The organism is Thauera sp. (assembly GCF_047601425.1).
Classification (GTDB): domain Bacteria; phylum Pseudomonadota; class Gammaproteobacteria; order Burkholderiales; family Rhodocyclaceae; genus Thauera.
The window spans coordinates 1,749,815-1,806,009 of the sequence record NZ_JASGJL010000001.1; the positions used below are offsets into that span (position 1 = coordinate 1,749,815).

Consider the following 56,195-nt stretch of genomic DNA (forward strand, 5'->3'; position numbering starts at 1 on the left):
CGTTGCAGACGGTGCAGGAACTGGCGGCCACCGAAGGCAAGCACTTTGCGGTGATCGCCGACGAGGCGCACAGTTCGCAGAGCGGCGAGGCGGCGGCCAAGCTCAAGCAGTTGCTGTCGGTCCAGGAATGGGCCGAGTTGCAGGACGGCGGCGAAGTCGATACCGAGGCGCTGCTGGCGGCACAGATGGAGGCCCGCGCCGGCGCCAATGCCGGACTGACCTACGTCGCCTTCACCGCCACGCCCAAGGCCAAGACGCTGGAGCTGTTCGGCCGCCCCGGCGCGGACGGCCTGCCGGAGCCCTTCCACGTCTATTCGATGCGCCAGGCCATCGAGGAAGGTTTCATCCTCGACGTGCTGCGGAATTACACCAGCTACAAGCTGGCCTTCAAGCTGGCGCACGACGGCCAGGAGTACGACGACAAGCAGGTCGAACGCAGCACGGCAATGAAGGGCATCATGCAGTGGGTGCGGCTGCACCCGTACAACATCGCCAGCAAGGTGCAGATCGTCGTCGAGCACTATCGCGAAAACGTGCAGCCGCTGCTGGCAGGGCGCGCCAAGGCGATGGTGGTGGTGGGCAGCCGCAAGGAGGCGGTGCGCTGGCAGAAGGCCATCCGCGCCTACATCGCCCGGCGCAACTACCCGCTGGGCGTGCTGGTGGCATTCTCGGGCGAGGTGAATGACGCCGAGAGCTATCCGCAGGCGGTGAGCGAGACGAGCAGCGAACTGAACCCCGGCCTGAAGGGGCGCGACATCCGCGAGGTGTTCAAGGAGCCCGACCACCACCTGCTGCTGGTGGCCAACAAGTTCCAGACCGGCTTCGACCAGCCGCTGCTGTGCGGCATGTATGTGGACAAGATGCTGGGCGGCATCCAGGCGGTGCAGACGCTGTCGCGGCTGAACCGTGCCCATCCGGGCAAGGACACGACCTACATCCTCGACTTCGTCAACGAAGCCGGCGACATCCTGAAGGCTTTCCAGACTTACTACGAAACCGCCGAACTGGAAGCCACGACCGACCCAAACCGGGTCTACGACCTGCGCGCCAAGCTCGATGCGACCGGCTGGTACGACGAGTTCGAGGTGGATCGCGTGGCCAAGGTCGATCTGGACCCGCAGGGCACGCAGAAACAGCTCGACGCCGCCATCGCCCCGGTGGCCGACCGCCTGCTCAAGCGCTACAAGGCCGCGCAGCAAGACAAGACCGCTGCCGACGAGAAAGGCGACATCCAGGCCGCCAAGGCTGCCCAGGACATGCTCGACGCCCTGTTGCTGTTCAAGAACGACATGGGCGCCTTCGTACGCCTGTATGCCTTCCTGAGCCAGATTTTCGATTACGGCAACACCGGCATCGAGAAGCGCTTCCTGTTCTTCAAGCGCCTCATCCCGCTGCTGGAATTCGGCCGCGAGCGCGACACCGTGGACCTGAGCAAGGTCGTGCTGACTCACCACACACTGAAGAACCGCGGCACCCAGCCGATGGCGCTGGACCAGGACGGCCGCTACCCGCTGCCGCCGATGGACGCGGTCGGCAGCGGCTCGGTGCAGGAAAAGCAGCAGGCCTATCTGGCGGAAATCATCCAGAAGGTGAACGGCCTGTTCGAAGGCGAACTGACCGACGACGACCAGCTCGTCTACGTGAATGGGGTGCTCAAGGGCAAGCTGCTGGAAAACGACACCCTGGTGCAACAGGCCGCCAGCAACAGCAAGGAACAGTTCGCCAACTCACCCGACCTGAAGGACGCCCTGCTGCACGCCATCATGGATGCGCTGGAGGCGCACCAGACCATGAGCACGCAGGCGCTGGGGTCGGAGCGGGTGCGCGAGGGACTGAAGGACATCCTGCTCGGGCCAGCGCAGCTTTATGAGGCATTGCGGGCTCGGTCGGGTGCGGAGCCAAGTACTCGTCAAGTGTCGCCTTGAAGGCAACGATCGTCGCCTTATGGGCAACACTTTGGACGCCTTCGATCTGCTGTTTTCCGCCAACCGCCAGCATGAACCGGCGGATCCGGGCAGAAAAAAAGCGGCGAGGCCCAAACCCCGCCGTTTCTGCATCTACCTAGCCGCTATGGCCTATCGGCTGCAGCTCACTTCCCGCTCATCGCCATCATCAACTGATTGATGCGCTTGACGAAGGTCGCCGGGTCGTCGAGCGTGCCGCCTTCGGCCAGCAGGGCCTGGTCGAACAGCACCGCGGCCCAGTCGTCGAAGTTCCTGTCTTCGTACTTCAGGCGCAGCACCGCCGGGTGGCTGGGGTTGATCTCGAGGATCGGCTTCGACGCCGGCGCCTCCTGGCCGGCCGCCTTCAGGATGCGGGCCAGGTTCATGCCCAGGTCGTGCTCATCGGCCACCAGGCAGGCGGGCGAGTCGGTCAGGCGCAGCGTGACCTTGACGTCCTTGACGCGCTCACCCAGGCTAGCCTTCATCTTGTCGAGCAGTTCCTTGTACTCGTCGGCGGCCTTCTCGGCTTCCTTCTTCTCGGCCTCGTCTTCCAGCGCCCCCAGGTCCAGGCCGCCCTTGGCCACCGACACCAGCGGCTTGCCGTCGAACTCGCTGAGGTTGCCGGTCACCCATTCATCGACGCGGTCGGACAGCAGCAGCACTTCGATGCCCTTCTTGCGGAAGACTTCCAGGTGCGGACTGTTCCTGGCGGCATTGAAGGTTTCGGCGGTGACGTAGTAGATCTTGTCCTGGCCTTCCTTCATGCGGCCGATGTAGTCGGCAAGCGACACCACCTCGTCGGCGGTGTCGAGCCGGGTCGAGGCAAAGCGCAGCAGGCCGGCGACCTTTTCCTTGTTGGCGAAGTCCTCGCCCACGCCTTCCTTCAGCACCTTGCCGAAGGCCTTCCAGAAGCTGGCGTACTTCTCCCTGTCGGCTTCGTCCTCGCTGTTGGCGAGGCTTTCGAGCATGCTCAGCACCTTCTTCGTGCAGCCGGCGCGGATGGTGTCGATGTCCTTGGATTCCTGCAGGATCTCGCGCGACACGTTGAGCGGCAGGTCGGCCGAATCGACCACGCCGCGGATGAAGCGCAGGTAGGTCGGCATCAGCTTCTCGGCATCGTCCATGATGAAGACGCGCTTCACGTACAGCTTGATGCCGTGGCGGGCGTTGCGGTCCCACAGGTCGAAGGGGGCGTTCTTCGGCACGTAGAGCAGGTTGGTGTATTCGTGGCGGCCTTCGACACGCGAATGGGTCCATGCCAGCGGTTCGTCGAAATCGTGCGCGACGTGCTTGTAGAACGCCTTGTACTCATCGTCGCTGATGTCGTTCTTCGACCGGCTCCACAGCGCGCTGGCCTGGTTGACCGTCTCGTCCTCGTCGCTCGGCACCTGCTTGCTCTGCTCTTCGTTCCATTCCTCCTTCTTCATCACGATCGGCTGCACGATGTGGTCGGAGTATTTGCGGATCAGGCTCTTGAGTTTCCACGACGACAGCAGGTCGTCCTGGCCTTCGCGCAGGTGCAGGGTGATCTCGGTGCCGCGGGCGGGCTTGTCGATCTGCTCGACGGTGTAGGCGCCGGCTTCGTCGCCGGCCATCGAGCATTCCCACTTGACGCCCTCGCCCGCGGGCAGGCCGGCGCGACGGGTCAGCACGGTGACGCGGTCGGCGACGAGGAAGGCGGAATAGAAGCCGACGCCGAACTGGCCGATCAGGTTGGCGTCCTTCTGCTGGTCGCCGGTGAGCTTGCCGAAGAATTCGCGCGTGCCCGACTTGGCGATGGTGCCGAGATGGGCAATCGCTTCGTCGCGGCTCATGCCGATGCCGTTGTCGGCGATGGTGATGGTCTTGGCTTCGGCATCGAAGCCGATGCGGATCTTCAGTTCGGCGTCGTTCTCGTACAGCACGCCGTTGTCGAGCGCCTCGAAGCGCAGCTTGTCGCAGGCGTCCGACGCGTTCGAGACCAGCTCGCGCAGGAAGATCTCGCGGTTGGAATACAGCGAATGGATCATCAGGTGAAGCAGTTGCTTCACTTCGGCCTGGAAGTTGAGGGTCTGGGAGGCGGTTTGCGCTTCGGACATGTTGCTGAGGCTCCGTCTGGGTTATTCGAACGAAGCCCTAACTGGGGACGGGCAGGCCGGATTTCAAGCCTGCCCTTCGCATCAGCATGCGCTCACACCCTGAAACGCGCCACCATCTGGTTGAGGTCCAGCGACAACTGCTCGAGCTGCTCCACCGCCGACACCGCGGAATGCATCGAGACATTGGTGCCTTCGACCATCTGCGCGATCTGCTCGACTTCCTGCGCGACTGCCGTCGCCGCCATGCGCTGCTCGGTCGTCGCCTCCGCCACGCAGCGGATCTGGCCCAGCGCCCCGGCCGCACTTTCGGCAATCTCGCGCAGCGACTCGGTGACGTCGAGTACCAGCGCCATACCGCTCCCCACCTGCGTCGACACGCGCGACATCACGTCCACCGTCCCTTGCGTTTCCTCCTGGATGCCGGCGACATCCTGCTCGATCTGCACCGTCGCGACGCTGGTGCGCTCGGCCAGCTTGCGCACCTCGTCGGCCACCACGGCAAAGCCGCGGCCCTGCTCGCCGGCGCGCGCGGCCTCGATCGCGGCATTGAGCGCCAGCAGATTCGTCTGCGCCGCGATCTCCTTGATCACCCCGGCAATGGCACCCACTTCGTCGGTACGCCTGACCAGTTGCTGGATACGTTCCCTGGCCTCATCCACCGTGGCCGAGATCGCCTGCATCTCGCCCCGGGCATGCTCCGCCTTCGCCGCGCCCTGCCCCGCGAGATCGGCCGAATGGGTCGAGTTGCGCTCGGCGCCAAGCGCGTTCTCGGTGATCTGGCCGATGCTGACCGTCATCTCCTCGATCGCGGCGGCGATGGCGGCGGTGGCGTCCGACTGGCTTTCGGAGGCTTTCGACACCGAGCGCGACACTTCCAGAATCTCGTGCGAGTTGCCTGCCACCTGCCGCGCGCTGTGCCCGACCTCACCCATCATCCGGCGCAGCTTGTCGAGCATCGACGACAGACAGCCCAGCAGGCTGTCGCTCCCGCCCGCCACCTTCACCTCGATGCTCAGGTCGCCCTCCTCGGCACGCTGCATGATCCCGCTCGCATAGGCGGGTTCGCCGCCGAGCTGGCTCGTCAGGCTGCGGCCGACACGCCAGGCGACCAGCACCAGCACCACCAGCACGGCCACGACGATGCTGCCGAAACGCAGCGCCAGGGCGTTGAACTCGTGATCGACGTCGTCGACATAGACCCCGGTACCGACGATCCAATCCCACGGCTCGAACATCTTCACGTAGGACAGCTTGGGCTGCGGCTCGGCCTCGCCCGGACGCGGCCACCAGTAGTTGACGCTGCCCTCGCCCTGGGCATTCGCCACCCGCGCGAACTCGCGGAACAGATGCTTGCCCTTGGGGTCGGTCTCCGCCCCCATGTCCTTGCCTTCCAGTTCGGGGCGGATCGGATGCATGACGATGCGCGGCGTGCTGTCGTTCAGCCAGAAGTATTCGTTGCCGCCATAGCGCAGCGCCTTGAGCGCCGCCTTGGCAGCGGCCTGCGCCTGCTCGCGGCTCATGGCACCGGAAAGCTCCAGCCCATGGAAATGGGCAATGAGGCCGTGCGCCACCTCGACATGCCCGCGTATCGCACGATCGTAGCCAGCCTGCGTCGCCCTCCGCCCCTCAAGCAGCGCATCGCCCGCCAGCACGATCAGGCCCGCCAGCGCAATCGCCAGCACCAACATCAGCCGGCGCGCGACCGGCATCGATTTGAGCGACATGATCATCCTGCTCCTACATGAACGGTTTCCATGGCAGGGGCATCACGGCACCCGGCCCGCGCGCATTGTCGCCACGGGCAGGATGGTTTTTTCAGCCGAAAAATCAAATTTCCCTGAAAAGGCCCCGCCACCGGCACAGTTCCGCCAACTGCATCACGGTGGTCTGCTGCGACACCCACTGCCGCTCCATTTGTCGGCAGAAAATCACAAAGCTTTAGGGTCGGAAGTACCACCGCCTCGGCGCTGCCATGGCGTGCTCAGGCGTAGCGAATCTCCACGATCTCGATCTCGCGCATCCCGGCCGGACTGTGGAAGCGCACCACGTCGCCGACCCGCGCCTTCAGCACCGCGCGCGCCAGCGGGGAGATCCAGCTGATGCGGCCCTGCATGGTATCGGCCTCATCGACGCCGACGATCTGCCAAGTCTGCTCCTCATCGGTATCGAGGTCGCAGAAGGTCACCGTCGCACCGAAGAAGACCTGCTCCAGCTCCTGCTGTCGCTCCGGATCGACCACCTCGGCGCTCTCGATGCGCTTGATCAGGAAGCGGATGCGGCGATCGATCTCGCGCAGCCGCTTCTTGCCGTAGATGTAATCGCCGTTCTCGGAGCGGTCGCCGTTGCCCGCCGCCCAGGCCACGGTCTCGACCAGCTTGGGCCGCTCGATACGGACAAGCTGGTCCAGTTCGGCACGCAGCGCGTCATAGCCGCGCCGCGTCATGTAGTTCTTGCTGCCCGCCGGCAGGCGCAGCGCGGGCGCGAGTTGCTCCTCGTCATCATCCCCGCCGTCGTTTTCCTTCACGAACGCCTTGTTCACCTCGTCCTCCCTCCATGAAGCCGGCAAGCGGTGAATGATAAAGAATTGCGCCGGCAAAGGCAGTCCGGCCCGGCGCATGGTTGTCAGCGCATGGCCCTCCGCATACCATCGGCGAACCCGCCGTCCAGCCCACCCGCGCTTCTACCCGCCACGAGCGCCTTTCCTGCGGATCGACCATGAGCGACGAAACTTTCGAAGATGTCACCAGCCTGCATCGCCGGCTCGACGAACTGCGCATCGAACACCAGGACCTGGACGACGCGATCAAGCGCCTGGCCCAGCTGCCGCTCGGCGACGAACTGATGCTGCGCCGGCTGAAGAAGCGCAAGCTCATCCTCAAGGACCGCATGGCCGCCATCGAACGCCTGCTGGAGCCGGACGAGCGCGCCTGAGCCGGCGCCCGCCCTTAGCCCCTTCCCTCCTTCCTGTCCCTCTGCCCACGCCACTACCGATGAAAGAACTCGAACTCCAGGGCCAGCCCGTCGCCCTCCACGAACACACGCCCGCGAGCCATTCGGAAGCGGCCCCCTGGCTGCTCATTCATGGCGCGGGCCACGATCACGGCGTATGGAACGAAGTCGCAGCCGGGCTCGCCGCGAACGGAGAACGCGTGCTCGTCCCCGATCTGCCCGGGCACGGCGGCTCCGGCGGCAGCCCCTTGCCCGACATCGACGCCATGGCCCGCTGGGTGCTCGCCCTTGCAGGCGCGCTCGGCCACCAGCGTATCCGGCTGTGCGGCCACAGCATGGGTTCGCTGGTCGCCCTCGCCGCCACGGGCCAGGCACCGGCGCGCATCGAACGGCTGGCGCTGGTCGGCTGCAGCGTGCCGATGCCGGTTTCCTCCTTCCTGCTCGATGCCGTGCAGAACGAACCCGAGCGCGCCTTCTCGCTGATCAACAAGTTCTCGTTCGCGCCAGCCGAAACCCTCGGCGAAGCCCGCCGCGCCGAACTCGAGGCCGCCAACCTGCAGCGCATGCGCCAGCAGGGCGCACATGTCCTCGGCAGCGACCTGAACGCCTGCAATGCCTGGCAGGACGGGCTGGCCGCCGCTGCCCGAGTGGCCTGCCCCACCTTGCTGGTCAGCGGCGAACTCGATCGCATGACGCCCGCCGATGCGGTAAAACCCCTATTCGATTTGCTTGAAAAGGAGCTTTGCAATGCGCGTATGATCGTGCTTGCCGGTGCCGGCCATTCCATGATGAACGAAGCACCCGCCGGTCTGGTCGATGCCTTACGGGGGCTGTAGCCCACGACAAAACAAATATCGCGCCCCCGTCTCATCGCCGACGCCCCGACAGGAGAGAGACATGGCACGACAAAACGATCCCCTGCCCGCAAGCGGGCAGGACAATCCCGCCCTTCCCTTCCCGACCATTCGCGAGGTTTCGCCCGGCGCACCGCTGCGCTGGATCGCCCAGGGCATCGGCGATCTGAAAGCCTGCGCGATCCCCAGCCTGTTCTACGGTTTCTGCTTCGCCGGCACGGGCCTGCTGCTCACCATCACCCTCCGCCATGCCTACGAATACGTCGTGGCACTGACCTCGGGTTTCCTGATCCTCGGCCCCTTCCTTGCCATGGGCCTGTACGAAATCAGCCGCCGCCGCGAACGCGGCCAGGCCTGCGAGCTGCTGCCGACACTCACCGTATGGCGGCGCAACGCCGGCAACATCGGCTTGTTCGCAGTAGTGCTGGGTGTTCTATTCCTGCTCTGGGCACGAGCTTCGATGGTCGTCTTCGCGCTGTTCTACAACAGCGAAATGCCCGATCTTTCACATTTCGTCAGCCAGGTGCTCAGCCTGGAGAACATCGAATTTCTCGTCGCCTACTTCGGCGTCGGCATGGTCTTCGCCTTCCTTGCCTTCGCCGCCAGCGTCGTTGCCGTCCCGCTGATGCTCGACCGCAACCAGGACGCCATCAGCTCGATGCTGGCCAGCTTCTCGGCACTGCTGCGCAATCCCGGCACGATGCTGTTGTGGGCCTTCATGATCGTGCTGCTGACGCTGCTCGGCTTCCTGATGTTCCACGTCGGCCTCATCGTCATGATGCCCATCATCGGCCATGCCACCTGGCATGCCTATCGCGACCTGATCGAGCCGTGATAGACGTCCGGCCGGGCGGAATTCAGTCCTCCCTCAGTCAGCCAGTTCCAGCACCACGGGCTGGTGGTCCGAAGCTGCAGTATCGGCCAGCACCTCGACCGCTTGCACACGCGGGGCCAGATCGGCGCTGACGAAGAAAAAGTCGCAGCAAAAGGCATGGTCCGGCCAGTCGGCGCCGTGCAGGCCCACGCTCGGCGGGTGCGGCTGGCCGGACCGGCAGACCGGCCACGCATCACGCCATGCCGGCACTCCGCCGCCGATCGACGCCTGCATCGAAGCATGCTCCTCCGAACCCGGCTCGCAGTTGAAATCGCCGCACAGGATCGCCGAAGCCGGGCGCGGCCAGGCGGCAAAGCAGGCGCTTCCGCCATTCTTTGCGGGCGCCGGCGCAGCCGCCTGAACGGCGGCCTCCGCCTGCAGCGCACGCAGGGCGGCAATCTGCGCCCGCCGCTGCCGCTGCGAGTAATACTCCAGATGCGTCGTCATGAAGCGCAGCGGTCCGCTCGCCGTACCCACCACCGCCTCCACGCAGAGCCGCTGCATCGACGGCACGCTGTCGTCCGCAGGTGCCGGCAGCATGTGGCGGAACACCTGCCCCACCGGCAGGCGGGACAGCAGCAGATTTCCGAACAGCGCCCGTCCGCCTCTCGCGGCGGGAACATCGAGCGCGGCGCCGAACACCGGCGTATGGCCCTCGAACGCCGCAGCAAGGAACGCCACTTCGTCCTCGCCTCCGCCGCCCGGCAGGCCGTCGAAATTGCACGCGACCTCCTGCAGGCAGATCACGTCGAAAGGCCCGGCATCGCGGATTGCCGCCACGATCCGATCGAGATCGACCACCCCGTCGGCACCGCGGCCCCACTGTATGTTCCAGCTCAATGCTCTCATCTCGCAACCTCATAGCACCCGGGCCACCGGAATGCAAAGGGTGATTTTGCCCGCGCGCATACCCTCGATGTAAGCCTTTCGTCGACGCCGCATCTGGCCTCAATCGCGGATAATGGCCACTTGCGTCACGGAGCACCCCATGCATTCAGCACAGGAACTGGCCAGCCAGGTCGAATCCCTCACCTCGCTGCCCACCGTCTACGAGCGTATCCGCGAGCAGCTGGAATCTCCCACCGGCTCGGTATTCGAAGTCGCGCGCCTGGTGTCGGCCGACCCGGCGCTCACCGCGCGCCTGCTGCGCCTGGTCGAACAGCGCGATGTACGGCTACCGCGCCGAGATCGACAACGTGACGCATGCCGTGCAGATCCTCGGCCTGCAGCAGGTGCATGACCTGGTGCTGGCAATGTCGCTGCATGCGGTCTTCGCCGGCATCCGCCCGGCCCAGCTGGACATGAAGCGCTTCTGGCGCGACAGCGTGCTGTGCGCCCTGGCGTCGCGCACGATCACGCACCGCACCGGGCGCCCAGGCCTGGAGAGGATGTTCGTCATCGGACTGCTGGCCGACATCGGCCATCTGGTCCTGTTCCAGACCACCCCGCTGCTCGCCGACGCGGCCCGGCAAAGCGCGCTGCAGACAGGCGAGCCCCTGCATCTGGCCGAGCGCCGCAGCGTCGGCTGCGACTTTGCCGAAGTGGGCGCGGCCCTGATGGACCAATGGCGCGTTCCCGGCGCCTTCGCCGGTGCCATCGGCACCCAGACGCTGCCGAAGCTGGGCGGCGAACATGCGGGCGACGCTGCCACGCTCAACCTGGCGCGCGCCATCGTCGAAGCCGACGTGCTGGGCGAATCGAGCGCACAGACAGCGGGACGCGTCGATCCTGCGGTGTGGAAGCTGCTCGGCATCGGCCCCGAGGTGATCGCCACGATCCGCGAGGAAGCCGAGCTCAATCTGGCGGCCTGGCTGGCACTGTTCTTCCCGCCACGGCCGTACTGAAAACACCCTGCCCGCGCCCCGGCCAGGCGGCGCGGGCAGGATATGCCCGTGTCACAGGGCCATCAGCACCGACTTCAGCTCGGTGTACTGATCGAACACCGCCCGTCCCATCTCGCGGCCGATGCCCGACTGCTTGAAGCCGCCGAACGGCATCGAGTTGTCCAGCACCGTATGGCAGTTCACCCACACCGTGCCCGCCTTGATCTTCGGGATCAGCCGATGCACCCGCGTCAGGTCGTTCGACCAGATGCTCGCCGCCAGACCGTAGGGCGTGTCGTTGGCGCGGCGGGCGACCTCGTCCAGGTCGTCGTACGGCATCGCCACCACCACCGGACCGAAGATCTCCTCGCGCACCACCCGCATGTCGTCGTGCGCATCGACCAGCACCGTCGGCTTGACGAAGTAGCCCCCGCCCCCGCCCGTCTCACCGCCGACCGCGGCGCGCGCCCCTTCCTCGAAGCCGCTGCGGATGTAGCCCATCACCCGCTCCTGCTGCACCGCCGACACCAGCGGGCCGAGCTGGGTGTCGGGGTCCAGCCCGGCGCCGACCTTCATGCCGGCGGCGATGTTCGACAGCCCTTCGACCACCTGGTCGAACTTCTTCTTGTGCACGAACAGCCGCGAGCCCGCGGTGCACACCTGACCGGAGTTGAAGAAGATGCCGTGCGCCGCGCCGGCCGCCACCGCGTCGACGTCGGCGTCGTCGAGCACGATCATCGGGCTCTTGCCGCCCAGCTCGAGCGAGATGCGCGTCATGTTGTCGAGCGCGGCCTTGCCCACCAGCTTGCCGATCTCGGTCGAGCCGGTGAAGGCGAGCTTGTCGATGTGCGGGTGCGAGGACAGCGCTGCCCCGGCGACGTGGCCCAGGCCGGTGACGACGTTGAACACCCCGGCCGGGTAGCCCGCTTCCTGCACCAGCTCGGCCAGGCGCAGCGCGCTCAGCGGCGTCTCCTCGGCCGGCTTGAGCACCATCGTGCAGCCGCTGGCCAGCGCCGGCCCCATCTTCCACGCCGCCATCAGCAGCGGGAAGTTCCACGGGATGATGGCGCCGACCACGCCCACCGCCTCGCGCCGGGTGAAGCCCCAGAACTCGCGCTCGCGGATGATCGGCACCGAGGGCTGCATGGTCTCGCCGCCGATCTTGGTCGCCCAGCCCGCCATGTAGCGCAGCGAATCGACCACCAGCGCGACGTCGGCGAAGCGCGCCACCGCCACCGGCTTGCCGTTGTCCAGCGCTTCGAGCTCGGCCAGCTCCTGCGCGTTGGCCTCCACCAGCTCGGCCAGCTTCATCAGCAGGCGCTCGCGGTCGACCGCCCGCATGGCCGCCCAGTCGCCACCGTCGAAGGCCTTGCGCGCCGCGGACACCGCACGGTCGATCTCGGCCTTGCCGCCGGCCGGCACCTTCGCAAAGGCCTGGCCCGTGGCCGGGTCGAACACGTCCAGCGTCAACCCGTCGCTCGCCTCCAACCACTCCCCGCCGATCAGCATCCGTTGCCGCTTGGCCACGAAACGGCGCGTGGCCTCGGTGACCGGCATCTTCATCGTATTCACGTAATCCTGCATCGTTCGTCTCCTGTTCACCGCACTCGCTGCATCGTCACTTCGTCGGCCGGACCGCATCGGCGGTGCCGAGAATGAAGGCTTTGATCTTTTCCACCTGTTCTGCGGTCAGCTTGCCGGTGAAATCAGGCATGCCGCGCGACATGAACGGTCCCTTGAACACGAACTGGTCGAGATGGCCGATGGTTTCGGCAGTCGAGTAGCCGAGGTTGGGAATGCCGCCGCCCTTGTCCACACCCGGCACGCCGTGGCAGAAAACGCAGTTCGCCACGTACAGCCCGGTCCCTTCAGCGACGTCGTCAGGGTTGTACTTGACGCCCGACACCAGGTTGTTGAGCTGGTACTCGACGAAGGGCGGCATCTCCGCCTTGCCGCCCAGCGCGAAGGTGTACACCGTGCCCGGCGTGCGCCGCTCCGAGGCCCGCGCGAAGTTGCCGTATACCCCGCCCCAGCCCACCGCGATGGTAACGTACTGCTTGCCATCCACCTCGTAGGTCACCGGCGCGGCGATCACCCCGGTACCCATCGGCGCCGACCACAGCTCCTTGCCGTCACGCGCGTCGTAGGCCAGCAGGCGCGCGTCCGCCGTGCCCTGGAACACCACGTTGCCGGCCGTCACCAGGGTGCCGCCGTTCCACGGCGAGACGTGCTCCTTGCGCCACACTTCCTTCTGCTGCACCGGATCCCACGCGATCAGACGGCCGAAAGGCTGGCTGGTGGGCGGCTGGGTGTTGACCAGCAGGCCCAGGTTCCAGCCGATGCCGGCCATCGCCTGGCCGGGCTGGGCCTGGTTGTAGGACCAGTTCTTGTCCTCCTGCAGCACCAGCGGAACGTTCTGCGCCGGGAAGTAGGCCAGCCCCGTCTGCGGGCTGTAGGACATCGAGTGCCAGTTGTGCGCACCGAAGGGGCCGGGAATCGCATCGAAGGGCTTGTCCGGATCGCGCGCCGCCGGGTTCTCGATCGGACGGCCGTTCTTGTCGTAGCCGGTCGCCCAGTTCACCGGCACGAAGTTCTGCGCCGAGATGAACTTGCCGTCGGTACGGTTGACGACGAAGAAGAAGCCGTTCTTGGGCGCGTGCAGGATGACCTTGCGCGCTTTGCCCTCCAGCTCGATGTCGGCCAGGATCAGATCCTGGGTCGAGGTGTAGTCCCAGGTGTCCCCCGGCGTCTGCTGGTAGTGCCAGACGTACTCGCCGGTATCCGGGCGCAGCGCGACGATGGAAGCGGTGTAGAGGTTGTCGCCGCCGGCCGGGCTGCGCTTGCGGTGCGACCACGGCGAGGGGTTGCCGGTGCCGATGTACATCAGGTCCAGCTCGGCGTCGTACACCATCGAGTTCCACACCGTGCCGCCGCCGCCCGCTTCCCAGTACTTGCCGGCCGGGTCCCAGGTCTTGGCCGCAGCCGCCATCGAGGCATCCTCGAACGGCAGCGACGGATCGCCCGGCACCGCGAACCAGCGCCAGGCCTGCTCGCCGGTGTTGGCGTCGTAGGCAGTGATGTAGCCGCGCACGCCAAGCTCCGCGCCGCCGTTGCCGATGATGACCTTGCCCTTGATGACGCGCGGCGCGCCGGTGATGGTGTAGGGCTTGCTGTCGTCGATCAGGGTGTTCCTCTCCCACAGCTTCTTGCCGGTCTTGGCATAGAGGGCGATCAGCCGGCCGTCGAGCGAACCGACGAAGACCTTGCCCTCATGCACCGCCACGCCGCGGTTCACCACGTCGCAGCAGGCATCCTTGCCCTTCGCACGCGGCACTTCGGGGTCATAGGTCCACAGCCGCTCGCCGCTGCGCACGTCCAGCGCATGCACGACGCTCCAGGGTGCCGTCACGTACATCACGCCATCGACGACGATCGGCGTGGCTTCGACGCCGCGCGACGACTTCAGGTCGTAGGACCAGACCAGGCCGAGCTCCTTGGCATTGTCCGGGGTGATCTGGGTCAGGGGGCTGAAGCGCGTGCCGGCGTCGTCATAACCATGCGTGCGCCATTCGCCGCCGGCAGCGAAAGACATGGTGCTCAGAACCAGACAGCTCAGGCCCAGCAGCGTCCGTTGAATGCTCTTGCGCTTCGGGATGGCCTCCTGCCGTTGGCGCGCAAATGTCGTCGTCAACATTTTGTCTCCTTCCTTTTCTTGTCTCTCTGGTACAGCACTTTGCAGCAGCGCCCCGGATGGGCGCCGCCAATCACGGCCTGCAGCGGCTCAGAAGACCTTCAGCACGCGCAGGTTCAGGCGGTCGTCCTCACGCAGGCCATTGCGCACCGAAATGTCGCGGCCGTAGCTGGCCAGTAGCTGCACGTCGGGCGCGACGAACCAGCCGGTACCGATGCTCACCTTGGTCGTGCGCTGGCGATCGCCCTGATCCACGCCCGCAACCTCGGTTTCGCCGCCGATCGTGTGCGACACGCCCAGGCGCAGGTCCCAGGCGTCCGACATGTGGTAGCGCAGATAGCCCTGGAACTGCATCGACGCCTTCTGCTTCATCGTCGCCCGCGCCGGGCCAAACTTGTCGTTCTTGCCATACACCATGACGTCGCCCGCCAGGTCAAGCGTCACCTTGTCCGCCAGCTTGGTGATGAAACCGGCCTGCAGCGCAAACTTCCACCGGTTTTCGCCGATGTTCAGCGCATCGTCGTTGTCGTACTTGCCGGTCGGAACGTACAGGAAGGGGGTCACGCCGAAATACGTGCCGGTCTCCGGCCGATTCACCAGCCACACCGTCGCCGCCAGGATCAGGTCGCCCACGCCGCTGGCGCTGCCGGCCGCCGACAGGTCGTCCTTGCCTTCCAGCCGGCCGAACGGCAGCAGGAACTGCGGATCGACGATGAAGCCCCCGATCTCGGTGAAATGCACGCCGCGCAGGATGCCGATGTGCGAATCCAGCCGCGGATCGCCCGCCTGCTTGTGGCCCCGCGCATACGCCGCGTCACGGGTCGCGTACTGGTAGTAACCCATCAGCAGATTGGTGCCGGCCGGCAGCGCCGTGTAGTCGCCCGCATCCACATCGACCGCATGCGCCTGCGGCGCCGCCAGCATGGCACACAGTGCCGCCGCTCCGCCAAGACCGCGCCAGCCGTTTCGACGCATCTGCGCCGCCCCCTTGAGTGGCTTCATTTCCTTGTCTCCGATGATAGTAATATTCGGCGGCCGCCTTTCAGCATCGCGGGGCCGGCCTGCCCACCACTCCGGGCAGACGGACAAAATGATGCAGAAGCCGTGCCAAAAGAATAAAAATCAAAAATAACAATAGGTTGAATAAATTTTTGCCAACCTGGACAACAACAGGGCGCGCGCACTGTATCGATTCAAGTCAGCCTGCTTCCGGCCACTGGATCGAAACGCAGCAGCCCCGACACAGGAGGAGACATGGAGCTTGTCCGTACGGATTTCGATAGCAGGGTGCTGCATGCACGCCAGTTGCTGCGCGAAGGTCGCGATATTCCCACCAGCCTGGTCGCGGACGAAGTGCAGCGCTCCTGGTCACGCTCGCTCAAATACGGCCTCAGGGAGCACGACCGGGTCCTGTTCGACCCGGTTTCGGCGGCGCAGCAGCGCCGTCTGGACGACGCCCACCGCGTACTGCTCGACCATGCCGCCCCCGAATTGCAGCGGCTGTTCGCCGCGCTGGACAACGCCCATTGGGTGATCGCCTGCCTGGAGGCTCGCGGCACCGTCATCAAGACGCTGGGCGGACAGAATCCAGCCCTGCGCGACATCGCCAGCGTTCTGCGCCCCGGCCTCAACCTCAGCGAAAACCTGATCGGCACCAATGCCCCCGGCTGCGCGCTCGAAGAGCGGCGGCCCGTGATCGTGCGCGGCGGCGAACACTTTCTCGAAGAAGTACACATGTGCGCCTGCGTCGCGGTGCCGATCTTCGACCCCTCGGGCGATCTGGCCGGCGTACTGAACGCCTCGCGCCACCATCACGCCCCTTCCATCGGCATTCTGGAACCGCTCGCCCTCACCGCACGTGCGATCGAGAACCGCATGGTCAACGCCTTGCCGAACGCGCTTCACCTGCGCCTTCACTACAGCGCGGAACTCGTTGACACGCCGATGTGCGGCCTGCTCGCCCTCTCCCATGACGGCCGCCTGCTCGGCGCCAACCCGCTGGCTCGCCAGCTGCTGGAACTGGACATGCTGCCGGGAGCCGAGCAATGTGCCCAGAGGGTATTCCAGTGCGGCCTGGGTCCGCTGCTCGACATGCTGCGCAAGCATGGCCGCATGCCGGCCCCGTTGCACAGCCACAACGGCGTCCTCCTCCACGTGTGCCTGACCGAGGCTCCCCATCCTCGCGCCTTCGCCGCCCCATCGCAGCGACCGGCCGCAGCAGGCAGGGGGCCCAGCGTGCCGCATGCGGCCGGCACGTCCATGCCATCGATGCTGGCCGACCCGAAGCTGAGCCTGCGCGTCCATCAGGCCGAACGCGCCTTCGCCCGCGGCATTCCGGTGCTGATCAACGGTGAAACCGGTACCGGCAAGGAAGTCCTCGCCCGCCACCTGCACGACGGCGGCCCGCGCGCCTCCGGCCCCTTCGTCGCCATCAACTGCTCGGCGATCCCGTCCGGCCTGATCGAATCCGAACTCTTCGGCTACGACGACGGCGCCTTCACCGGCGCGCGGCGCGGCGGCATGGCCGGGCGCTTCGAGCAGGCCAATGGCGGCACCCTGTTCCTCGACGAAATCGGCGACATGCCGCTCGAGCTTCAGGCCCGCCTGCTGCGCGTGCTGCAGGAACGCACGCTGACGCGGCTGGGCAGCAGCCGCAGCATCGCGCTGGACTGCTCGGTGATCTGCGCCACCCACCGCGACCTCGCCCAGCGCGTCGCCAGCGGCGCGTTCCGCGAAGACCTGTATTACCGCATCAACGGCCTGCGCGTCACCCTTCCCGCGCTGCGGGAACGCAGCGACCTTGACGCGCTCATCGACCACTTCCTGGCGCGCGAAGCTGCGCCCGCGACGCTCGCCCTGGCTCCCGCCGCACGCGACTGCCTGCACCGCCATGACTGGCCGGGCAACATCCGCGAACTGCAGCAGGTGCTCCGCCTGGGCGCTGCCCTGGCCGAAGGCAGCATCGAACTCGCCCACCTGCCGGCGGAACTGACCGAAACCCTCGCCCCGGCCTGGCCCGCCCACGAGCCGGACCCGCTCCTCGACGGCAAGGCGACCTTGCAGCAGACCGAAGCCGAGGCCGTGCGCGCCGCCTTCCTCCGCCATGGCGGCAACATCTCGGCCACCGCGCGGACCCTCGGCATCGCTCGTGCCACCCTGTACCGCAAGCTGCGCAGCTTTGGCCTGCTCTCCGATTCCGATCAGGCTTGCTGACCAGCCCCAGGGCGCTGCGCGGGCAGCACAGGCGCCCAGCGAGCCCTGCCCGCATCGCGGTCCGGCGATGCGGGCAGGAACATCAGCGGCTCAGAAGACCTTCAGCACGCGCAGGTTCAGGCGGTCGTCCTCGCGCAGGCCATTGCGCACCGAAATGTCGCGGCCGTAGCTGGCCAGCAGCTGCACGTCAGGCGCGACGAACCAGCCGGTACCGATGCTCACCTTGGTCGTGCGCTGGCGATCGCCCTGATCCACGCCCGCAACCTCGGTTTCGCCGCCGATCGTGTGCGACACGCCCAGGCGCAGGTCCCAGGCGTCCGACATGTGGTAGCGCAGATAGCCCTGGAACTGCATCGACGCCTTCTGCTTCATCGTCGCCCGCGCCGGGCCAAACTTGTCGTTCTTGCCATACACCATGACGTCGCCCGCCAGGTCGAGCGTCACCTTGTCCGCCAGCTTGGTGATGAAACCGGCCTGCAGCGCAAACTTCCACCGGTTTTCGCCGATGTTCAGCGCATCGTCGTTGTCGTACTTGCCGGTCGGAACGTACAGGAAGGGGGTCACGCCGAAATACGTGCCGGTCTCCGGCCGATTCACCAGCCACACCGTCGCCGCCAGGATCAGGTCGCCCACGCCGCTGGCGCTGCCGGCCGCCGACAGGTCGTCCTTGCCTTCCAGCCGGCCGAACGGCAGCAGGAACTGCGGATCGACGATGAAGCCCCCGATCTCGGTGAAATGCACGCCGCGCAGGATGCCGATGTGCGAATCCAGCCGCGGATCGCCCGCCTGCTTATGGCCCCGCGCATACGCCGCGTCACGGGTCGCGTACTGGTAGTAACCCATCAGCAGATTGGTGCCGGCCGGCAGCGCCGTGTAGTCGCCCGCATCCACATCGACCGCATGCGCCTGCGGCGCCGCCAGCACGGCACACAGCGCCGCCGCTCCGCCAAGACCGCGCCAGCCCTGCTTCGCTCCCTTGAATCTCTCCATTTCCTCGTCTCCGATGATCGTATTGTTCGGCAGCCGCTGCCCGGCGTCGGACAGCCGGCCTCCATCCCCTCTTGATCACAAACCGTGCCAAAAAAATAAAACACGGGAAAACATATGGTTACGAAAACAACGGCACATCCAGGGCTGGCGAGGCGGACAAACTGTGCCGTTTCGGAGCAAGGCGGCGGCAGGCGCTGAGCCGATACGTATCACCTGCACGGAGCAGAATCACCCGTCCCGAGCAGGCTCGATACGCCTGAAACCCACTGTTTTCGCGGCTTTCAGGGCAAAACACAGCCCCATTTCCACTACTATATGTAGTGTTTCAATTTTCAAGGCGACACAAGTAAAATAAACAACTATTTGATTTTATTGATTAAATTTTTTTTGATCTTATCCTGTTTCCGCGCTATTCTTCAGTCCGAATCCAGACCTACCGTCAGACCCACTTACGGATGAAGAAAAACACCATGAGCGAGACCACCAGCGCAGCCGTCCACAGCGCCGCCAAACCCAGTGCCGCCAATCTGCCGATGCAGGAAATCTCCGGCGAAGTGCTCGTCGAGAAATACGCCAAGGGCGGCGAGCAATCCATCGCCGAAGTGCGCCAGCGCGTCGCCCGCGCGCTGGCCGCGGTCGAAGCCGAGGATAAGCGCGCCTACTGGGAAGCCAGGTTCCTCGAAGCGCAGGAGAAAGGTTTCGTTCCCGCCGGCCGCATCAACAGCGCCGCCGGCACCACGCTGGCCGCCACGCTGATCAACTGCTTCGTCCAGCCGGTGGGCGACTCTGTCACCGAAGCGATCGACGGCCGCCCCGGCATCTACACCGCGCTGGCCCAGGCCGCCGAAACCATGCGCCGCGGCGGCGGCGTCGGCTACGACTTCTCGTCGATCCGGCCCAAGGGCGCGCTGGTCAAGGGCACGGCCTCCAACGCCTCCGGCCCGGTGTCCTACATGCGGGTGTTCGACCGCTCGTGCGAAACCGTCGAATCGGCCGGCGCGCGCCGCGGCGCCCAGATGGGCGTGCTGCGCTGCGACCATCCGGACATCGAGGAATTCATCCACGCCAAGGACCACGGCGACCTCACCAACTTCAACATCTCGGTCGGCGTCACCGATCCCTTCATGCAGGCGGTCGAAGCCGACGGCGACGTCGAACTGACGCACAAGGCCGAACCCACGACCGAGCTCAAGGAAGCCGGCGCCTACCAGCGCGACGACGGCCAATGGGTCTATCGCAAGGTGCGCGCCCGCGCGCTGTGGGACCAGATCATGCGGTCCACCTACGACCACGCCGAGCCGGGCATCCTGTTCCTGGACCGCATGAACCAGGACAACAACCTGTACTACTGCGAGACCATCGAGGCCACCAACCCCTGCGCCGAACAGCCGTTGCCGCCCTACGGCTGCTGCTGCCTGGGCTCGATCAACCTGACGCCCTTCGTCAAGAACCCGTTCGGCGACAAGGCCGATTTCGACTACGCCGGCTTCGGCAAGGTGGTCGACGTCTCCATCCGCATGCTCGACAACGTGCTCGACAGCACCCACTGGCCGCTGGATCAGCAGCGCGCCGAAGCCGCCTCCAAGCGCCGCGTCGGCCTCGGCTTCACCGGCCTGGGCGACGCCCTGATCATGCTCGGCAAGCGCTACGACACCGCCGAGGCACGCGAGGAAGCACGCAAGATCTCCGAATTCATGCGCAACCGCGCTTACTTGGCCTCGGCCGAGCTGGCCCGCGAGCGCGGCGCCTTCCCGCTGTTCAACGCCGACCTCTACCTGTCCGGCGGCAACTTCGCCTCGCGCCTGCCGGCCGAGGTCAAGGACAAGATCCGCAAGCACGGCATCCGCAACTCGCACCTGCTGTCGATCGCGCCCACCGGCACGATCAGCCTGGCCTTCGCCGACAACGCCTCCAACGGCATCGAACCGCCCTTCTCCTACACCTACACCCGGCGCAAGCGCATGGCCGACGGCACCTTCAAGGAGTACGCGGTCGAGGACTACGCCTGGCGCCTGTACCGCCACCTCGGCGGCAACGTCGAGGCCCTGCCGCCGTCCTTCGTCACCGCGCTGGAAATCTCCGCGCAGGCGCACAAGGACATGGTCGCGGTGGTCGCCCCCTACGTCGACACGTCCATCTCCAAGACGGTGAACGTGCCCGAGGACTACCCCTACACCGAGTTCGAGGACCTCTACCTCACCGCCTGGAAAGCCGGCCTGAAGGGGCTCGCCACCTACCGCCCCAACAGCGTGCTGGGTTCGGTGCTGTCGGTCACGCCGACCAGCGAGCAGAAGCAGCCGCACGACGTCGAACTGTCCGACGCCAACCGCCGCCTGTCGATCAAGAGCCTGCCGGCGCCGGTGCTGTCCAGCCTGCGCTGGCCCGGCCGCCCCGACATGCCGGACGGCAACATGGCCTGGACCTACATGCTGAACACCCCGACCGGCGACTTCGCCCTGTTCGTCGGCCAGGTCGGCAACAACGGCGGCAGCTTCCCGTTCGAAGTCTGGGTCAACGGCGCCGACCAGCCGCGCGGCCTGGGCGCGGTGGCCAAGACCCTGTCGATGGACATGCGCGCCAACGACCGCGGCTGGCTCAAGCTCAAGCTCGAAACCCTGGCCCGCACCGTCGGCGAAAAATCCTTCGAGATGCCCTTCCCGCCGCACGGCGAGAAGAAACTCTTCCCCGGCACCGTGTCGGCCTTCGCCCAGGTCGTGCGCTACCGCTGCGAAGCGCTGCACGTCTTCGACAAGGAAGACGAAGCCAACCCGGTGCTCGACACCCTGTTCAGCCTCGAAGAGCCCAAGACCGGCACCGACGGCACGCTGTCGTGGACGGTGGACCTCTACAACCCGGCCACCGGCGAAGAGTTCGTGCTCGGCCTGAAGGAAATCACCCTGCCGGACGGCGTCACCCGCCCCTACTCGGTGTGGCTGTCGGGCAACTACCCGCGCGCGCTGGACGGCCTGACCCGCATCCTGTCGCTCGACATGCGCGTCATGGACCCGGCTTGGATCGGCATGAAGCTGCGCAAGCTGCTCGACTACCCCGAGCCGCTGGGCGACTTCATGGCCTTCATCCCCGGCACCAAGCGCCAGACCAACTACCCCAGCACGGTCGCCTACCTCGCCCAGCTCATCATCCACCGCTACGCCATGCTCGGCGTGCTCGACGAGCGCGGCTACCCGACCCGCGAGATGGGCATCCTGGAGTCGCCGCGCGACGACAGCGAGCCGAAGCTGATGCAGGGCGCGCTATGCACCGAGTGCGGCAACCATACGGTGATCCGCAAGGACGGCTGCGATTTCTGCACGGCGTGCGGGGCGGTGGGGACTTGCGGTTGAGGTGAGGCGCAGGTTGGCACAGGCTGCGTGGATTGACGCATGAGCTGCGCCCCGACAAGCCCAAAGACCCGGCTCCAGAGATGGAGCCGGGTCTTTTTACTCATGCCTTCAGCCGCAGATGCACAAATCTGAAGTCAGATTCCTTTGGACAGCAAAGGCTCCACGGCTTCAGCCACAGCCCTACCGAGGATCAGGTGCTGCTCGAGGTCGAGATGGACACCGTCCACCTTGCTCGACGTGGTAACGCTGCCGGCATCGAAGAAGTGGCAGTTCGTCTCCTCGCACACCTTGCGATAAGCAGCGGCCAAGCCGACACATTTTGCTTCGCCGCCTTCGAACTTCGGCGCGATCGGCCCCTTCGGCGTCTGTATTGCCGGGGGCGCCACGACAAGGATGTCCGGCACGGGCATGCCAGGTTCGATGGGAGCGGAACGAATGGCAGAAATCAAAGCAAGAATGCCCTGGGACGAATGCCATGCGTTGTGTTCGTGCATGGACTGGAAGTCGTTGGTTCCCAGCATCAGCACGACCAGTGCCAGCGGCGAATGGATTTCGATCAGCTGCGCCAGGCCGGCAAGGCCGTTTCGGCCCGGCTTGAACGGATCGTCCCAAACTGTGCGCCTGCCGTTGAGGCAGTCTTCGATGACGCGAACTTTCCGCCCGGAGGCGCCGAGGCTGGTTTCCATTACGCCCGGCCAACGCTGCTCGAAAAGCAGGCGCTTTCGCGTCGTGGGAATGATTCCCCAGGAGAGGGAGTCCGCATAGACAAGTATGTGCTGCATGGCTGCACCTCGGGTACTGGAAATTCATCATACCTGAGCATGGAGAAGCCCCAGCAGATCCCATACGCTGGGGGAAATCACCAAGCCATGCGCAATCTGCCCGGCTTCAATGCTCGTTTTCGATGTTGAGGATCCTGCCCAGCCCCAGGAAGTAATTGGCAAAGGCCAGCACCGCGGCCGTCACCGCGATGTAGATCACCGACAGTGCGGCCAGCGTCGGATCGGCGAACTCGCGCACGTAGTTGTACATGGACACCGGCAGCGTCTGCGTCTGCTGGGTGGTGATGAACAGCGAGGCGGTGAATTCGCTGAAGGACATGATCGCGGCGAACAGCCAGCCGCCGAACAGCCCCGGCGCCAGCAGCGGAATGGTCACCGTCAGCAGCACCTTCAGCGGCGGCGCGCCGAGGCTGGCGGCAGCCTGCTCCAGGCGCTCGTCGAGGTTTTCCATCGACACATACACGCTGCGCAGCACGAAGGGCAGCACCAGCATCACGTGGCAGAGGATGACGGTGCCGTAGCTGCGGTTCAACTGCACCTGCGACACCAGGATCAGCAGGCCCAGCCCCAGCGTGAAATGCGGCACCACCAGCGGCGAATGCAGGATGGTCAGCAGCAGGCGCTTGCTCGGGAATTCGGTGCGCTTGACCGCGATGGCCAGTCCGGTGCCGATGACCAGCGCCAGGAAAGACGCCCAGCCCGTCACCACCAGGCTGGCATGGAAACCCTCGCGGAAGTCCGGATAGGTGAACACCCGCGCGAACCAGGCCAGCGAATACGACCCGGGCGGGAAGCTGATGATGGCTTTCTCGTTGAAGGCCGCCACCGTGACCACGACCACCGGCAGCAGCACGAAGGCCAGCAGCAGGACGAGCAGCGCGGGGCCGGCGATGCGCAGCGGCAAGGGCAAGGCGCTTTGGATGCGACGGCTCATGTCAGTGGCCTCCCATGGCCTTGAGGGGACGGGTGAGGAAGCCCAGGGCGAGAAGCGCGGCTGCGGTCAGGACGAGGCCCATGATGCTCAGGCTGGCGGCGAGCGGGAAGTTCATCGACGAGAAGCCGAGCTGATAGACCAGCGTGGAGACGGTCGGCACGCGCCCGCCGCCGATCATCTGCGGCGTGGCGAAGGCGCTGAACGTCCAGGCGAAGGACGTCGTGATGCTGGCCAGGATGCCCGGCATGGACAGCGGCAGCGTCACCGTCAGGAAGGTGCGCACCGGCCCGGCGCCCAGGCTGTGGGCGGCTTTTTCGTAGTCGCGGTCGATGTGGGAGATGGCCGTGGCCAGCATCAGCACCACCACCGGAATGGTGACGTGCACCAAGGCCACCAGCACGCCCAGGTGGGTGAACATGAGTTCCAGCGGCCACTCGATGATGCCGAGCGAGCGCAGCATGCTGTTGATGAAGCCGTTGCTGCCCAGCACCGCGATCCACGAGTAGGTGCGCACGATCTCGCCCAGGAACAGCGGCGTGATGGAAACGACCAGGATGAAGGACTTGATCGCGCGGTTCTTCACCCGCACCAGCGCATAGGCCAGCGGGTAGCCGGCCAGCAGCGAGAAGATCGTGGTTTCCACGCTCAGCAACAAGGTGTTGGTGAAGGCATCGACGTAGATCGACTTGCCCATGCCCTGGAAGTTGGCCAGGGTGAAGCCGCCGACGTCGAGCGAGCCCGGCACGAAGGCCCGGAAGCTGAACTGGAACACCGCCGCCAGCGACACGGCGATGCTCACCGCGATGAACACGGCCGGCCATACCAGCCAGGTGCGTAGTTGGGAACCCATGGGTAAAGAAGCCTATTCTGGTCGTGGATCTTCCAGTACCTGCACCCGCAGCACGGGCCGCAGGCGCAAGCACTGTTCAAAGCGCAGACACCATCAGTTCATGATGTTTTCGGTGAACCACTTGCGCCAGTCGGCAGTCTTTTCCGCGCGCAGCTTGTGATCGATCACGATGGTCTGCGTGTCCCATTGCTCCTTGGTGGTGAACACGCCGGGCAGGCTGGCGTCTTCCGGCGACACCGTGGCGTTGTCGACCACCGGACTGGCCTTCTTGTAGGCGACGATCTTGGACTGCACCTCGGGCGACAGCGCGATGTCCATGAACTTGTAGGCCAGATCGACCTTGGTGCTGCCCTTCATGATGCCCATGGTATCCACGCCGAGCACGGCGCCCTCCTTGGGCATCGCCACCTTGATGTTCACGCCCTGGCCGGCCATGTGATAGGCATTCATCGACAGCAGCACCTGCACCGGCGTCTCGCCGCTGGCGATGAGCTGCTGGCCGTTGGCGTCATTGGTATAGAAGGCCTTGAAGTTGGGCTTCAGCGCCTTCAGCTTGTCCTGGCCCTTTTCCCAGGTGGCGGCATCGCCGCCGGACAGCAGGGCGGCAACGGCGATCAGGTGGCTCGGATCGAAGTCGGGCGCCGCGATCCGGCCCTTGAGCGCCGGGTTCCACAGATCGTTCCAGCTTTCGAACTTGACGCTGGACGGCACGATGTCGGGCCGGTAGCCGATGGAATAGACATAGGCCCAGCTGCCGATGTGGTAGTCGCTGATCCGGGCGGCGTCCACCAGATGGCTGTAATTGGGAATCCTGCTCGTGTCCAGCTTCTCGAACAGGCCGCCGTCGATATACAGCCAGCCGATGTGCGAAGTCGTGAAGGTGATGTCGCTTTCGGGCCTGGACGCGAGCTTGGCTTTGTTCAGGCGGTCGATGGTGCCGCCGGTGATGTATTTCACCGGCACGCCGGTCTGGCGGGTGAATTCCTTGCCGATGTTTTCCTCGATCAGGTCGCGGAAGCTGCCGCCCCAGGTGCTGATCACCAGTTCTTCCTGCGCCCAGGCTGCGCTTGCGCCGATCGCGGAAGAGAGCACACACATTGTCAAAAGCTTGCGAATCATTTCAGTACCCTCTGTCGGATTGAAAATCAGGCGCCACGAAAAGTCGTCATCCATGGCAGCTTGCGGATCTGCCCGGCCATTCCTGCCGGATCACGAGGCCCGATGATGTAAAACCCGGGCCACCCAGCCAAGTAGCCTTTTCTGTAGGGGGGCCTCACATTTTTCTAGGCCTGCCCGAAAGCTCGGCCACCCATGCGCCGGCAAACGGAGCAGGAATTTCCTGAATGGCCCCGCCGGAAAAAACAAATGGCTCCTGCGCCGCTTTCGATCGACGATGCGGACTCCTTCAATTCGCCCGTCGCCGACCATGAAACACACCCGCATTCGCCCGTTCAATACCAGGCAGACCTATCCGGAACAGAAGCTCGACAACGACCTGTGCCAGGCCGTCGTGGCGCGCGGGCGCATGGTTTTCCTGCGCGGCCAGATCGGCCAGAACCTCGACACCTCGGAGAGCGTGGGCATCGGCGACGTGACGGCCCAGACCGAACAGGCGATGTCCAACATCGCGATGCTGATGAAGGAAGCCGGCGGCGAATTGCAGGACATCTGCAAGATCACGATCTACATCGTCGATCCGCGCTACCGTGAGGCGGTCTATCTGGTGGTGGGCCGCTGGCTCAAGGGCGTGTTCCCGGTGTCGACCGGTATCGTGGTATCGGCGCTGGCGCGGCCCGAATGGCTGGTGGAGATCGACGCCACCGCCGTCATCCCGGACTGAGCCTTCGACGTCCCTCCCCTGCTCCCGCCCACCGCCCCGGATCAGACGCCCATGACCTTCTCCATCATCGCCCGCTGCCCCGCGAGCAGCCAGTTCGGCGCCGCCGTGGCTTCGTCGTCGCCGGCCGTCGCCTCACGCTGCATCCGCGGCCGCAAGGGCGTCGGCGCAGCCGCCAGCCAGAACATCACCGACCCCGATCTCGGGCCGCTGGCGCTGGATCTGATGGCCGCCGGCCACACGCCCGCAGAGGCCGTGCAGCAACTGCGCCAGCGCGACCACATCGATTACCGGCAGTTGATGGCGATCGACGCCGGCAACCCGCCGGTGGTATTCACTGGCGCCAAAGCCCTGGGCACGCTGGCCAGCGCGACCGGCACGCATGCGGCCTGCGCCGGCAACATGCTGGCATCACGGGATGTGCCGCAGGCCATGCTGGCCGCGTTCGAAGCCGCCGAAGGATCGCTGGCCGAGCGGCTGATGCAGGCCATGCTGGCCGGCCAGGCAGCCGGCGGCGAGGAAGGCCCGGTGCATTCCGCCGGCCTGCTGGTTTATGGCGAGGAGAACTGGCCGATCGTGGATCTGCGGCTGGACTGGGTGGAAGAGGATCCGGTCGGCGCGCTGTACGGCGTATGGAAGGTGTACGAGCCGCAATGCGCGGCCTACATCACCCGCGCCCGCGACCCGCGCGCGGCGCCCAGCTTCGGCGTGCCGGGCGACCTGTAGCCATGCTACCGTGGGCTCCCGCGCCGAAGCATCGGCGCCCTACCCGCCCCCCGGCATTTCCAGATCCAGTCCATGCTCAACCGCATCTCCCTGCGCCAGATGGAGTATTTCGTGGCGACGGTCAAATACGGCAGCATTGCCGCGGCCTCGACGCAGATCCACATCTCCTCGCCTTCCATTTCGGCGGCCATCGCACACATCGAGGCCGAACTCGGCGTCCAGCTCTTCGTCCGCCATTCGTCCAAGGGCCTGGGCCTCACGGCCATCGGCGGCCTGATCCTGAACCATTGCGAGGATCTGCTCGAACGCTCCTCGCGCCTGTACGAGATCGCCTCCGATTCCAGCGACGCCATCCAGGGCACGCTGCGGGTGGGCTGCTTCCAGCCGCTCACGGCAATGATCGCGCCCGAAGTCCTGTTCGGCTTCTCACGCGCCTTTCCCATGGTGGACATGCACATGGAAGAAGGCGACCAGGAAACGCTGATCAGCAAGCTGCATGCGCTGGAAATCGACCTCGCCATCACCTACGACCTGCAGCTCAACGACGACATCCGGTTCGAGCGCCTGGCCACGCTGCCGCCCTACGTGCTGGTCAGCGAGCTGCATCCGCTGGCCCAGCAGTCGGCGGTGACGCTGGAAGAGCTCGCGCCCCTGCCGATGGTGCTGCTGAACCTGCCGATGAGCCGGGACTACTTCACCTCCATCTTCACCAGGGCCGGCGTCACGCCCAACATCGTCGCGCGCTCGCGCTCCGAAGAGGTGGTGCGCTCGATGGTGGCCAACGGCATCGGCTATGCGCTGTTCAACGTGCGCCCCAGATCCAACATATCGCTGGACGGCAAGCGCACGGTAAGGGTGCGCCTGGCCGGCGACAACCGCCCGATGCAACTGGGCCTGGCGACCTACAGGCCGATGAAGCAGTCGCGGCTGTGCAACGTGTTCATGGAACGCTGCCGTGCCTACATCTCCGATCACTACATCCCCGGCATGAGCGCGGCCAGCTTCTACGATCCGCACGTCGTGCCGCCCGAGCAATGAGCCTCTGACTTGCCCCCATGGAACACCTCCCCGCCTCCCCCAGCATCGCGCTGCTGCGCGAACTGGTCGCCTTCCCCTCCGTCTCGCTGACGCCGAACGACAAGCTGATCGAACGGGTGCAGCAGATCCTGAAGGAAGCCGGCATCGATTCGATCCGCGCCCCGGATCCCGACGATCCGACGCGTACCAACCTGTTTGCCAGCGTCGGCCCGCAGGGCGTGCCGGGGCTGCTGCTGTCCGGCCACACCGACGTGGTGCCGGTGGCGGGCCAGCCCTGGACGACACCGCCTTTCGAGGCGACCGAAAAGGATGGCCGCATCCATGGCCGGGGCACGGCGGACATGAAGGGATTCGTCGCCTGCGCCGTCATCGCCATGGTGCGGGCCGCCGGCCGGCCGCTGAAGCGGCCGCTGCATCTGGCGCTGTCCTTCGACGAGGAGCTGGGCTGCGTCGGCGTGCGCCACCTGCTGCGCTGGCTGGAAGGCAGGCTGCCCGCGCCTTTCCTCTGCGTCGTCGGCGAACCCACGCTGATGAAGATCGGCACCGGCCACAAGGGCAAGGCCGCCTGGCGCGCCGTCTGCCACGGCCAGGCCGGCCACTCCGGCCTCGCGCCGCGCTTCGTGAACGCGGTGCACATGGCGGCCGACCTGGTCGCCGCGCTGCGCGACGTGCAGCGCGAACTGGCCGCCAGCGGCCCGCGCGAGGACGGCTACGGCGTGCCCTACAGCACGGTGCACGTCGGCACCATCCAGGGCGGCCGGGCGCTGAACATCGTGCCCGCCGAATGCGAACTGAGCTTCGAAGTGCGCAACGTGTCGGCCGACGATCCCGAAAAGATCCTGGCACGGGTGATGCAGCGCCTGGCCGAGCGCACGGCCGCCGAGGCAGCCCATCCGGATGCGGCGCTGCCCGAAGTCCGGCTGTCCAACAGCTATCCCAGCCTGAACACGCCCGAGGACTCCGCCGGCGTTGCCCTGCTGACTTCCCTGCTGCCGCCGGGCACGCCCTGCACCAAGGTGGACTATGGCACCGAGGGCGGCCTGTTCCGCCGCAGTTGGCACGACACCCAGGTGCTGGTCTGCGGCCCAGGCAGCATCGAGGTCGCGCACAAGGCCGACGAATATGTGGAAGTCGCCCAACTGGAAGCCTGCGACCAGTTGCTGGCCGGGCTGGTCGATCACCTCTGCGCCTGAGCGGAAGGCAAAAAGCCGCGGCGCCTCAGCGCAGCAGCAGGATGCCGTCGTCGACCTGCTCGATGTCCGTCCGACCGCAGAAGGCCATCGACAGATCCAGTTCGTTGCGGATCAGCTCCAGCGCCGCCGCCACGCCCTGCTGGCCGCCCGCGCCCAGGCCGTACATCATCGCCCGGCCGATGTAGGTGCCGCGCGCGCCCAGGGCGACGGCCTTGAGCACGTCCTGGCCGGAGCGGATGCCGCCGTCCACATGCACTTCCACTCGATCCCCCACGGCGTCGAGCACCGCCGGCAGCGCGCACAGCGAAGCCGGCGCGCCGTCGAGCTGCCGGCCGCCGTGGTTGGAGACGACGACGGCATCGGCCCCCGCCGCCACCGCCAGCCGCGCATCCTCGGGATCGAGGATGCCCTTGACGATCAGCGTGCCGCCCCAGCGCCGCTTGATCCACTCCACGTCCTGCCAGGACAGTGCGGGGTCGAACTGCTCGCTGGTCCATTTCACCAGATCGCCGATGTCGTCCACACCCTTGGCATGGCCGACGATGTTGCCGAACTGCCGATGCCTGGTGCCCAGCATGCCCAGGCACCAGCGGGGCTTGCAGGCCAGATCCAGCAGGTTGCGCAGCGTGGGCCGGGGCGGCGTCGAGAGGCCGTTGCGCTTGTCCTTGTGGCGCTGGCCGAACACCTGCAGATCCATCGTCACCACCAGCGCGGCACAGTTGGCCGCGCGGGCGCGCTCGATCAGCGCCTCGACGAAACCGCGGTCGCGCAGCACATAGAGCTGGAACCAGAACGGATGGCGTGCCGTGCCCTCGGCCACCGCTTCGATCGAGCAGATGCTCATCGTCGACAACGTGAAGGGAATGCCGAAATCGCGCGCGGCGCGCGCCGCCAGGATCTCGCCGTCGGCATGCTGCATGCCGGTCAGGCCGGTGGGGGCGATGGCGACCGGCATGCGCACGGCCTGCCCGGCCATGCTGGTGGCCGTGCTGCGGCGGCTGATGTCCACCGCCACCCTCTGGCGAAACTCGAGGCGGCGGAAGGCCTCCTCATTGGCCCGGTAGGTGCTTTCCGTCCACGAACCGCCGTCCACATAGTCGTAGAACATGCGCGGCACGCGTTTCCTCGCCAGGCGGCGCAGGTCTTCGATGCAGCAGATTTCGCCCGCCGGGAAAGCGGGCATCCGCAGGCGTTCGAGCACCCTCATGGCCTGGCGTAGCTCATGTAGCCTTCCTGCAGCACGATGTGATCGGCGATGTACTTGGCGTCGTGCCAGACCCCGTAGATGAAGGACGAAGCCCGGTTCACCAGGTTGGGCAGGCCGAGGAAGTAGATGCCGCTTTCGGCCGAGATGCCGCGCTTGTGGAAGGGATCACCCTTCTCGTCGAAGGCATTGACCTTGAGCCAGCCGAAGTCGAACTTGAAGCCGGTCGCCCAGATGATGGTGGTGATGCCGGCCGCCGCCAGATCGAGGCTCAGGATGGGATTCGTCAGGCAGTCCGGATCGGGCAGCAGCTCCCAGGCGAGCGGCTCGGGCGGGAACGGCAGGCCGTTCTCCTCGATGTAGGCATCGGCCTCGCGCAGCACGTCGAAATAGGCCTGGTCGCCGTCGGCGACGTTCTTCGCCAGACCTTCCTCTAAGCTCAGCACGCCGTCCCGGTAAGACCGGGTGATGCCGACGAGCTGGATGCCGGTGTGCGCCAGGCGGCGGAAGTCCACCGTCTTGCCGCCTTCGTAGCCGCTCACGGCAAAGGCCACGTGCTGCTTCTTGGGGCGGATCCTGACCTCGTCCCACAGCCCCAGCGCACCGAGCCACCAGCAGTAGTCCCGTCCCCGATAGGAGCGCGGCGGACGGTAGTGTTCGCCCACCGAGAGGTAAACCGTGCGGCCGGTCTGGCGCAGCTCTTCGGCGATCTGCGAACCCGAGGCGCCCGCGCCCACCACCAGCACCGCGCCCTCGGGCAACTGGCCGGGATTTCTGTAGGCGGAAGAATGCAACTGATGCACCGGGCTGCCCGCCGGCACGATGTCGGGATACGACGGCTTCTGGAACGGGCCGGTGGCCGCGACGACGTTGCGCGCCTCGATCACGCCCGCGCTGGTGCTGACCTTGAAGCCGGGACGGCCGGCGTGGCGCTCGACGCTGGTCACCTCGACGCCGGTGCGCACCGGCGCCTCGACCATGCGGGCATAGTCCTCGAAATACTGCGCCACCCGTTCCTTGGCCGGAAAGTCTTCGGGCGAGATGCCGTCGAATTTCATGTTGGGGAAGCGGTCGTGCCATGCGGGGCCGTTGGCGACCAGGGAATCCCAGCGTTCCGAACGCCAGCGTTCCGCGATCCGGCTGCGCTCCAGCACGACGTGCGGCACGCCCATGAGGGAGAGATGCTCGCTCATTGCGATACCGGCCTGGCCGGCGCCCACGACAACGGTGTTGATTTCTTCCACTGACATTTGAGCCTCTGAATAAAACGGAAAAAGTCATGCATCGACGAATGCCGAGTGTGGGGATGCAGTGTCTCTTTGGAAATCACGTTTTTTTGAAGGCGGGGCTCAGGAAAAAAACGAAGCGGGCCGAATTCGGCTTCATCGCGGACTGTGCATAAAGGAATTCAGCGGAAAAGCCCGATGCGGCAGGCACATGGCTGGACTAGAGAACGGACTTTAGTTTTTTCCGAAGCCTGCGTTCAATTTCGACAAAGCGCCTGCACGGATCAATTGCCTTATCGTCGGTGCCGACAGCCGGAATTGAATCCAGCCCCTTCGCGATACCGAAACCATGAATACAAATACCCTGCACGCCGTCGAGCGGCCTCACGACCACCCGCCAGAGTCCGATACGACCGTCAGCCTCGAAAGGGTGATGAAGAAGTACCACGACCACACGGTCCTGCATGAACTCACGCTCAAGATCCGGCGCGGCGAATTCCTCACCCTGCTCGGCCCCTCGGGCTGCGGCAAGACCACGCTGCTGAACCTCATCGCCGGCTTCGCCGAGGCCGACAACGGCGAGATCTTCATCGACGGCAAACTGGTCACCGCGGAGCCGCCGCACAAGCGGCAGATCGGCATCGTGTTCCAGAACTACGCCCTTTTTCCGCACATGACGGTGGAGCGCAACATCGGCTACGGCCTGCGCATGCGCGGCGTGCCGGACGATGAAATCAAGCAGCGCGTGCAAGAAGCGATGGACATGGTCAAGCTCGGCGGCCTGGGCCATCGCAAGCCGCGCGAACTGTCCGGCGGCCAGCAGCAGCGGGTGGCGCTGGCGCGCGCGCTGGTGATCCGGCCCAAGGTGCTGCTGCTGGACGAACCCTTCTCCGCCCTGGACAAGAGCCTGCGCGGCTCCATGCAGGTGGAAGTCCGCGAGATCCAGCGCCGCCTGGGCGTGACCACCGTGTTCGTCACCCACGACCAGGGCGAGGCGCTGGCGATGTCGGATCGCATCGCGGTGATGTCGGCCGGCGTGATCCGGCAGATCGCACCACCCGCCGAGCTGTACCAGAACCCGCAGGATCCTTTCGTCGCCTCCTTCCTCGGCGACGTGAACATCCTGCCGGCCTATTACCACGGCCGCCGCAACGGCGACATCCTGCTGCGCCTGGGCGCCGGCCTGCTGAGCCTGCCGATCGAGCGCCTGGTGGGCGGCTCGCACGAAGGCGAGCGGCTCGACCTCTACGTGCGCCCGGAACACATCACGCTCGAAAGCCTGCACCCCGATTCGGTGCTCAACGGCACGGTCGTCAATCACGTGTTCCAGGGCGACCACATCGACACCTTCGTGGATGTGGAGATTCCCAGCGCCGGCCGCCGCGTCGTGACCGTGCGCAGCGGCGGCCTGGGCGCGGTGCAGCAATGGCCCGTCGGCGCCGTGGCCGGCCTGCACATCCCGCAGGACGGCGCCAGCGTCTTCAATCCCTGACGAGCCGGAGCCGCTGAAACCGTGACCACCCTCCCCAAGACCATGCAGGCCGTGATCGCGCGCGAGCCGGGCGACGCCGGCGTGCTGGCGCTGGCCGAACGGCCGGTGCCCGAACCCACCGCCGGCGAAGTGCTGCTGCGCGTGTCCGCCGCCGGCATCAACCGGCCGGACATCATGCAGCGCCAGGGCATCGCCAAACCGCCGCCTGGCGTGACCGACGTGCTGGGCCTGGAAGTCTGCGGCGAGGTCGTGGCCTGCGGCCCCGGCGTGGATCGCGCCCTGCTGGGCCAGCGCCTGATGGCCCTGGTGCCCGGCGGCGGCTACGCGCCCTGGTGCGCCGCGCCGGTGGATCACGCCTTCGTCGTGCCGGCCGGACTATCGGACGTGGACGCCGCGGCCCTGCCCGAAGGCCTGTTCACCGTGTGGCACAACCTGTTCGAGCTGGGCCGCCTGACGATGGGCGAGACGCTGCTGCTGCATGGCGCAGCGGGCGGCATCGGCACGCTGGCGATCCAGCTGGCGCACGCTGCCGGCGCCACCGTGCTCGCCACCGCCAGCGACGAGACGCGTTTTGCCGAGCTGCGGAAAATGGGCGCGGAAAAAACCATCTGCTGGCGCAGCACCGACTTCGTCCAGGCCGTGCTGGATCACACCGGCGGCCGGGGCGCGGACGTGGTGCTCGACGTCGTCGGCGGCGACTATGTGCGCCGCAACCTGCAGGCGCTGGCATTCGGCGGGCGGCACGTGAGCCTGAGCTTCATGCAGGGTTCGGCCGTGAACGTGGAACTGCTGACCTTGATGCAGAAGCAGTTGAGCCTGCACTCGTCCACGATGCGGCCGCAGAGCCATGCGGAGAAAGCGCGCATGGCGCGCTGCATCGCCAGGCAGGTGCTGCCCCTGCTGCGCAGCGGCCGCGTCCGCCCGCGCATCCATGGCACGTTTGGCCTGGACGAAGCGGCCGCCGCGCACAGCGCGCTGGAAAGCGGCAAGGTGTTCGGCAAACTGGTGCTGGTGCCGCAATGAGCCGCCCCATGAAACTGCTGTTCGCCCCCACCTCCGCCTTCGTCCGCAAGGTCATGGTCTGTGCCGAACTGACAGGGCAGACGGCCGACATCGAGCTGCTGGACAGCGCGGCCCACCCGGTGAAGCGCGACGCCCGCATCGCCGCCCACAACCCGCTGGCCAAGGTGCCGACCCTGCTGCTGGACGACGGCCAGGCGCTGTACGACAGCCACGTCATCTGCGAATACCTGGCGCACCGCGCCGGCGACACCACCCTGTTCCCCACCGCCGGCCCGACTCGCTGGCTGACGCTGACCCGCCATGCGCTGGGCGACGGCATGCTCGACGCGGCCCTGCTCGCACGCTACGAACTGACGACCCGGCCGCCCGACAAGCAGTGGCCGATCTGGCGCGAAGCATTGCTGGAGAAGATATGGGCCGGCCTGGCCTCGATCGAGCGCATGGCCGACGATCTGAAAGTGGAGCAACCGAGCATCGGCGAAATCGCCCTCGGCTGCGCACTGGGCTATCTGGACTTCCGCTACCCCGAGCTGGACTGGCGCATGCGCAGCCCACGCGCCGCCCGCTGGAACGAGGCTTTCCAGGCACTGCCGGCGATGCAGGCCACCCGCCCCTACGACCTCTGAACCTGAAGGCATTCCATGAGCACGACCACCACCCCCGACCTGACGATCTGGTTCCTCAACGGCCCCAATGCCAACCTGTACGGTCTGGACGCAAACAAGACCTACGGCAGCGACAGCTTCCCCGTCTTGCAGGCGCACTGCGAAAAGAAGGCCGCCGACCTCGGCGCCTCGCTGCGCTTCCTGCAATCGAACCACGAAGGCGTGCTGGTAGACTGGATCCAGGAAGCGCGCGGCGTGGCCGACGGCATCGTCATCAACGCCGCCGGCCTGACCTACAGTTCGGTGCCGATCCTGGATGCGCTGATGGCCTTCCCCGGCAAAATCGTCGAAGCGCACATGAGCAACATCTGGAAGCGCGAAGCCTTTCGCCACCACTCCTACATCTCCAGGGTGGCCGACGGCGTGATCGCAGGGCTGGGCGGCGACGGCTACGAATTCGCCATCGAGGCCGTGGCGAAGCTGGTACGCAGGGAGCGGACATGAGCGGCAAACACTCCATGGCCTCGGGCGCGCTGGCTTTCTACAGCAAGCTCGACGACTTCGAAACCTGGAAACACGCCCTGCTGGCGCAACTGCCCGGGCTGGACATCCGCCATTCCAGCGCGCTCGGCGACCCGGCCGACATCCACTACGCGCTGGTGTGGAAACCGCCGGCGGGCTTCTTCGACGGCATGCTCGACCTGCGGCTGATCGTCAACCTGGGGGCCGGGGTCGACTCCCTCGTCAATCGCGCAGACCTGCCGCCCGGCATCCCCATCACCCGCCTGACCGACCCGCAGATGGCCCGCATGATGGCCGGCTACGTGCTGTTCGCCGCGCTGCGGCACGCGCGCGACATTCCCCACTTCGAACAGGCGCAGCGCCGGGGCGAGTGGTCATACCGGCACCCGCGATCGCCGGACGAGATACGCATCGCCGTGCTGGGCCTCGGCCAGCTCGGTGCCGTCGCCGCCACCGAACTCAGCCGCCTCGGCCATGCCGTGAGCGGCTGGTCGCGCAGCCCGAAGGAGATCGACGGCGTGCAGTGCCATGCCGGCCTGGAGACCCTGGACACGGTGATCGCCAATGCCGACATCCTCGTCGTGATGCTGCCGCTGACGCCGGAGACGCGCGGCATCCTGAACCGCGAGCGCCTGCTGCGCCTGCCGCGCGGCGCGGCCTTCATCAACGTCGCCCGCGGCGCGCTGGTGGATCAGGCGGCGCTGACCGAACTGCTCGCCAGCGGACACATCGGCGCCGCCACGCTGGACGTGTTCGAGCAGGAGCCGCTGCCCGCGACCGACCCGCTGTGGTGCATGCCCAACGTGCTCATCACCCCCCACCTGGCCTCGGTGGCGATTCCCTCTTCGGCGGCCCGGCAGATCGCGTCCAACATCCTGCGGGTGTCGAAGGGGCTGGCACCCGAGAACGTGATCGACCCTGCGAAGGGATACTGACGCCAAGTCAGGGCGCATGGAGCCGCCCCCCTCGTACTGCCCGGATGCGCCAGACCCATCGCTGGTAGCCGGCGCATGAACCAGCAATAAGATGCAGCCCGATGGACGTCAGCCGCCTTCCATCAGGCCGATCATCTCCGCACAGCAAGCTTCTTCTTTCAGCCCGTTGATGACACCCTGGCGGTCCGCCGGCAAGCGGTTCTGGCTGAGCTTCCATTTCCCCTCGATGGAAAGAACGGGAATCTCGATGCCGACGATGCCCTTGAGTTGCGCGGCGATGAAGTCAGCGGGGGCATCGGAAACCTTCCACGGGTGTTTGCGCCCGTTTTCGTGCCCGGCGGTCAATTGCTCGACCTGTGCAAGAAGCCAACTGGCGTCATCGATCACCCGCGGCGTTCCCCGCACCTGCACCATCGCGAAATTCCACGTCGGCACCACCTTGCCGTGCTCGGCTTTCGACGGATACCACGAGGGCGTCACGTAGCACTCCGGCCCCTGAAAGAGGAGCAAGGTCTCCGCGCCTTCGCGCAGTTCATCCAGTTGCCTGTTTCCGCGTGCGAGATGGGCACGCAGCACTCCGTGCTCACCGCCATCGTGCAGCGAGAATGGAATCAGGTTGGCCATCAGGCCGCCGCTGCCGGCAGTGATGACGGTCGCCAGCGGATGGGCTCGCATCAAGCCATGGAGGACTTCCAGGCGCTCCTCTTTGAACATCTTCGGACAGTGCATGGCGGCCGTTTCTCCGTATCTGGCGACAAGCGCATTCTCGCGCACAACCGGACTATCATTCAGTGCCAGATAGCCATAAAAGCACTGAGCCAGTTCGGGCTGCCCATGAAGGAGACGCATGGCAAGGCGCCATCTTGAAATCGATATTCCTGCCCTCGGCGCCATTGACCGCGGTCAGGGTGGCCTTGGGCGGCAGCTTGCGGACGCGCTTCGCAGCGCCATAACCAAGGGAGAGCTGAAAGCCGGCGAGCGCCTGCCGTCCACCCGGGTCCTGGCCGACTCCCTGAGTCTGTCGCGGGGGACGGTGACCGGGGCTTACGAGCAACTGATAGCGGAGGGATGCCTGGACGCCAAGGCGGGCTCCAGTACGTGCGTCGCTTCCGGTCTTCGTGAATCGGCCATCGCGGTACGCGGCCTCCCCGGCAAGCCGGCCAGCCCGATGCCTTCGCTTCCTGCATCGGCCTCCCGATACGGCGCGATCGCCGACAGGCTCACACAACTGCCATCGGTCCCGTTTTCGGTCGCGGTGCCGGAAGGCGAGGTGGCGATGGATGAACATTGGCGGCGCCTCGGCAATCGGGTTCGCGCCTCGCAGGCTGCAGCGCCATCCGGCTATGCCGACCCCCAGGGACTGCTTGCCTTGCGGGAAGCCATTGCCGATTACCTGCGCCGCGCGCGGGCCGTGAGATGCGGCCCGGAGAACATCATCATCACCGAGGGAACTCAGCAAGGCCTTTACCTGAGCAGCAAGGTTCTGCTGGCCCCCGGTGACGTGGCATGGGCCGAGGACCCTGCCTATCCCGGGCTGATTTCGGTGCTGGAAGATCGCGGCGCCCGGGTCCATCGTGTTCCGGTGGATACCCAAGGGCTGGACCTCGCGAGCGCGATCGCAGCCTGTCCAGATGCCAAGGCTGCATTCGTCACGCCGTCGCACCAATACCCGATGGGAATGCCATTGAGCATGCCGCGGCGCCTGGCACTCCTCGAATGGGCCCGCCGGCACGGAAGCTGGATCGTCGAGGACGACTACGACAGCGAGCTGCGCTATGCCGGCCAGCCGTTTCCCGCCATGCAGGGCCTTGACAGCGACAGGGTTGTCTACCTGGGGACGTTCAGCAAGGTGCTGGCGCCTTCCCTTCGCCTGGGATACGCCGTGGTGCCCGAGCGCCTGACCAAGGCCTTCGCCGGCGCGCGCGCCCTGATGGGGCGCGGCTCGCCATCCGCGGAACAGCATGTCATAGCGGCCTACATGAAAGAAGGCTATTTCGAGACGCATATCCGGCGGATTCGTGGTATCTACGCCGAGCGACGCCAGGTGCTGATGGACACCCTCCGAAGCGAGCTGCCTGAACTGCGCATTCAGCCTGCCGACCAGGGCATGCACATCGTGGCCTGGCTGCCAGAGGGCCTGAACGACGTCGCGATCACGTCGGCAGCCGCGAACACGGGTATCGCGCTGCGAGCCCTGTCCCCGATGTGCTCGGGAAATCCACAGCTCTCCGGCCTGATGCTCGGCTTCGGAGGTTTCAGTGCCGGGCAGCTGCAGGATGCGGTGAAACGACTACACCGTGTGCTGAACGAATTCACGCATCGAACTCGCCGATAATCCCACCGGATCACTTTCCCCATCAGCCCATGCAGACCCTCTACAGCTCGACCTTCACCTTCGCCAAGCGCGAATTCGACGAAGAATTCCACGCCCTCGACAAGGCCATCGCCGAGGCCGCCAGAGCCATCCCCGGCTACATCGGCGAGGAGGCCTGGGAAAACCTGGCCACCGGGCTGATCTCCAATGTGTATTACTGGGAAAGCATGGAGGCGCTGCGCGCCCTGATCGAGCACCCCATTCACCAGGAAGCGAAGCGGCAACAGGCGCGCTGGCTCGACGGCTACCAGGTGGTCATTGCCCAGGTGATGCATGCCTACGGTGACGGCGGTATCCAGCATCCTCTGGGCGCCAGCCAGACATCGCGGCCCTGACACTGCCCCCTTGCCATTCCCAACCCCGGATCATCAAATGCTTCTTGCTGCATCCCTGGCCGGCTTCCTGACCGGCGCAGGTCTCATCATCGCCATCGGCGCCCAGAACGCCTTCGTTCTGCGGCAAGGGCTGCGGCGCAACCATGTCGGCCTGGTGGTCGCCGTATGTGCAATCAGCGACATCATCCTGATCCTGTGTGGCGTCGCCGGCATCGGCGCCCTGGTACAGGCCTGGCCGCAACTCCTCCAGGTGCTGCGCTTTGGCGGTGCGGCCTTCATCGGCTGGTACGGCCTGCAGGCGGCACGACGGGCGTGGCATGGCACCAGCGCCCTCATGCCGAGCTCGGAAGACGGCGACAATAAACACCGGGTGCTGCTGGCCGCGCTGGCGTTCACCTTCCTCAATCCGCATGTGTATCTCGACACCATGGTGCTGGTCGGCAGCGTGTCCGCCGGTTATCCGGGCATGGCGCAGTGGGCCTTCGGCCTGGGCGCCTGCACTGCCAGCGTGGTGTGGTTTTCGACCCTGGGTTTCGGCGCCCGCCTGCTGCAGCCCGTCTTTCGCAATCCGCAGGCCTGGCGGGTGCTCGATGGCGGCATTGCGTTCGTCATGCTGGCGCTGTGCGTGACCTTGCTGTCCAGCGTGGGAGGAAGCGCATCATGACACCCTGGAAGAAAGACCAACCTGCCTGAGGGTCACCTCATTCACGGCATTGCAGCGCACTCGACTCAACGCCCGAAGAAATCGCGCAGCAGGCGGCAGAATTCCGCCCCCTTCTCGATCTGGGTCCAGTGACCGCAGCGGCCGAACAGATGCAGCTGGCTATCGTCGATCCATTGGTGCAGCAGCAGCGAGTTCGCCACCGGTATCACCTTGTCGTCGCGCCCATGCACCATCAGCGTCGGACGCCTGATGCCGCGAATGTCCTGCTCGTCGTGAGCCATGGCATCCACCCAGCGCTGCCGCGGCGGCGGAAACATCGAAGCGAAGGCCTGTTGCGTGCGCAGGCTCGCCTGATGGCGGGACGCGACCAGTTGATCGTTGATCAGGGTGGGGTCGTAGGCGAAGGTGTCTCGCATCAGAGCCTGCATGTTGTCGAACGAAGGCTCGTAGCCCCACACCGCATCCAGCCCGGCGGTCAGTTCGAACGGCACGCCGACGCTCCCCATCAGCACGATCCTGTCGACCCGTTCGGGATACCGGATCGCCAGCGCCAGCGCCATCGAGCCGCCGAAGGAATTGCCGACCAGATGCACTTTCTCGAGCGCCAGGGCGTCCAGGAAATCGACGATCTGGGCCAACCAGCGGGCGCGCGAATATTCGATGCCCCGCGGCACCTCGGTATAGCCGAAGCCCGCCAAGTCCGGCGCCAGCAAGCGGAATTCGTCGCCCAGCCCTGCCAGCACGCCACGCCAGTTCGCCCAGGCGCTCACGCCCGGGCCCGAGCCGTGCAGCAGCAATACCGGCTTGCCGCTGCCCACGTCCTGGTAGTTCGTGACGATGTCTCCGGTCCGGACGCTCTTGCCTATTTCAGGGTTCGAGTTGTTCATGTATTTCCTTCCCTGGGGTCAGCCCCAATTCAAACAAGCCATTGATCCAGACTGCCCCTGCACCGGCCTTTCGCCGGCGCAGGAGCGCGGCCTCAGAATGCCTTCACGATCGTCAGCCGCAGCAAGCTTCCCTTCGGATAGGCATTGCTGCCGGCGGTGGCACTCACCTCCTTGTAAACCGCGCCCTTCAGGAACACGCCGGCCCCCGGAATCGGGTAATCGAGCTGCAGGCCGATGGCATGGCGCGACTCCCGGTCATTGCTTGCACCGGCGCCTTTGTCGTCCGACACCTGCCATTGGCTGTAGCCGACCAAACCGGCCTGCACGGTGCCGAAGTTCTTGCCCAGCCCCCATTCCAGCGAAATCTGATTGCCCGGCCGGAAGCCGTCGCCGTTCTTGCCGTTGCGTTCGAAACGCATCAGGCCCGAGGCCGAGACCGTTCTGGCGCTGTCGAAGTACCAGGTCATGCCGCCGGTGAGCATCGTGCCTTTGAAGCCCTTGCCGGGTGAGGCGGGACTGCTGGTGCTGCCGTTGTCCAGCCAGACCCCGGCAGCGGCCGTCGCGTCCCATTGCTGCCCATGCCAGCCCAGCACGAGCGGACCGACGTAGATGTCGCCGACGCCGCTGCGCGAATCGGAAACGCCCGCGGCATTCAGCGTCAGCGACGTGCGCGCCACCGGCACCAGCAATTCCATGCCGTAATCCGCGCCCAGGACCTTCTGGTCGGTGATCCAGGCAAACCGGCTGGCGATGGCGGACACCGTCCCCCGGTTGTGGCCGGCCAGCTTGTCGCTCGTGCCCGGCGCGCGGAATCTGTCCATGTTGTAGTTGATCAGATAGGCCAGGTAATACATCCCCGGCGGCGGCGCAGTCGCCGCCTGAATGCCTTCGGCGCCAGGGATGTAATGGCCGCCGGCGCCGGCGCACAGCGGCAGCATCGTGGCGGCCGCGGCAAGAATCATCGTATGGGTCTTGTCTCTCATTTTCCGTTGTCCTAATCCAGATCGGATTCCGGTCCGGACAGGCGCCGGCATGGACCATCGCCGTGACGGACGATGCCCATGCCGGACCGCGATCAGGCCGGTGCGAATCAGCGTCGCTGGCAGAAGCCGCTATGGCCGCATGACGACTTTTCCGGCCTTGCCCGAGCTCACCAGATCGAATGCCTGCCGGGCCTCATGGAGGCCGCAACGGTGGGTGATGAGCGCCTCGAACGGAAGCGTCTGGTGGTGCAATGACGCTATCTTCATTGCCTCGTAATAGTGGCGGCCTTGCGCATACTGAGTACCGACGAGTTTCAGGTTGCGCTGGACGATCTGGGAGGGGTCGAAGGATTGCTCGCCCTGGCTGGCCCACAAGCCGATCAGGAGATACGAAGCGTTTCTCGCGCAGAGCTGCATCCCTTCCTGGAAAGCGGAGCGGTGCCCGGTGCCTTCGATGACGATGTCGGCCCCCCTGCCGCCGCTGTTCCGCCGCACGCTCTCCAGGCGCTCCTCGGCCGAGGTCGCCGACAGATCCAGCACGGCGCTGGCGCCGAACTTCTGCGCCAGCGCCAGGCGCAGCGGAGAAGCATCGATTGCCGTGACCGTGGCCGCACCGGAAAGCCTGGCCATCATGACCGCCGCCAGACCGATCGGACCGCAGCCCTGAACGACGACGTTGCTCAAGGGCTTGATTCCGCCCGCACGCTCGATGCCTTGCAGCACCGCCGGCAAGGCGCAGCCGAAGGCGATCACCGCTTCGCTCGGCGTGCCATCGGGAATGCGGAAGAATGCCGCCCCTGTGGGCAGCGTCACGTATTCCGCATAGCTGCCCCAGGTCGGCCGATCCACCGGGCCGAACCACGTCGCGTTGGTGCAGGACGAAAAGTCCTTTTCGACCGTGCAGTACCAGCATTTGTGGCAAGGCGCGATCGGGCACCAATAGATCCGGTCGCCGGCCTGCAAGGCATTTCCCGCGTAATCGTGCGTGACGCCTTCTCCCAGTTCTTCGATCACGCCGACGCCTTCGTGGCCGAGCACGATGGCGTAGGGCAGCTGGAATTCTCCCTTGCTCATATGGACGTCACTGCCGCACACACCGCCGTACTCGACTTTCGCGACGACCGATCCCGGTCCCGGTGCGGGCACGGAAAGCTCGTGCACCGCCAGCGATTCGGGGCGCTCCAGCACGACGGCCCTGTTCTTGCGATTCGCGCTCATAGTTTCCACATCCCCCCGTCCACGACCATGGTCTGGCCGGTGACGAATTCCGCATCCGCCGAAGTCAGGAACAGGATCGGCCCGACGATGTCCTGCGGCTCGGCAAAACGCCGGATCGCCTGCTGGTTCCATACCGCGGCCGTGACCTCTTCCGGCATCACGCTGGTGCCGGGCGTCCGGGTGATCGCCGGCGCGACCGCATTGACGGTGATGCCGTGTTCGCCGAGCTCGTTCGCCAGGCCACGGGTGAAGCCGATCACCCCCATCTTGCTTGCCATGTAATGGCTCAGGCCGCCGAGGTTCGTGCCGATGGAGTTGGAGGAAATGTTGACGATGCGTCCCCATCCGGCCTTTTTCATCAGGGGCACGAAAGTGCGCGCGCCCAGGAAAGGCCCTTCCAGATTCACCGACAGCACTCGCCGGAAAGTCTCGGGCGTCAGCTCTTCCAGCGGCGCGAAGGGATAGATGCCGGCATTGTTGACGAGGATGTCGGCCCGCCCGAACGTATCGTTCACGACGCCGCGCGCTTTCAGCCAATCCGGCTCCGATGCCACGTTGCAGATCACATTGACGGCTTTGGCGCCCAGCGCCTGCACCTCGGCGCGCGTCTGCGCACAATCGTCCAGATCCAGCAGCACGAGATCGGCGCCCCGCTCTGCCAGGCCGACGGCGAGCGTCCGCCCGATTCCCTTGGATGCGCCCGTGACGATCGCCACGCGGCCCGAATGCGTTTTCATGTCTTGTCTCCTGATCATGGCCTGCCGCATGTGCCAGGCGGCGATCCCGGCAGGCCTTTCGTGTAGTGGTGGTTCCCGATGCCGCACGCGGGCTATCGTGTTTCCGCCAAAAAGGCCGAAACAGCGCTCCAGGTCGGTTCCAGCGCCTCGACTTGCGGGATGTGGCCCGCACCGGCAATGAGCGCCACCCGGCTGTCCGCGATCGATTTCGCGTACTCGTCCGCATAGACGGGTGAAACGAGCCGATCGTGTTCGCCCCAGACGATCAAGGTCGGCGCCGTCACCCGGTGCAGGCGGCGCGACAGCCCGAGGTCGGGGATGGGCCAGACGAACTTGCCCGTGCATCCCAGGGTCCAGACCCCGGCCGCCATGGCCTTGATGCGCGCCTCGAAGTCTTCGGGCAGGCTCAGCATGGCCTGGGCGGCCGGCGACTGCGGGTCGTGGAACAACAGCGCCGGCAGGTCCTTGGGATGGACTTCGTTCCAATTGACGACAGGCGCGTCGTCCCGCCACAGACCGATGGCATCGAGCAGCACCAGTCTCGACGGCAGGGCCGGAAACACCGAAGCCAGCTCGGCCGCCAGCATGCCGCCAAAGCTCTGGCCGACCACCAGGGGCTTGTCCAGCCCGAGCGCGCGGAAAGCCTCCTCATAGACCAGCAGCACCTCCATCCAGTCATGCAGCGTCTTGATGGCATAGGGATCGCCGGCGCTCGTTCCCGGAAACTCCGGGGCAAAGACCTGATAGTGGCTGGACAGGCGGTCCAGGAACTCGTCCCAGACCAGCCCGCCGGCCGGGTGCAGATAAACGAGCTGCGGTCCGCTGCCGGCCACGCGCACCCGCAGATTGATCTTGCCGCCCCAGACGGACACGACTTTCACTTCCGCTTTTTCCATCGTTGCCACACTCATGCCGCCACCTCTTTCAGTTGCTTGTTGTCCGCTGCATTCCTGACCGCGCCCCCAAGGCGCACCGGCCACCAGTAGTGCTGGTGCCCCTGGTCCTGCCACAGGCTGCTCAGATGCGGCTTGACCTCACGGGTGAACAAGTCGATGTTCTGCAGTGCCAATTCCTTTGGCATCGACCCGAACTGCAGCATCGTGTGCAGGTTTCCAATGCGGAAATCGGTGGCGAATTCGCGGATCTGCTCGCGCACGGTCTGCGGACTGCCGGCAATCAGGGCGCCGCTGTCGAGGAGTTCCCTGTAGGTGATCGTGCGCATCTTTTCGTACACGCCGAAATCCTTGGGATCCCGATAGATGAATTCGAGCCCGTTGATGTCGATTCCGCCAGGCAATGCGAGCCGGTTCATGCCGATACCGCCCAGGCCATTGCGGAAGAAGTATTCGGCGTGGCGCGCATAGAGCCGCTCGGCTTCGGCATCCGTTTCGGCGACGGCGACCATCTGCATGAAGCCGATCTGATAGGGGTTGTCTTCCCGGCCGGCCTGATTGGCGATGTCGCGGAAGCGGTCGAAGATGCGCTTGCCGGTGACCTTGGCGCCGAACCAGCCGAAGTAGTTGAAGCCATAGTCGTTATCGACGATGAACTTCATCGTGTTCGGGTTGCCGATGGCGGTGATCCATACCGGCGGATGCGGCGCGTCCTGCAAGGGGCGCGGCCAGATATTGACCTGTCCCAGCTTGTTGAAGCGGCCGTTGAAGGCAAACGGCTTCTTCTCGGTCCAGGCCCGCAGCACCAGTTCGAGGTTTTCGTCGAAGTGCTCGCGGGTCAGCGCCGGCGGCACGCCGTTGTTGACGTTGGCATCGTAGGCGAGCCCCACCGGAAAGCCGGCCACCAGGCGCCCGCCGGACATGCAGTCGAGCATGGCCTGCTCTTCGGCGACACGCAGCGGCTCTCTCGACTTTCCCAGTGAACGGCCGAGCGGATAGATGGCCGTCTCGATTCCCTCGATTTCCGTCATGTAGGCCAGGGCCGACATGAACAGATCCGGGTTGGGCATCATGTCGTAGCTGCTCTGGCCATGCTCGGTGATGGCGAGGCCGTCGAAACCCGCCCGCGCGGCATACAGCATCTCGTCCAGGGCATCCCGGTATGCACTCTTGACCCCCTGGGCGGTGGTCAAGGGGTGGTACGGGGTCGTCACCACCGACTCGTTATGCTGCAGAAAGTCGTCGGGCAAGGTTCTGTAGGGAACCTGCTGGAAATAGCTGATCTTCATGAAATGCTCCTTTCGGCGATCGTCGCCGTGCTGACATCAAGAAACTTCGCTGAAATTCACTGCCTGACGGAAATCCGGCCAAAAGCAGCCCCTCACGCGAATGACGTGATTCGGATCGAACTGGAAAATCTTGTGGAAAGCGGAAATGCGGGCCCGTGATGAAGGCCGAGCATTACCCGGGCAGGATTCAGGTATAGACCTGGAGGAAATCGGGCTTCGGCTCACCTTCATGGAAGAAGATTCCGCGCCAGATTTCCTCGACATGCCACGTCACGGTCGGCATGTCGGGCTGGGCCATGTATCCCATTCCGCCGAACATCTCGCAGCGATTGCCCGAGGGGTCGAAGAAATAGGTGGTCTGCCCCCGGGTGATGCCATGCCGCTGGGGCGTGACGTCGATCTTGACCTTGTGTTTGCCGAGCACGTCGGCGCCGTGCAGCACGGCGTTCCAGTCATCGAGGAAAAAGGCGATGTGGTGCAGGCCGGCGACGGGACCGCCGCCGAGCGCGAGATCGTGCGGCTTGCTGCCCCTGAACAGCCAGCTGGCCGCCTGGAATGAATGATCCGGGCCGGCCATCACCTGCTCGCCGAGATAGAAGCCCAGCACTTCCACGAGAAAATTGGTCGTTTCGGCCACGGTGTTGATGCCTTTCTCCGGATCGACCGGACACATCAGCATGACGTGATCCAGCCAATGGACGGCGGCACCCTTGAGCCCGTCGGGCCAGGGATGGGGATTCAGATCCCCGACCGCCTTGCCGACAAAACGCTTCTCCGCGTACAGGAACATGGTGTGGCCGCTCGGCAGCTCGAAGCTGATCGACCGTCCGCAGTCGTGCAGCTCGCCGGCCGCATGCCGACGCACTTCCCTGCCCGCGGCCGCCACGCGGGCAGCGAACACGTCCAGATCGTCATCCGACTCCAGCTTGAAGGCGATGTGATCCACCCCTGCCCGCTCAGCCAGCGACAATACGAGGGAATACGAATCCCACTCGTCCCATCCCCTGAGATAGACGCGCCCTTGTGGGTCACGCCCGCTCTCCAGCATGCCGAGAACTTCCGTGTAATGGTGCAATGCCTTCTCCATGTCCATGACCCGGAGCCGTACATGCCCTAACCTCATGATGCTCATTGCTCTCTCCTTGGTGACTGCACCCTCGTTGTATTCGTGTCCTTCACGCGACTCGCTGCTTTTCCCGCCAACTCGAACACCAGGTCGGACAAGGGATAGATTCGGCACGCCAGCACGATGCCTTGCGCGATGTCCTCGTCGCTGACGTGCTGGCGGCTCATCTGGCCGCATGCGTAGCGCCCTTGCACGACCTTGATCCTGCAAATGCCGCAGCCGCCGCCATGGCATCCCGACGGCAGTACTCCATGGCCTGCGAATACACAGCCATGAAGAACGGAAGATTCGCTGAGGCAGGAGAATTCCTGCCCGGTGTCTTCTATTCGAATCCGATGGCAATCCGGCTTCTTGCGCGCATTCCCGGGCTTCAGCGACGAAACATCGATGCCCCATCTCACCGGTACGCGTATGAAACCGTCGGCTTCATCGACCTGGCCCCGTGCCCACAACCTGGCCACCAGCGCGCCGAAGCCTTCCCGCCATGAATCCGTCTTGCCGGCCCCAACGGCAGCCAGCAGCCATTTCTGGTCGATCTCGGCGGAATTGAGCTCCCATGCGCGGCTCACGCCATCCATCGCGGCGCGCATCTTCGGCAGATGCCGCCGGTGATGAGGCGTCACGATCAATAGTTCGTGAAGGCCATTGCACTGCAACACCCTGGCGCACCATTCGCCATCAATGAGTATCAGCATCGTTGCTTGTCTCCTGTGAGGCTGCCTGTACTGCCGAGCCACCCCGGTCTTTTTTTGCAGCGCCTTTACTTGGCTTTGTTTTTTTGCAAAACTGATTACGCCATCAGTTGTGATAAACGTATCATTCAAGTTCAGCCGATGGCATTGGGGTACACCCCTACGGGGGATTTCATCGTGGAGCCGGAGACAACGAAAATGGTCGAATCAATCGCTTTCAGAAACGCGATGTGCCGCCTCGGTGCGGCCGTCAACGTACTCACCACCGACGGAGAAGGAGGTCTCGCCGGACTGACGGCCTCTGCGGTATGCAGCGTCACGGATGGGCCGCCGACCCTGCTCGCCTGCATCAACGCCAATGCGCGCCAGTACGAGCGCTACATCAGGAACGGCGTGCTGTGCATCAATGTCCTGCACGGCAGTCAGGAAGACGTGTCGCGCCGGTTCAGCGGGGCCGAAGCGCTTTCGATAGAGGAGAGATTCGCGCTCACCCCCTGGATTACGCTGGCAACGGGGGCGCCGGTGCTGGAGGATGCACTCCTGTCCTTCGACTGCCGGATCAGCAGCGTATCCAGGGTGGGGACGCACGGTGTCTTTTATTGCCAGGTCGAGCAGATCCGGGATTCCGGGCAGCAGGAAAGCCTGCTTTATTTCGACAGGCAGTACCACCGCCTGACGGCAGCCGCTGCCTGAGCAGGGTCTGCGCTTGCTTGCCTGCCGGGAGCCCAAAAGATACGATTTGCCGTTTTGCCTGGTCGAGGCAAGACCCAGCCGCATCGATTGGAGCTCCCCAAGCCATGGTCACCCGCAAGAATGTCAGCCCCACTCAAGCCGCCATTGGAGCCAGCGGGACAAACAAGAAAAGCCGACCCGCCACCGCTTCCGGCAGCGAACCCGGATCCGGCGCGCGCGCGCCGGCAACCCGGGGCAGCCGGTCGCGTGAGCGCACCCGGCGCAAACTGATCGAGTCCGCGCACAAAGTCATCGCCGCCAAAGGCTTCGACGCCACCACCATCGAGGACATCACCAGCGGAGCCGACGTCGGCTTCGGTACTTTCTACAACCACTTCACGTCCAAGGAAGACATCACCAGCGCGCTCTTCCATGACCGGGCGGAGGAAATCGGCCGCATCGTGGACGAAATCAACTCCCGGGAGACGGACAAGGCGACTTCAACCGCCTACATCCAGAAAGTGTTCCTGACGCGCGCACTGCATGATCCGGTATGGGGCTGGTTCATCGTCAGAACCCAAGGCACCCACCAGTACATGAAGGAGTTTTACTACGCCCGCGCCGTCGAGGACATCCAGGCGGGTTTCGAACAAGGCCGATTCACCGTCAGTGCCACGGCAACCGCCGCGCGAATCACCTTGTCGGCACTGGTGGGCGCGATGCGAACCCTGCTCGAGGGCGATGCGCCGGAGCAGATGGCGGAACAGACGGTGGAATGCCTGATGCGGATGTTCGGCCTGGGCGAGGAAGAGTCGAAAACACTGGCCAGGCTTCCATTGCCCGATTACGTGCTGTCACTCTGGGAGGAGCGGTCCCAGTAGGCAGGGCCGGCCTCTCTGATCATGAAACTGCCGGCCTTGGCCTACCGCATCCAAGGCGCCACATGGCCCATCGTCGATGAGAGCATGCTCGGATCCTGCCGCTGCATGGCCGGCCCGGAATACCTGGAGTTCCAATAGTGCCCCCGCATATCGCCCCCGTCCCGCTGGAAAAATCCTACCGCCTGATCAACCACGGCCCGACCATCCTGGTCTCCGCCCGCCACGACGGTGTCGACAACGTCATGGCGGCGTCCTGGGCCTGCGCGCTGGACTTCGCGCCGCCCAAGCTGACCGTGGTGCTGGACAAGAGCGCCAAGACGCGCGAACTGGTGGAAAAGAGCGGACGACTGGTGATCCAGGTCCCGACCGTGGCGCAGATGGATCTCACCCACGAGGTGGGAAACCGCAGCCTGGCCGAACAGCCCGACAAGCTCGCCCGCTGCGGCGTCGAACTGTTCGGCATCGACGGCCACGACCAGCCTTTCGTGGCCGGCTGCTCGGCGTGGCTGGCCTGCCGTGTGATTCCGGAGCCGCACAACCAGGAACGCTACGACCTTTTCATTGCCGAGATCATCGGCGCCTGGGCGGATACCCGGGTATTCCGTGACGGCCACTGGCATTTCGAAACCGCTGATCCGGCATGGCGCAGCCTGCACTACGTTGCCGGAGGGCATTTCTATGCCATCGGCGAGGCAATGGATGTCGACGGCATACTTGCCGGTTGAGCGCCGGAGCTCTGCAGTTCACTCCATGTATTTGGCAAACATATCCCCGTGATTTTGTTGTCATTTGCGGTTTTAGCGATGTTGAAATCTGCTCCACATTGCCCGAGAATCGCCGCCGCAGTGATGATTCACACCCGTCACCGCGCAACCTGTCATCCCGAAAGGTCTCTTCATGGACGTACCCGCCAGCATCTCCTGCCCCAAATGTGCATCGACGCGCTGCCGCGCGTCGCGCTGGCGTTCTCATAACGAAAAGGTCGAGAACCCCGACAAGCGCCCCTATCGCTGTGAAGCGTGCTCGCACCGCTTCATCGCCTCGGCGGGTGTCGCAAAAAAAAGCGGGCTTGAGAGGCCATCCTTGCTGACCATCGGCGCCGCGGTCATCGTGGCCGGCGTGCTGGGCAGCATCGTTCTGCTGTGGCCCGATTCAGCGGAACACGACACGGCCGCAAGCAGCGCCTCGCAGGCAGCCGTTGCCGTCACCTCAACGGTCGAAGAGGCTGCGCGCAATGGCGACGTGGAAGCGCAATTCCGCCTCGGCCGCGCGGCCCTGCTCGACACCTCGCGCGGCAAGGAAGGCGCCGCCGAGGCAGTCACCTGGCTGCGGCAGGCCGCCACCGGCGGCCACAGCGGCGCCATGCTGCAGCTGGGCAAGCTCTACCGCAGCGGCGTGGGCATGCCGCAGAACTACGAATATGCCGAGAAGTGGATCCGCCGCTCCGCCGAGGCGGGCGACAGCGACGCCATGGTCGAGCTCGGCCGCCTCTATCGGGGCGGCCTCGGTGTCACCGCGGACCAGGTTCAGGCCTACGTCTGGTTCAACCGCGCGGCAGCCGCGATGAACATGGACGGCGTGTATGAACGCGACAACATCGCACTGAAGCTGAGCCCGGACGAGATGAAGGCGGCCCAGGCCCTGTCGCTGGCCGACGAGGAAGGCCACGTCGATCCGGCGCCCGACAACGACAAGGTCGCCAGCGAAGACTGACCCCGCCATCTGCGGTTTGCCGAATAAGCAAACCAGAAATGCTTGGTTTGGTCGTCCGCGGCCATTTGGCAGACTCCGTGCCTGCGAATTTGCACAGGAGCTGCCATGAAACACCGTTTTGCCCTCAAGTCCTTCACTGCCGCCCTTGCCCTGGCCGGCCTCATCGGCAGCGCTGCCGCCGAATCGCTCAAGGTCGGCTACCTGCCGGCCACCGGCCACGCCAAGTTCTTCGTCGCCAAGGAGCAGGGCCTGTTCGCCAGGGAAGGGCTGGACGTGGAACTGGTCGAATTCCACAACTCCGCCGACGGCCTCAATGCCATCATCGCCGGCAAGCTCGATACCGGCGCCTTCGGCACCACCGGCCCGATCGCCCATCTCTCCAAGGGCACCAGGCTGAAGATCATCGGCGGCATCATGGGCGGCGACGCCGCACTGGTGACCACCCTGGCCGGCGCGGCCAAGATCAAGGACATCGCCGACCTCAAGGGCAAGAAAGTCGCCACCGTGCGCATGGCTTCGGGCGATGCGGTGCTGCGCGGCGCGCTGAAGGATTCGGGCCTGAACTGGAAGACCGACCTGGAAATCTTCGAGCTGAAGAATCCATCGGCGGTCATCGAAGCGGTCAAGTCCGGCCAGGTGGACGTCGGCCTGGTATGGGGGCCGCATGACCTGCGCGCCGAAGCACAAGGGCTGCAGATCGTGATCCATTCCACCGACCTGCAGCCGGGCCACCCTTGCTGCCGCCTCGTCATCACCGAAGCGAACGGCAAGAGCCCGGAGACCTGGGAGAAGTTCCTGCGCGCGATCCTGCTCGCCGAACGCTTCGCCGCCGAGAACAAGGAAGCCACCATCGAGGCGATCGCCAAGTACGTGAAGCTCGACAAGGAGCTGCTGCAGCGCGGCTACTACTCACAGTACATCGACCAGTCCAGCGATCCGGACGCCAAGGGCGTCAGGCATTTCGCCGACGTCATGGCCAGCAGCGAGTTCATCGCCAAGGCGCCGGACGTGTCGTCGTCGATCGACGCCCGATTCTACGAGAAGGTGCTGAACCAACTCGCCGCCGAGAACCCGGGCGACGCCTACTGGCAGAAGCTGCAGCAGGACTTCAAGCGGAAGAACGGCTGATGACCGCGGAGTTGAGCCTGCAAGGCGTCGGCTTTGCCTACGAGGAAGGCGCGGCGCCGATCCTGGAGAAGATCGACCTCGACGTCCCGGCCGGGCAGTTCGTCTGCCTGCTGGGTGCCAGCGGCTCGGGCAAATCGACATTGCTGCGCCTGCTGGCCGGCCTGCAGTTTCCCGGCCGGGGACGGCTGCTGCGCAAGGGCAGGCCGATCACCGGCCCCGGCTTCGACCGCGGCGTGGTGTTCCAGGACTACGCCTTGTTCCCATGGATGAGCGTGGCCGACAACATCGCGATCGCCATCGGCAAGGCCCAGCCGGAGCTGCGCAAGGCGGATTGCCGCGCCCAGGCGGCGGACTGCCTGGCCAAGGTCGGGCTGGAGTCGGCGGTCGGCCTGTATCCGTTCGAACTGTCCGGCGGCATGCGCCAGCGCGCCGCCATCGCACGCGCGCTGGCGCTGCGCTCGCCGGTGCTGCTGATGGACGAACCCTTCGGCGCGCTCGACCCCGCCAACCGTGCCCGCCTGCAGGATCTGCTGACCGAAGCCTGGGAAGCCGATGCGACGAAGAAGACCATCGTCTTCGTCACCCACGACATCGACGAAGCCCTGTACCTGGGCGATCGCGTCGTCGTGCTCGGTTCGACACCCGGCCGGCTGATCGCCGACCTGCCCGTGCCCTTTCCCCGCCACCGCGACCGCCGCACGCTGTTCGACAGCGCCGGCTTCCACGCCTTGCGCGAATCCATCGCCGAAACCCTGGCCGCCGACACCCTGCGTCAACTCGTCTCCGCCTGAAGGAAGCATCGCCATGTCCGAAACCCTCACCGTCGCGCAGCGGGAACGGCCGCTTGCCGACGACCTTGCGCGTCCGGCTGCGGTGCGCAATGCCGCCGCCAAGCCATCGACCCTGCGCACGCTGCTCGACGGCTCCATCGTCTGGCTCGTGCTGCTGGGCGCCTGGTTCGCCGCCGCGGCCTGGTTCCCGCTGGGCGAAAACCCGCTGATCCCCAGCCCGCAGGTCACGGCGCTGGCGCTGTGGGAATCGCTGCCGGAACTGTGGAAGAGCACCCTGGCCTCGTTCGCCATTCTGGTGCCCGGCCTGTCGCTGGCCATCGTGGCGGGTGTCGCCGCCGGCATCCAGGTCGGTGCGTCGCCACGCCTGCAGCGGGTCTTCTTCCCCTTCGCGCGGGTCGCCGCCCCGGTGCCGCCGACGGTGTACGTGCCCTACGCCATCGCCATCCTGCCGACCTTCAAGCTGTCGGCGATCTTCGTGGTCTTCATCGGCGCCTTCTGGCCGATCTTCCACAACGCCGCCGCCGGCGCCCACGCGCTGGAAGGCCGCTACCGCGACAACGCCCAGATCCTCGGCCTGACACGGCGCGAATTCCTGTGGAAGGTCGTGCTGCCGGCGGCGATGCCCCACATCTTTTCCGGCATTGCCGTGGGCCTGGGCTTTTCCTTCATCCTGCTGACCGTGGCCGAGCTGTTCGGCGCCAACGCCGGCCTGGGCCGTTTCGTCCAGTACTACGCCGACTTCGCCGACTACCCGAAGATGGTCGCCGGCATCCTGTACACCGGCCTCGTCACTTTCCTGGCGATGAGCCTGCTCGAAGCCATCAAGCGCCGCGTGCTGTTCTGGCACCGCTGAAGGAGAAAACCCATGTTCGCCTTGCCCTCTTTCCGACGCCCCCGCCTCGCCGCGCTGCTGCTGGCCTCGCTGCTGGCTGCAGGCGCCGGCTCGGCCAGTGCCGCGCTGTTCGAGCGTGAAACCCGCGACCTGCAGGCCGAAAGCAGCGCGGCGGCGGACTCCGGCCGCAAGCTGGCGGTGTTCCTGACCATGCCCGACTGCCCCGGCTGCCGGGAGATGGAGCACACGGTGTTCCAGGACGCAGCCACCGAAAAGGACTTCGATGTCCGCTTCGCCACCGTCCGCGTGGACATCGTTCAGGAGTCGTCCTTCCTCCTGCCCGACGGCGAAACCACCACGCCGGGCCAGTGGGCCCGCCGCCTGCGCGCGCTGGGCACGCCGTCCTTCGTCTTCCTCGACGGCCGGGGCGAAGTTCTCTACCGCCATACCGGCGTGCTGGATGCCGACGGCTTCCGCCGCTTGAGCGACTTCGTCGCCAGCGAGGAATACGAGCACCGCCCGTTCCAGCCGGCCGGCAAGGCCCGCACGCATCACGACAATCACCACTGAAGACCCCATGCAACAGAACAAACTGATCTCCCTCGCCGACGCGGTCGAGCGCTACAGCTGGGACGGCATGCAGTACGCCAGCGGCGCCTCGCTGCCGGTCGGCTCCGACGCCATCGTCTTCGGCCGCGAGCTGGTACGCCGCCGGCGCCGCGACCTGCACGCACTGTTCCACTGCAACACCCAGCAGTTCAACCTGCTGGCCGCGACCGGCGCGGTGAGCAAGGCCGAATGCGGCTTCACCGGGCTGGAAGTGTTCGGTTTCGCCAACGGCCTGCGCCGTGCGGTGGAAAGCGGCCAGCTCGTGCTGGAAGACTATTCCAACCTGTCGTTCGGCCTGCGCCTGCTGGCCGGCGCGATGAACTGGCCCTTCGCCCCGGCAACGGTCAACATCGGCTCCGACATCCAGCGGCGCAGCGCCTTCGCGCCCGACGAATACCCCGCCCGCGCCAAGATCCCGACGGTGACCGACCCCTTCTCCGGCCGCGAAATCGGCGCCCTCAGCCCGCTCAAGCCCGACGTGGCCGCCATCCACGTGCCGCTGGCCGACCCGCTCGGCAACGCGATCATGCTCGGCACCGAATGGAACCGCTTCGAGCTGTCGCGGGCGGCGAAGAAAGTGGTGCTGATCGCCGACGCCATCGTCGATACCGCCTGCATGCGCCAGTTCCCGAACCTGGTGCGCATCCCCGACATCGTCGTCGACGCCGTGGTGTATTGGCCTTTCGCCGCCTGGCCGCAGTCCTCGCCCGGCCTCTACGACGTCGACGAGGCCCACATGCAGGCGATGAACAAGGCCCTGGCCACGCCCGAGGGCACGGTTGACTACGTCCGCCAGTACGTCGACGGCTATGCCGACATCGACAGCTACCTCGACATGATCGGCCGCGATACCGTCGAACGCCTGTCCCGCACCGGTACCGCCTTCCTGCTCGACCCGTTCCGCCAATGGATCAAGACGCCGGAAGAAGTCCGCGCCCTGAGTTCAGGAGAAGCCCGATGAGCGCCACCGCTTCCGCCAGCCCCGCCGACACCACGCTCGAGCAGCCCTACACCCGCCAGGAGATGATGGCGATCGCCACCGGCCGCGAACTACAGGACGGCGATCTCGCCATCTTCGGCGTCGGCCTGTCGATGCTCGCCGGCTATTTCGCCCAGGCCTGCCACGCCCCCAACATCCGCACCATGACCGAAGGCGGCGTGTATGGCGCCACCCCGGTCGGCGGCCTGCCCTGGGGCATCGAGTGCAACCGCATCTCGGCCAACGCCACCAGCTTCACCAACGCTCTGGACGCGCTGGGCTTTCTCGTCGCCTCCGGGCGCTGCGACGTCGGCATCATCGGCGCCGCCCAGGTGGACAAGTTCGGCAACGTCAACACCACCGGCATCTGGGACGGCGACGGTATCATCGGCGAGCACTACCGCCTGCCCAGGACGCGCCTGACCGGTGCCGGCGGCGCCAACGACATCGCCTGCGGCGCGGGCCGGGTCATCATCATGGTCACCCACGAAGCCAAGCGCTTCACCGGCAAGGTCAGCTACATCAGCTCGCCGGGCTACCTGGACGGCGGCGACGCACGCGCACGCCACGGCTTCGTCGGCGGCGGCCCATCGGCAATCGTCACCACACTCGGTATCATGCGTCCCGACCCGGTGAGCAAGGAATTCATCCTGGACGCCTGGTACCCCTTCTCCAGCGTCGAGGAAATCCGCGCCAACACGGGCTGGGACCTGAAAGTGTCCCCCACTGCCCATGTCGTGCCGGAACCGAGCGCCGCGGAACTCGCCGCCTTGCGCCGGGTGGACGAGACGGGAATGCTGCGCAAGAAATAAGGACCGAACGAAAGCATGAGCGACATCCAGACCCTGCGCCGGGTTCTGCAGGAATCCCGCACCATCGCCGTGGTCGGCCTCTCGGCCGACTGGTTCCGGCCATCGTACTTCGCCGCCAAATACATGCAGGCGCACGGCTACCGGATCATTCCGGTCAACCCGAAGTACCCCGAAATCCTCGGCGAGAAGAGCTATCCCGACCTCGCCTCGATCCCGGAAAAGGTCGACATCGTCGATGTGTTCCGCAAGCCGGCCGACGCCCTGCCGATCGCGGAGCAGGCGATCGCCATCGGCGCCCGCACGCTGTGGCTGCAGATCGGCGTCATCAACGAGGAAGCCAGGCGCAAGGCCGAGGCGGCCGGCCTCACAGTGATCATGGACCGCTGCGTCAAGATCGAATACGCCCGCCTCTTCGGCGGCCTCAACTGGTTCGGCGTCAACACCAAGGTGATTT

Annotated in this window: 54 protein-coding genes (2 of these 54 running past the window's edge); 31 read left to right on the plus strand and 23 right to left on the minus strand. The window is 65.6% G+C overall.

The features are described 5' to 3' along the window. Nucleotides 1-1,925: the 3' portion of a type I restriction endonuclease subunit R gene (locus tag QM748_RS08540; protein WP_415246557.1), read on the plus strand. The gene continues 1,210 nt to the left of window position 1, outside the view; the window shows 1,925 of its 3,135 coding nt (coding positions 1,211-3,135); the start codon falls outside the window, past its left edge; the stop codon is at nt 1,923-1,925. A gap of 164 nt (nt 1,926-2,089) precedes the next feature. On the opposite strand, the gene htpG is transcribed toward QM748_RS08540, so the two are convergent. The 3 genes from htpG to greB all read right to left on the minus strand — a co-directional run bounded on the left by htpG (nt 2,090) and on the right by greB (nt 6,560). Beyond that, nucleotides 2,090-4,021, minus strand: a complete 1,932-nt coding sequence (htpG, locus tag QM748_RS08545; protein WP_415246558.1) for a molecular chaperone HtpG — start codon at nt 4,019-4,021, stop codon at nt 2,090-2,092. 92 nt (nt 4,022-4,113) lie between these two features. Continuing rightward, the gene (locus QM748_RS08550; protein WP_415246559.1) at nt 4,114-5,745 is read right to left on the minus strand and encodes a methyl-accepting chemotaxis protein; all 1,632 of its coding nucleotides are present in this window, start codon (nt 5,743-5,745) and stop codon (nt 4,114-4,116) included. 257 nt (nt 5,746-6,002) lie between these two features. Beyond that, complete coding sequence (gene greB / locus QM748_RS08555; RefSeq protein ID WP_415246560.1) at nt 6,003-6,560, minus strand: transcription elongation factor GreB; 558 nt, start codon at nt 6,558-6,560, stop codon at nt 6,003-6,005. A 176-nt stretch (nt 6,561-6,736) separates the two neighbouring features. On the opposite strand from greB, the gene QM748_RS08560 reads away from it, so the two are divergent. The 3 genes from QM748_RS08560 (at nt 6,737) to QM748_RS08570 (ending at nt 8,659) form a co-directional block, all read left to right on the plus strand. Next, nucleotides 6,737-6,952, plus strand: coding sequence for a YdcH family protein (locus tag QM748_RS08560; RefSeq protein ID WP_415246561.1), 216 nt, complete (start codon nt 6,737-6,739; stop codon nt 6,950-6,952). 59 nt (nt 6,953-7,011) lie between these two features. Further along, the gene (locus QM748_RS08565) at nt 7,012-7,806 is read left to right on the plus strand and encodes an alpha/beta fold hydrolase (protein WP_415246562.1); all 795 of its coding nucleotides are present in this window, start codon (nt 7,012-7,014) and stop codon (nt 7,804-7,806) included. 61 nt (nt 7,807-7,867) lie between these two features. Then, a complete protein-coding gene (locus QM748_RS08570; RefSeq protein WP_415246563.1) occupies nt 7,868-8,659 on the plus strand; it encodes a DUF2189 domain-containing protein in 792 nt (263 codons plus the stop codon). A gap of 33 nt (nt 8,660-8,692) precedes the next feature. On the opposite strand, the gene QM748_RS08575 is transcribed toward QM748_RS08570, so the two are convergent. Beyond that, nucleotides 8,693-9,547 carry an endonuclease/exonuclease/phosphatase family protein gene (locus tag QM748_RS08575; RefSeq protein ID WP_415246564.1) on the minus strand — a complete coding sequence of 285 codons (855 nt, stop codon included), beginning with the start codon at nt 9,545-9,547 and terminating at the stop codon, nt 8,693-8,695. A gap of 139 nt (nt 9,548-9,686) precedes the next feature. Here QM748_RS08575 and QM748_RS08580 point away from each other — a divergent pair, with 139 nt between their 5' ends. Further along, nucleotides 9,687-9,938, plus strand: coding sequence for an HDOD domain-containing protein (locus tag QM748_RS08580; RefSeq protein ID WP_415246565.1), 252 nt, complete (start codon nt 9,687-9,689; stop codon nt 9,936-9,938). Further along, entirely contained in the window at nt 9,865-10,542 is a 678-nt protein-coding gene (locus QM748_RS08585; protein ID WP_415246566.1) for an HDOD domain-containing protein, read from the plus strand. Before QM748_RS08580 ends, QM748_RS08585 begins: the two co-directional genes overlap by 74 nt. Before the next feature lie 51 nt (nt 10,543-10,593). Here QM748_RS08585 and QM748_RS08590 read toward each other — a convergent pair whose 3' ends face one another. The 3 genes from QM748_RS08590 to QM748_RS08600 form a co-directional block, all read right to left on the minus strand. Then, nucleotides 10,594-12,105 (minus strand): aldehyde dehydrogenase family protein, encoded by a 1,512-nt coding sequence (locus QM748_RS08590; protein WP_415246567.1) that lies wholly within the window; start codon nt 12,103-12,105, stop codon nt 10,594-10,596. Nucleotides 12,106-12,139: 34 nt separating this feature from the next. Then, nucleotides 12,140-14,215: a PQQ-dependent dehydrogenase, methanol/ethanol family gene (locus QM748_RS08595; protein ID WP_415246568.1), complete on the minus strand. Its 2,076-nt coding sequence runs from the start codon at nt 14,213-14,215 to the stop codon at nt 12,140-12,142. A gap of 87 nt (nt 14,216-14,302) precedes the next feature. Continuing rightward, nucleotides 14,303-15,214, minus strand: a complete 912-nt coding sequence (locus QM748_RS08600; RefSeq protein ID WP_415246569.1) for a transporter — start codon at nt 15,212-15,214, stop codon at nt 14,303-14,305. A gap of 252 nt (nt 15,215-15,466) precedes the next feature. Here QM748_RS08600 and QM748_RS08605 point away from each other — a divergent pair, with 252 nt between their 5' ends. Beyond that, entirely contained in the window at nt 15,467-17,425 is a 1,959-nt protein-coding gene (locus QM748_RS08605; RefSeq protein ID WP_415246570.1) for a sigma-54-dependent Fis family transcriptional regulator, read from the plus strand. Nucleotides 17,426-17,515: 90 nt separating this feature from the next. On the opposite strand, the gene QM748_RS08610 is transcribed toward QM748_RS08605, so the two are convergent. Beyond that, entirely contained in the window at nt 17,516-18,415 is a 900-nt protein-coding gene (locus QM748_RS08610; RefSeq protein ID WP_415246571.1) for a transporter, read from the minus strand. A 470-nt stretch (nt 18,416-18,885) separates the two neighbouring features. Here QM748_RS08610 and QM748_RS08615 point away from each other — a divergent pair, with 470 nt between their 5' ends. Then, on the plus strand, nt 18,886-21,759 hold the full coding sequence (locus QM748_RS08615; protein WP_415246572.1) for an adenosylcobalamin-dependent ribonucleoside-diphosphate reductase: 2,874 nt from the start codon (nt 18,886-18,888) through the stop codon (nt 21,757-21,759). 134 nt (nt 21,760-21,893) lie between these two features. Here QM748_RS08615 and QM748_RS08620 read toward each other — a convergent pair whose 3' ends face one another. The 4 genes from QM748_RS08620 to QM748_RS08635 all read right to left on the minus strand — a co-directional run bounded on the left by QM748_RS08620 (nt 21,894) and on the right by QM748_RS08635 (nt 25,417). Further along, nucleotides 21,894-22,541, minus strand: coding sequence for an SGNH/GDSL hydrolase family protein (locus tag QM748_RS08620; RefSeq protein ID WP_415246573.1), 648 nt, complete (start codon nt 22,539-22,541; stop codon nt 21,894-21,896). A 106-nt stretch (nt 22,542-22,647) separates the two neighbouring features. Beyond that, on the minus strand, nt 22,648-23,475 hold the full coding sequence (locus QM748_RS08625) for an ABC transporter permease (protein WP_415246574.1): 828 nt from the start codon (nt 23,473-23,475) through the stop codon (nt 22,648-22,650). Between the two features lies 1 nt (nt 23,476). After that, entirely contained in the window at nt 23,477-24,325 is an 849-nt protein-coding gene (locus QM748_RS08630) for an ABC transporter permease (RefSeq protein ID WP_415246575.1), read from the minus strand. 93 nt (nt 24,326-24,418) lie between these two features. Beyond that, entirely contained in the window at nt 24,419-25,417 is a 999-nt protein-coding gene (locus QM748_RS08635) for an ABC transporter substrate-binding protein (RefSeq protein WP_415246576.1), read from the minus strand. Nucleotides 25,418-25,751: 334 nt separating this feature from the next. Here QM748_RS08635 and QM748_RS08640 point away from each other — a divergent pair, with 334 nt between their 5' ends. The 4 genes from QM748_RS08640 to argE all read left to right on the plus strand — a co-directional run bounded on the left by QM748_RS08640 (nt 25,752) and on the right by argE (nt 29,119). After that, nucleotides 25,752-26,165, plus strand: coding sequence for a RidA family protein (locus tag QM748_RS08640; protein WP_341644171.1), 414 nt, complete (start codon nt 25,752-25,754; stop codon nt 26,163-26,165). A gap of 51 nt (nt 26,166-26,216) precedes the next feature. Beyond that, complete coding sequence (locus QM748_RS08645; protein WP_415246577.1) at nt 26,217-26,888, plus strand: DUF1028 domain-containing protein; 672 nt, start codon at nt 26,217-26,219, stop codon at nt 26,886-26,888. A gap of 72 nt (nt 26,889-26,960) precedes the next feature. Continuing rightward, complete coding sequence (locus QM748_RS08650; protein ID WP_415246578.1) at nt 26,961-27,926, plus strand: LysR substrate-binding domain-containing protein; 966 nt, start codon at nt 26,961-26,963, stop codon at nt 27,924-27,926. A gap of 17 nt (nt 27,927-27,943) precedes the next feature. Then, nucleotides 27,944-29,119, plus strand: a complete 1,176-nt coding sequence (gene argE, locus QM748_RS08655; protein WP_415246579.1) for an acetylornithine deacetylase — start codon at nt 27,944-27,946, stop codon at nt 29,117-29,119. Between the two features lie 25 nt (nt 29,120-29,144). On the opposite strand, the gene QM748_RS08660 is transcribed toward argE, so the two are convergent. Both QM748_RS08660 and QM748_RS08665 read right to left on the minus strand, forming a co-directional pair. Further along, the gene (locus QM748_RS08660; protein ID WP_415246580.1) at nt 29,145-30,326 is read right to left on the minus strand and encodes an L-lactate dehydrogenase; all 1,182 of its coding nucleotides are present in this window, start codon (nt 30,324-30,326) and stop codon (nt 29,145-29,147) included. Then, the gene (locus QM748_RS08665) at nt 30,323-31,573 is read right to left on the minus strand and encodes a flavin-containing monooxygenase (RefSeq protein ID WP_415246581.1); all 1,251 of its coding nucleotides are present in this window, start codon (nt 31,571-31,573) and stop codon (nt 30,323-30,325) included. The genes QM748_RS08660 and QM748_RS08665 overlap by 4 nt, the downstream gene beginning before the upstream one ends. 325 nt (nt 31,574-31,898) lie before the next feature. Between QM748_RS08665 and QM748_RS08670 the strand changes: the two genes are divergently transcribed. The 5 genes from QM748_RS08670 to QM748_RS08690 are packed head-to-tail and all read left to right on the plus strand — an operon-like array spanning nt 31,899 to nt 36,126. Next, nucleotides 31,899-33,041, plus strand: coding sequence for an ABC transporter ATP-binding protein (locus tag QM748_RS08670; RefSeq protein WP_415246582.1), 1,143 nt, complete (start codon nt 31,899-31,901; stop codon nt 33,039-33,041). 21 nt (nt 33,042-33,062) lie between these two features. After that, nucleotides 33,063-34,064: an NAD(P)H-quinone oxidoreductase gene (locus tag QM748_RS08675; RefSeq protein WP_415246583.1), complete on the plus strand. Its 1,002-nt coding sequence runs from the start codon at nt 33,063-33,065 to the stop codon at nt 34,062-34,064. A gap of 8 nt (nt 34,065-34,072) precedes the next feature. Then, a complete protein-coding gene (locus tag QM748_RS08680) occupies nt 34,073-34,690 on the plus strand; it encodes a glutathione S-transferase family protein (protein WP_415246584.1) in 618 nt (205 codons plus the stop codon). A gap of 15 nt (nt 34,691-34,705) precedes the next feature. After that, entirely contained in the window at nt 34,706-35,173 is a 468-nt protein-coding gene (locus QM748_RS08685) for a type II 3-dehydroquinate dehydratase (RefSeq protein WP_415246585.1), read from the plus strand. Further along, nucleotides 35,170-36,126, plus strand: a complete 957-nt coding sequence (locus tag QM748_RS08690; protein ID WP_415246586.1) for a 2-hydroxyacid dehydrogenase — start codon at nt 35,170-35,172, stop codon at nt 36,124-36,126. The genes QM748_RS08685 and QM748_RS08690 overlap by 4 nt, the downstream gene beginning before the upstream one ends. 108 nt (nt 36,127-36,234) lie before the next feature. Here QM748_RS08690 and QM748_RS08695 read toward each other — a convergent pair whose 3' ends face one another. Then, the gene (locus QM748_RS08695; RefSeq protein WP_415246587.1) at nt 36,235-36,975 is read right to left on the minus strand and encodes an FMN-binding negative transcriptional regulator; all 741 of its coding nucleotides are present in this window, start codon (nt 36,973-36,975) and stop codon (nt 36,235-36,237) included. On the opposite strand from QM748_RS08695, the gene QM748_RS08700 reads away from it, so the two are divergent. From QM748_RS08700 to QM748_RS08710, 3 genes are read left to right on the plus strand one after another with little or no spacing between them, the layout of a single operon-like run. Further along, nucleotides 36,974-38,461, plus strand: a complete 1,488-nt coding sequence (locus QM748_RS08700) for a PLP-dependent aminotransferase family protein (protein WP_415246588.1) — start codon at nt 36,974-36,976, stop codon at nt 38,459-38,461. The genes QM748_RS08695 and QM748_RS08700 overlap by 2 nt on opposite strands. Nucleotides 38,462-38,490: 29 nt before the next feature. After that, on the plus strand, nt 38,491-38,835 hold the full coding sequence (locus QM748_RS08705; protein WP_415246589.1) for an antibiotic biosynthesis monooxygenase family protein: 345 nt from the start codon (nt 38,491-38,493) through the stop codon (nt 38,833-38,835). Nucleotides 38,836-38,872: 37 nt separating this feature from the next. Beyond that, complete coding sequence (locus QM748_RS08710) at nt 38,873-39,499, plus strand: LysE/ArgO family amino acid transporter (protein ID WP_415246590.1); 627 nt, start codon at nt 38,873-38,875, stop codon at nt 39,497-39,499. A gap of 65 nt (nt 39,500-39,564) precedes the next feature. On the opposite strand, the gene QM748_RS08715 is transcribed toward QM748_RS08710, so the two are convergent. The 8 genes from QM748_RS08715 to QM748_RS08750 form a co-directional block, all read right to left on the minus strand. Beyond that, nucleotides 39,565-40,386, minus strand: coding sequence for an alpha/beta fold hydrolase (locus tag QM748_RS08715; RefSeq protein ID WP_415246591.1), 822 nt, complete (start codon nt 40,384-40,386; stop codon nt 39,565-39,567). Nucleotides 40,387-40,478: 92 nt separating this feature from the next. After that, the gene (locus tag QM748_RS08720; protein ID WP_415246592.1) at nt 40,479-41,369 is read right to left on the minus strand and encodes a transporter; all 891 of its coding nucleotides are present in this window, start codon (nt 41,367-41,369) and stop codon (nt 40,479-40,481) included. Nucleotides 41,370-41,498: 129 nt separating this feature from the next. Continuing rightward, nucleotides 41,499-42,587 carry a zinc-binding dehydrogenase gene (locus tag QM748_RS08725; protein WP_415246593.1) on the minus strand — a complete coding sequence of 363 codons (1,089 nt, stop codon included), beginning with the start codon at nt 42,585-42,587 and terminating at the stop codon, nt 41,499-41,501. Beyond that, the gene (locus tag QM748_RS08730) at nt 42,584-43,324 is read right to left on the minus strand and encodes an SDR family NAD(P)-dependent oxidoreductase (RefSeq protein WP_415246594.1); all 741 of its coding nucleotides are present in this window, start codon (nt 43,322-43,324) and stop codon (nt 42,584-42,586) included. Before QM748_RS08730 ends, QM748_RS08725 begins: the two co-directional genes overlap by 4 nt. 92 nt (nt 43,325-43,416) lie before the next feature. Next, nucleotides 43,417-44,220, minus strand: coding sequence for an alpha/beta fold hydrolase (locus QM748_RS08735; RefSeq protein ID WP_415246595.1), 804 nt, complete (start codon nt 44,218-44,220; stop codon nt 43,417-43,419). Nucleotides 44,221-44,231: 11 nt separating this feature from the next. Next, nucleotides 44,232-45,506 carry an LLM class flavin-dependent oxidoreductase gene (locus tag QM748_RS08740; RefSeq protein WP_415246596.1) on the minus strand — a complete coding sequence of 425 codons (1,275 nt, stop codon included), beginning with the start codon at nt 45,504-45,506 and terminating at the stop codon, nt 44,232-44,234. Nucleotides 45,507-45,693: 187 nt separating this feature from the next. Next, a complete protein-coding gene (locus tag QM748_RS08745) occupies nt 45,694-46,638 on the minus strand; it encodes a catechol 2,3-dioxygenase (RefSeq protein WP_415246597.1) in 945 nt (314 codons plus the stop codon). Then, entirely contained in the window at nt 46,635-47,327 is a 693-nt protein-coding gene (locus QM748_RS08750) for a 2Fe-2S iron-sulfur cluster-binding protein (RefSeq protein ID WP_415246598.1), read from the minus strand. Before QM748_RS08750 ends, QM748_RS08745 begins: the two co-directional genes overlap by 4 nt. Nucleotides 47,328-47,396: 69 nt before the next feature. Here QM748_RS08750 and QM748_RS08755 point away from each other — a divergent pair, with 69 nt between their 5' ends. The 11 genes from QM748_RS08755 to QM748_RS08805 all read left to right on the plus strand — a co-directional run. Further along, a complete protein-coding gene (locus QM748_RS08755; protein ID WP_415246599.1) occupies nt 47,397-48,017 on the plus strand; it encodes a flavin reductase in 621 nt (206 codons plus the stop codon). A gap of 104 nt (nt 48,018-48,121) precedes the next feature. Then, nucleotides 48,122-48,877: a TetR/AcrR family transcriptional regulator gene (locus tag QM748_RS08760; protein WP_415246600.1), complete on the plus strand. Its 756-nt coding sequence runs from the start codon at nt 48,122-48,124 to the stop codon at nt 48,875-48,877. A gap of 137 nt (nt 48,878-49,014) precedes the next feature. Then, nucleotides 49,015-49,602, plus strand: coding sequence for a flavin reductase family protein (locus tag QM748_RS08765; RefSeq protein WP_415246601.1), 588 nt, complete (start codon nt 49,015-49,017; stop codon nt 49,600-49,602). 172 nt (nt 49,603-49,774) lie between these two features. Next, the gene (locus QM748_RS08770; protein WP_415246602.1) at nt 49,775-50,590 is read left to right on the plus strand and encodes a tetratricopeptide repeat protein; all 816 of its coding nucleotides are present in this window, start codon (nt 49,775-49,777) and stop codon (nt 50,588-50,590) included. A gap of 105 nt (nt 50,591-50,695) precedes the next feature. Beyond that, a complete protein-coding gene (locus QM748_RS08775) occupies nt 50,696-51,718 on the plus strand; it encodes an ABC transporter substrate-binding protein (protein ID WP_415246603.1) in 1,023 nt (340 codons plus the stop codon). Then, complete coding sequence (locus QM748_RS08780; protein WP_415246604.1) at nt 51,718-52,509, plus strand: ABC transporter ATP-binding protein; 792 nt, start codon at nt 51,718-51,720, stop codon at nt 52,507-52,509. The genes QM748_RS08775 and QM748_RS08780 overlap by 1 nt, the downstream gene beginning before the upstream one ends. 13 nt (nt 52,510-52,522) lie before the next feature. Beyond that, entirely contained in the window at nt 52,523-53,362 is an 840-nt protein-coding gene (locus QM748_RS08785) for an ABC transporter permease (RefSeq protein ID WP_415246605.1), read from the plus strand. Nucleotides 53,363-53,374: 12 nt separating this feature from the next. Next, nucleotides 53,375-53,911 (plus strand): thioredoxin family protein, encoded by a 537-nt coding sequence (locus tag QM748_RS08790; RefSeq protein ID WP_415246606.1) that lies wholly within the window; start codon nt 53,375-53,377, stop codon nt 53,909-53,911. Nucleotides 53,912-53,918: 7 nt separating this feature from the next. Beyond that, a complete protein-coding gene (locus QM748_RS08795) occupies nt 53,919-54,911 on the plus strand; it encodes a CoA transferase subunit A (protein WP_415246607.1) in 993 nt (330 codons plus the stop codon). Next, a complete protein-coding gene (locus tag QM748_RS08800; protein ID WP_415246608.1) occupies nt 54,908-55,741 on the plus strand; it encodes a CoA-transferase subunit beta in 834 nt (277 codons plus the stop codon). Before QM748_RS08795 ends, QM748_RS08800 begins: the two co-directional genes overlap by 4 nt. Before the next feature lie 15 nt (nt 55,742-55,756). Then, a protein-coding gene (locus tag QM748_RS08805; RefSeq protein ID WP_415246609.1) for a CoA-binding protein crosses the window boundary here: on the plus strand, nt 55,757-56,195 show its 5' portion. 29 nt of this gene lie beyond the right edge of the window; the window shows 439 of its 468 coding nt (coding positions 1-439); the start codon lies at nt 55,757-55,759; its stop codon lies off the right edge, out of view.

What these genes read in the sequence shown, in the direction of transcription:
- htpG (WP_415246558.1), bottom strand. Translation starts at nt 4,021, where the DNA reads ATGTCCGAAGCGCAAACCGCCTCCCAGACCCTCAACTTCCAGGCCGAA.
- QM748_RS08550 (WP_415246559.1), bottom strand. Translation starts at nt 5,745, where the DNA reads ATGTCGCTCAAATCGATGCCGGTCGCGCGCCGGCTGATGTTGGTGCTG.
- QM748_RS08560 (WP_415246561.1), top strand. Translation starts at nt 6,737, where the DNA reads ATGAGCGACGAAACTTTCGAAGATGTCACCAGCCTGCATCGCCGGCTC.
- QM748_RS08565 (WP_415246562.1), top strand. Translation starts at nt 7,012, where the DNA reads ATGAAAGAACTCGAACTCCAGGGCCAGCCCGTCGCCCTCCACGAACAC.
- QM748_RS08570 (WP_415246563.1), top strand. Translation starts at nt 7,868, where the DNA reads ATGGCACGACAAAACGATCCCCTGCCCGCAAGCGGGCAGGACAATCCC.
- QM748_RS08575 (WP_415246564.1), bottom strand. Translation starts at nt 9,547, where the DNA reads ATGAGAGCATTGAGCTGGAACATACAGTGGGGCCGCGGTGCCGACGGG.
- QM748_RS08580 (WP_415246565.1), top strand. Translation starts at nt 9,687, where the DNA reads ATGCATTCAGCACAGGAACTGGCCAGCCAGGTCGAATCCCTCACCTCG.
- QM748_RS08585 (WP_415246566.1), top strand. Translation starts at nt 9,865, where the DNA reads ATGTACGGCTACCGCGCCGAGATCGACAACGTGACGCATGCCGTGCAG.
- QM748_RS08590 (WP_415246567.1), bottom strand. Translation starts at nt 12,105, where the DNA reads ATGCAGGATTACGTGAATACGATGAAGATGCCGGTCACCGAGGCCACG.
- QM748_RS08595 (WP_415246568.1), bottom strand. Translation starts at nt 14,215, where the DNA reads ATGTTGACGACGACATTTGCGCGCCAACGGCAGGAGGCCATCCCGAAG.
- QM748_RS08600 (WP_415246569.1), bottom strand. Translation starts at nt 15,214, where the DNA reads ATGAAGCCACTCAAGGGGGCGGCGCAGATGCGTCGAAACGGCTGGCGC.
- QM748_RS08605 (WP_415246570.1), top strand. Translation starts at nt 15,467, where the DNA reads ATGGAGCTTGTCCGTACGGATTTCGATAGCAGGGTGCTGCATGCACGC.
- QM748_RS08610 (WP_415246571.1), bottom strand. Translation starts at nt 18,415, where the DNA reads ATGGAGAGATTCAAGGGAGCGAAGCAGGGCTGGCGCGGTCTTGGCGGA.
- QM748_RS08615 (WP_415246572.1), top strand. Translation starts at nt 18,886, where the DNA reads ATGAGCGAGACCACCAGCGCAGCCGTCCACAGCGCCGCCAAACCCAGT.
- QM748_RS08620 (WP_415246573.1), bottom strand. Translation starts at nt 22,541, where the DNA reads ATGCAGCACATACTTGTCTATGCGGACTCCCTCTCCTGGGGAATCATT.
- QM748_RS08625 (WP_415246574.1), bottom strand. Translation starts at nt 23,475, where the DNA reads ATGAGCCGTCGCATCCAAAGCGCCTTGCCCTTGCCGCTGCGCATCGCC.
- QM748_RS08630 (WP_415246575.1), bottom strand. Translation starts at nt 24,325, where the DNA reads ATGGGTTCCCAACTACGCACCTGGCTGGTATGGCCGGCCGTGTTCATC.
- QM748_RS08640 (WP_341644171.1), top strand. Translation starts at nt 25,752, where the DNA reads ATGAAACACACCCGCATTCGCCCGTTCAATACCAGGCAGACCTATCCG.
- QM748_RS08645 (WP_415246577.1), top strand. Translation starts at nt 26,217, where the DNA reads ATGACCTTCTCCATCATCGCCCGCTGCCCCGCGAGCAGCCAGTTCGGC.
- QM748_RS08650 (WP_415246578.1), top strand. Translation starts at nt 26,961, where the DNA reads ATGCTCAACCGCATCTCCCTGCGCCAGATGGAGTATTTCGTGGCGACG.
- argE (WP_415246579.1), top strand. Translation starts at nt 27,944, where the DNA reads ATGGAACACCTCCCCGCCTCCCCCAGCATCGCGCTGCTGCGCGAACTG.
- QM748_RS08660 (WP_415246580.1), bottom strand. Translation starts at nt 30,326, where the DNA reads ATGAGGGTGCTCGAACGCCTGCGGATGCCCGCTTTCCCGGCGGGCGAA.
- QM748_RS08665 (WP_415246581.1), bottom strand. Translation starts at nt 31,573, where the DNA reads ATGTCAGTGGAAGAAATCAACACCGTTGTCGTGGGCGCCGGCCAGGCC.
- QM748_RS08670 (WP_415246582.1), top strand. Translation starts at nt 31,899, where the DNA reads ATGAATACAAATACCCTGCACGCCGTCGAGCGGCCTCACGACCACCCG.
- QM748_RS08680 (WP_415246584.1), top strand. Translation starts at nt 34,073, where the DNA reads ATGAAACTGCTGTTCGCCCCCACCTCCGCCTTCGTCCGCAAGGTCATG.
- QM748_RS08685 (WP_415246585.1), top strand. Translation starts at nt 34,706, where the DNA reads ATGAGCACGACCACCACCCCCGACCTGACGATCTGGTTCCTCAACGGC.
- QM748_RS08690 (WP_415246586.1), top strand. Translation starts at nt 35,170, where the DNA reads ATGAGCGGCAAACACTCCATGGCCTCGGGCGCGCTGGCTTTCTACAGC.
- QM748_RS08700 (WP_415246588.1), top strand. Translation starts at nt 36,974, where the DNA reads ATGGCAAGGCGCCATCTTGAAATCGATATTCCTGCCCTCGGCGCCATT.
- QM748_RS08695 (WP_415246587.1), bottom strand. Translation starts at nt 36,975, where the DNA reads ATGCGTCTCCTTCATGGGCAGCCCGAACTGGCTCAGTGCTTTTATGGC.
- QM748_RS08705 (WP_415246589.1), top strand. Translation starts at nt 38,491, where the DNA reads ATGCAGACCCTCTACAGCTCGACCTTCACCTTCGCCAAGCGCGAATTC.
- QM748_RS08710 (WP_415246590.1), top strand. Translation starts at nt 38,873, where the DNA reads ATGCTTCTTGCTGCATCCCTGGCCGGCTTCCTGACCGGCGCAGGTCTC.
- QM748_RS08715 (WP_415246591.1), bottom strand. Translation starts at nt 40,386, where the DNA reads ATGAACAACTCGAACCCTGAAATAGGCAAGAGCGTCCGGACCGGAGAC.
- QM748_RS08720 (WP_415246592.1), bottom strand. Translation starts at nt 41,369, where the DNA reads ATGAGAGACAAGACCCATACGATGATTCTTGCCGCGGCCGCCACGATG.
- QM748_RS08725 (WP_415246593.1), bottom strand. Translation starts at nt 42,587, where the DNA reads ATGAGCGCGAATCGCAAGAACAGGGCCGTCGTGCTGGAGCGCCCCGAA.
- QM748_RS08730 (WP_415246594.1), bottom strand. Translation starts at nt 43,324, where the DNA reads ATGAAAACGCATTCGGGCCGCGTGGCGATCGTCACGGGCGCATCCAAG.
- QM748_RS08735 (WP_415246595.1), bottom strand. Translation starts at nt 44,220, where the DNA reads ATGGAAAAAGCGGAAGTGAAAGTCGTGTCCGTCTGGGGCGGCAAGATC.
- QM748_RS08740 (WP_415246596.1), bottom strand. Translation starts at nt 45,506, where the DNA reads ATGAAGATCAGCTATTTCCAGCAGGTTCCCTACAGAACCTTGCCCGAC.
- QM748_RS08745 (WP_415246597.1), bottom strand. Translation starts at nt 46,638, where the DNA reads ATGAGCATCATGAGGTTAGGGCATGTACGGCTCCGGGTCATGGACATG.
- QM748_RS08750 (WP_415246598.1), bottom strand. Translation starts at nt 47,327, where the DNA reads ATGCTGATACTCATTGATGGCGAATGGTGCGCCAGGGTGTTGCAGTGC.
- QM748_RS08760 (WP_415246600.1), top strand. Translation starts at nt 48,122, where the DNA reads ATGGTCACCCGCAAGAATGTCAGCCCCACTCAAGCCGCCATTGGAGCC.
- QM748_RS08770 (WP_415246602.1), top strand. Translation starts at nt 49,775, where the DNA reads ATGGACGTACCCGCCAGCATCTCCTGCCCCAAATGTGCATCGACGCGC.
- QM748_RS08775 (WP_415246603.1), top strand. Translation starts at nt 50,696, where the DNA reads ATGAAACACCGTTTTGCCCTCAAGTCCTTCACTGCCGCCCTTGCCCTG.
- QM748_RS08780 (WP_415246604.1), top strand. Translation starts at nt 51,718, where the DNA reads ATGACCGCGGAGTTGAGCCTGCAAGGCGTCGGCTTTGCCTACGAGGAA.
- QM748_RS08785 (WP_415246605.1), top strand. Translation starts at nt 52,523, where the DNA reads ATGTCCGAAACCCTCACCGTCGCGCAGCGGGAACGGCCGCTTGCCGAC.
- QM748_RS08790 (WP_415246606.1), top strand. Translation starts at nt 53,375, where the DNA reads ATGTTCGCCTTGCCCTCTTTCCGACGCCCCCGCCTCGCCGCGCTGCTG.
- QM748_RS08795 (WP_415246607.1), top strand. Translation starts at nt 53,919, where the DNA reads ATGCAACAGAACAAACTGATCTCCCTCGCCGACGCGGTCGAGCGCTAC.
- QM748_RS08800 (WP_415246608.1), top strand. Translation starts at nt 54,908, where the DNA reads ATGAGCGCCACCGCTTCCGCCAGCCCCGCCGACACCACGCTCGAGCAG.